Raw genomic sequence first — 57143 nt, 5'->3', positions numbered from 1 at the left:
GAAGGCGGTGACCGCCATGACCGCGAGGGTCATTACAAACGCAGTTTTCATCTGGCTGGTAACCGCCAGTGCAGAACAGACGCCCAGCACCTGCAAGGCGATGGGGTTGTTGCCCAGCACAGGCGTCAACAGCAACTTCTTCATTTCGCTCTTGTCAGCCATTGTTGATTTCTCCTGCACGAACCTTGGCCAGGAAAGGACCGAAGCCCTTGGGACCCATCCAGAAGTCGAAGGTATGCTGTACGCCGTTACCGGTCAGAGTGGCACCGGAGAGACCATCGATCTCGTGCTCGGAGCCCGCCGGAGCATGGCCCTTGATGACGCGCAGCGCCGGCATGCCATTCTGGTCGAACAGTTTCTTGTCCTTGAACAGCGCCTGCCAGGCCGGGTTTTCGATCTCGCCACCCAGACCCGGGGTTTCACCGTGGTCATAGTAGGTGATGCCCTTGATGGTCTGGCCATCAGCGGCAACGGCCACGAAGGCATACATGGTCGACCACAGACCCTGACCGTAGATGGGCAGGATGATGCTGTCGATCTTGCCTTCGGCATCCTTGGCGAAGAACACCGGGATCTGCTTGGAGATCTGACGCAGGCTGGCCTTGTCGTCAGCGGCGGCAAGACGGATGCTGCGGGCCGGATCTTTGGCTGCCTGCTTGGTGTCGAAGTTGTCGGCATCGCCGTCAACAAAGTCACCGGTCGCCAGATCCACCAGACGCGCTTCGATCTTCTCGCCGTACAGTTTGGCCAGGTCGCGCTTGGCCACTTCGCTCACATCCACACCGGCTACGGCGAGAATGTTGCTTTGCTTGTCCAGCGCCTTGTTTTCCTGCTGGGTAGAACGCAGGCCCACAGCGGCAACGGATACCACGATGGAACAGGCCAGACAGAGGCCTGTGACCACGCTGACGGTGCCGAGGGTTGAATCTTTATTAAACGCCACGAGCAATCCTCCGCTTGATGTTTGCCTGAGCGACGAAGTGGTCAAACAGGGGAGCAAACAGGTTCGCAAACAGAATGGCCAGCATCATGCCTTCCGGGAACGCAGGGTTGACCACGCGAACCAGCACGACCATTACGCCGATCAGGGCGCCATACCACCACTTGCCTTTGTTGGTAAAGGCTGCGGAGACAGGGTCGGTCGCCATGAAGGCCATACCGAAGGCGAAGCCACCCAGTACCAGATGCCAGTGCCACGGCATGTTGAACATGGGGTTGGTATCGGAACCGATGACGTTGAACAGCAGGGAGGTGGCGATCATACCGATCATCACGCCGGCGATGATGCGCCAGGAGGCGATGCGCATGTAGACGATCATGGCGGCACCCAGCAGAATCATCAGGGTAGAGACTTCACCGATGGAACCAGGCAGGTTACCCAGGAAAGCGTCCATCCAGCTGATAGCCTGGCCGGTTGCACCGTTGATCAGCGCCATCTGGCCGCCTTGGGCCCACTGGCTCAGGGCAGTCGCGCCGGAGAAGCCGTCAACGGCAACCCATACGGCGTCACCGGAGATCTGGCCCGGGTAGGCGAAGAACAGGAACGCACGGCCAGCAAGCGCCGGGTTCAGGAAGTTCTTGCCGGTACCACCGAACACCTCTTTGGCCATCACCACACCGAAGGTGATACCCAGTGCAGCTTGCCACAGGGGCAGCTCGGGCGGCACGATCAGGGCAAACAGGATGGAGGTTACGAAGAAGCCTTCGTTGATCTCGTGTTTACGCACCATGGCGAACAGCACTTCCCAGAAACCACCGACAAAGAAGACGGTGATGTAGATCGGGAAGAAGTGGGTGGCGCCAATCAGCATCTTGCTGCCGATACCGGCAACAGCCGGATCGAGGGAGGCGCCCAGCATGGTAGCCAGGGCATATTGCCAGCTGCTGGCACCAGCAGCCGAGCCCATGTGGGCAATGGCGGCAATCGCCTGGTTACCAACGTTGTACATGCCCCAGAACATGGCCGGGAACACGGCTAGCCACACCATGATCATCATGCGCTTCAGATCGAGCGCATCACGAACGTGGGAGGCGTTGCGGGTAACGCTACCCGGGGTATAGAACAGGGTGTACGCCGCTTCGAACAGGGCATAGTACTTGGCGTACTTTCCACCCGGTTCGAAGTGGTGTTCCATATTTTCAAGAAGTTGCTTGAAACTCATCGCTTAACCTTCCAGTTCAATCTTGGTCAGGCACTCACGCAAGATCGGGCCGTACTCTGTCTTGCCGGGGCAGACAAAGGTACAGAGCGCCAAATCTTCCTCATCCAGCTCCAGGCAGCCCAGTGCTTGCGCACCGTCGGTATCGCCGGAGACCATGTCCCGCAGCAGCAGGGTCGGCAGGATGTCGAGTGGCATCACCCGCTCATAGTTGCCGATAGGCACCATGGAACGGTCACTACCGTTGGTAGTGGTGGTGAAGTTGATCAGCTTGCCCTTCATCAGATGAGAGAGGGTGGTACGGGTGATAGAGAACTTGTTGGCGCTGGGGTTGATCCAGCCCAGGAACTCTTTCTCGCGACCTTCACCCAGCACGCAAACCTGATTGTGGTAGCGGCCCAGGTAGTCGTGAACACCTTCGGCTTTGGCACCACTCAGGATAGAACCGGAGATGATACGGTTTTCGTCGGCACGCAGCTCATTGTTGGTGAGCTGGCTGATGCAGGCGCCCAGACGGGTACGCAGCAGACGCGGCTTGAGCACGTTCGGGCCAGCCAGGGCGATCACCTTGTCAGTGAAGATCTGACCGGTGGTGAACAGCTTGCCGAATGCAATCACATCCTGATAGTTGATGTGCCACTGCACCTTGGTGCTGCTGACCGGATCCAGGAAGTGGATATGGGTACCCGGCAGACCGGCAGGGTGCGGACCAACGAAGATCTCTTCCTTGACCTGAGCCAGCGGAGAGTGGGGCAGACTGCCTTCGCCTTTACAGACGTAGACGGCGCCGTCGGTCAGGCGGGTCAATACGGCCAGACCATCGAGGAAGGCCTGCGGCTGTTCCTTGATAATCAGCTCGGCATCGGCTGCCAGCGGGTTGGTGTCCATTGCAGTCACAAAGATGGCGCGCGGGGCAGACGCTACCGCGGGGACTTTGCTGAACGGACGGGTACGCAACGCAGTCCACTGACCTGATGCGACCAGGATCTCTTGCACCTTGCTGCGCTCGAGCTTGGCCAGCTCGGCAGAGGCAAAATGCTCAAACGTCACCTGTTCATCGGAACCGTCCAGGTCGATGACCACAGACTGGAGAACACGTTTGGCACCACGGTTGATCTCTGAAACCACACCGGTGGCAGGAGCTGTGAATTTAACGCCCGGATTCTTCTTGTCTTCAAAAAGATCCTGACCTTTGATGACGCGATCACCTACTTTGACGAACATAGTAGGTCGCATCCCCACAAACTCCTCGCCCAGTGTCGCAACACGGGTGATGGCGGGGCCATCGTAGATTACTTGCTCTGGCGCACCCAGCACGGGGATGTCCAGTCCTCTTTTGATTGTAATCATACTTACTTGCACTACCGTTACGGGAGAGGTTGGTTAGCGCCGAGAAATACATCACGACGGGTGGTTGAATGAGTCGATGTTGTGGTTGCGCCAGGTGGGCAGGCTCAACAATTATTCAACATGCAGGCTCACTCAAAAGCGCTTGAGTTTACCACTTAAGGTGCATTTTCTGCCATGCCAAATGGGCAAAATCCCCGTGCCATCACAAAATTAACCTGCAATGAATAAGCCCCTGACACCTTGTAAGTAGTGGTTTTAAAGGTTTTTTTATTTCGATACCTCGATGGGGGTATTTGCCGTTGCCTCCACTATCAGCAAAAACGCCTTGATGCCGAAATATACCCCCTTGGATATAGCCTTTTCGGGGCCAATGGGGGAAATTTGTTTAATTTTTGTTGGCAGGTTCTTGAGGGAAATCCTGTGGTACAACCGCTTTCAGGAGAGTGACGGTTTGCCAACGCAGCTCGGGGTGCGCGGGGCGTGGCCTTTTTCCCGCCACTCGGTCTCTGTGTAGGTATGCAGTGCCAGTGCATGAACGGCACCGGCCAGCTCGTCGGCCAGCACAGCATTGACCTGACGATGACGGGCCAGCAGCCGCTGCCCTGTAAATTGCTCGCTGACGATCACCACCTTGAAGTGGCTCTCAGATCCCGGTTCCACACGGTGCATGTGGCTCTCGTTGATCACCTCCAGCACGGTGGGGGAGAGGGCGGCGGTCAGCTTGGCTTCAATCAGTTGTTGGATGGTCATCGGATCGGCTTCCAGAGTGAATGTCGGGCCATTCTATCGGCAGTCGCGGGATGGAATAAGCCCCCGTAAGAGGGAAATCACCCGCCAGTTGCTCTCTTGATGCGCATCGAACTGGTGAAATTCCTGCTCCTCGCTAGAATAGCGCCACTTTGCGTCGCCCCTGGCGCCTGTATACACGAATCAAGCCGAGGTTGGACTCTTCCTATGCAAACCCTTCTCGACACTCCCCATTGCCAGCTCACGCTCTACCGCTATCCGCGCCAGAGTCAGGAGACCCTGCAAGCCTGGGATGCGGCTGACGAATATCTGATCAATACCCTGGCGGAGTCTCCCCTCGAGCAGGCGGGCCCCGTCATCATCATGAATGACGGTTTTGGCGCGCTGGCCGCCTATCTGCATCCGCACTCCCCCTGCTGCGTCACCGACTCCTACATCAGTGAGCGGGCGACCCTGGCCAATCTGGCCGAAAACGGGCTGGATGCAGGCGGGATCCGCTTGCAGGATGCGCTGGCGCCGCTGCCCGATGCCCCTGCGCTGGTAGTGATCAAGGTCTCCAAATATCAGGCTCTATTGGAGCAGCAACTGCTGGCATTGCGTGCGGTGGTGACACCGGCAACCCGCGTTATCGCAGCCGGCAAGGCGAAGGATATTCATACCTCAACTCTCAAGTTATTCGAGAAGTATCTGGGGCCTACCCGTACCTCGCTGGCCTGGAAGAAGGCGCGCCTCATTCACTGCGAGCCGCAGGCTGAATGTCCCGCGCTGGCCAACCCCTTCCCGACTGTCTGGCCGCTGGAGGGGAGTGGCATGCTCATCCACAACCATGCCAACGTCTTCTCGCGCACCAGTCTCGATATCGGTGCCCGCTTTATGCTGGACAACCTGCCCATCCACAGTGCCCGCAAGGTGATCGATCTGGGCTGTGGCAACGGGGTGCTGGGTCTGTCGCTGCTCGCCAAAGACAGCGAGGTGGAGGTGACCTTTATCGATGAATCCTATATGGCAGTCGCCTCGGCACAGCTCAACGTCGAGCACAATCTGCCTGATGCACTGCCGCGTGCCCGCTTTATGGTCAATAACTGTCTCGACGGGGTGGCGGTCGGCTCGGCGGATCGGATCCTCTGCAACCCTCCTTTCCATCAGTTGCAGGCGATCACCGATCATATCGCCTGGCAGATGTTCAGCGATGCGCACCGGGTGTTGCCTCAGGGGGGGGAACTCTGGATAGTAGGCAACCGTCATCTGGACTATCACAACAAACTCAAGCGCTTGTTTGCCAACGCACAAGTCGTTGCGTCGAACAGCAAATTCGTTATTTTGAAAGCCATCAAACGCTAAAGCCAAAGGAAACCATGATGAAAAAGTCACTCTTGCTGCTGGCCGCCCTGATGCTGGGCGGGTGTGCCACTCATTGGCCGGAGACAGCGCTGCTCAATCCGCAGGTGATCCCCGCCAACCAGCAATACTACTCTGGCAATCGCATCACCATGGAAGGGGTAGACAAGCGTGAGGCTGCCTACGTCTTCTCCATCAAACATAAAGAGAAAGCGCCCGTGCTGGTCAACAGCGAGCGTCCGCTCAACCTGCTGATGGCCGAGCGGCTGGCCGAAGGTCTGCGCAGCCAGGGTCTCGAAGTGGGCAACAGTGGCACCACCAACCTGACGCTGGTGATCTCCAACGCCGCAGTCAATGTGGAAGAGAAGACCTTTACCTATGTCACCAAGTCCCGCGTCAGCCTGCAGGTGATCGCTGATTTCCAGGGTAACCGTCTGACCAAGCAGTTCAACATGTCTTCCAGCAAGGAGAGCCCGAGCGAGCCAAGCATGGCCGATCTGGAGTCTACACTGAACCTGCAACTGGGTAGCGTGCTGCAGCAGATCATGGCGGATGATGCGCTGCGCGGTTACCTGAAAGGTCAACCGAACGGTGCAGGGGTCTGATGATGAAAAAACTCTGGTTGCTGGCCATGCTGATCGCCCCGCTGGCGTTCGCGGGCCCGAAAGTCAGAATGGAGACCAACCACGGCAATATCGTGGTGGAGCTGGCGTCCAAGCAGGCGCCCCAGACGGTGAAGAACTTCCTGCGTTACGTGGCTGATGGCAGCTATGACGGCAGCATCTTCCACCGGGTGATCCAGGATTTCGTGGTGCAGGGTGGGGGCTACAACCAGCAGTTCCAGCAGCTGCCGACTTATGAGCCTGTGGTCAACGAGTCGCGTGGCGGTCTGCCCAACAAGCGTGGCTCCATCGCCATGGCTCGCACCCAGGCGGTCGACAGCGCTACTCGCCAGTTCTACTTCAATCTGGTCGACAACAATAACCTCAACGCCGGTGGCTCTGCGGGTTATACCGTGTTCGGTCAGGTGGTTCAGGGGATGGAGGTGTTGGACAAACTGGCTCAGGTACAGACCGGTTACAGCCCCATTCTGCGCGCCAACGATGTGCCGACCAGTCCCATCATTCTGAAGAAGGTGGTCTTGCTGGCAGAAACTCCGGCAGACAAGAAAGTCGACAAGAAAGCGGGCAAGTAACTCTCCGGACGCGGTTCGTCACCTCGCTTCGTCAGGTCACAATACAAGGCTCATCCCGTTCGGGATGGGCCTTTTCTCTATCCGGGCTTCTTTGACCTATCTCTTTGCTCGCCTTGGCTATCTGCCATCAACCTGCCAAAATGACGCACTTTTCCAAAGTCGTCAGGTAGTTGAACATGATCCGCAAACCAAGCTGGAGAGAGTCCCTCGCCGTCTATCTCGAATTTCGGGTGTTTATTCTCTTTGCCATGGGTTTTTCATCGGGTCTGCCGCTGCTGCTGGTGTTCGGTACCCTCTCATTCTGGTTGCGCGAGGCCGATGTCAGCCTGACCGATATCGGCTATATGAGCTGGGTGGCGCTCGCCTATGGCTTTAAATGGCTGTGGTCGCCGCTGGTGGATCGCATGCCGCTGCCGTTGCTCTCCGCGCTGCTGGGGCGTCGCCGCAGTTGGATGTTCTTCTCCCAGTTGTTGATTGCCGCCGCGCTGGTCGGCATGGCGTTCTGCGATCCCAAGACCGAGCTGGCCCAGCTGGCGATGTTTGCCCTGCTGGTGGCCTTTGCCTCGGCCACGCAGGATATCGTTATCGACGCCTATCGCATCGAATCCGCCCCCGAGCGGCTACAGGCGGCGATGGCTGCCTCCTACATGACTGGCTACCGACTGGCGATGATCATGGCGGGCGCCGGTGCGCTGGCGCTGGCAGCCTGGTTTGGCAGCAACAGCGGCTATGACTATCGTGGCTGGCAGATTACCTATCTGGTGATGGCGGGTCTGATGTCACTCGGGGTCATCACCACGCTGTTTTGCCACGAGCCGGATATCGATCTGGCCGAGCAGGGTAAACAACAGGTCGAACGCAAGGCGCAGCTCCTGGAAAAAGGGTGGCCTGCGCTGCTGGCGAGCGCGGGGGCCTGGGGCTATGAGGCGGTCTGGTGTCCGTTTGCCGACTTCTTTCGTCGCTATGGCAGCTCGGCGCTGCTGATCCTGGCTCTGATCGCCTGCTATCGGGTTGCCGATGTGGTGATGGGGGTGATGTCCAACAGCTTCTATGTGGATATGCAGTTCAGCAAGACCGAGGTTGCGACCATTACCAAGGTGTTTGGCGTCATCATGACGCTGGTGGGGGCTGCGCTGGGGGGCGTGCTGGTGATGCGCTTCGGCACGCTGCGCATCCTGTTCTTGGGGGCGCTGCTCACCGCCAGCACCAACCTGTTGTTTGCCCTGCTCAATCAGGTTGGTCACAACCTGGAGCTGCTGACCCTGATCATTTCCCTCGACAACCTCAGTGCCGGTATCGCAACCGCGGCCTTCGTGACCTATCTCTCCAGCCTGACCAATGTGGCATTTTCGGCCACTCAGTACGCCCTGTTCAGCTCGGTAATGTTGCTGCTACCCAAGTTGCTGGCTGGTTTTTCCGGGCAGGTTGTGGAGCAGATTGGCTACAGTGCCTTCTTTGTCGGAACCAGTTTATTGGGCTTGCCCGTGTTGTTGTTGATTGTGCTTGTCGCCAGAAAAGGGAGTGAGTTGCTCTCAACGGCTGACAAATAGCAAGCGTTTGCGTAGAATCGGGGGTGATTAGATTCACACTTCCGGATAAAGTTCCCGAGAAGTTGTTTCACCCCCAATTTTATTTGATTAGAATCCCTCTCGCTCCTTGTGGGCAGGCTACGGAAAACCTCAACTAACGCACAAGAGACCAATAAAATGGCCAAATTTACCAAGACTCTGATCGCTGCCGGTCTGCTGGCTGCTGCCGCTACCCCGGCCTTCGCTGCTGACTACAGCGGTGATATCCACAAGAATGACTACAAGTGGATGCAGTTCAATATCATGCACACCATCGATCAGAAGCCCCATGGTCCAGATGGTTACAACGATACTTATTTCGAGATGGAGTTTGGTGGTCGTTCAGGCATTTTTGACCTGTATGGTTACGTCGATTACTTCGATATTTTTGACTCCAAGCACAGCGACAAGCACAAGCAAGAAAACCTCTTCATGAAGTTTGCTCCGCGTGTATCTCTGGATGCATTGACTGGCCAAGACCTCTCTTTTGGTCCGGTGCAAGAAGTTTACGTTGCCACCCTGTTTAACATCGGTGGTGTACAAGGCCTGAATGATGCATTTGTAGGTCTGGGTGCTGACGTTATGGTGCCGTGGTTTGGCAAAGTTGGTATGAACCTGTACAAGCGTCATGCTAACGAAACCTTCAGTGGTCAAGGCGAAGGCTGGAACGGCCAACAGTTCTCCATGAACTGGTTCAAACCTTTCTATACCTTCTCCAATGGCAGCTTCGTCTCTTACCAAGGTTATCTGGATTACACTTGGGGCATGAAAGAAACCAGTCATTCTGATGGTCTGGGAACCTTCCACGGTATCTACTGGCATTCCGACCGTTATGCCGTTGGCTACGGTCTGAAGTACTTCAACGAAATCTACGGTATCGACAACTCTGACTCGTTCAAGTCTACCGGTTTCGGCCACTACTTCTCTGTTACCTACAAGTTCTAATAAAACTTGGGGTACAAAAAACCGGAGCATCTGCTCCGGTTTTTTTATGGCCGCGATTTAGATAGCGTGGCGCGAGTCATCAAGTGCGCCACGGCTGAGTGGATAAATCAGTCGCGGAAGTTCTGGAACTGCATCGGTTGACCCAGTTCGGCGCCACGGACCAGTGCCATGGTCTCTTGCAGATCGTCACGCTTCTTGCCGGTGACACGTACTTCATCACCCTGGATGGCGACCTGTACCTTGATTTTGGAGTCCTTGATCAGCTTGACCAGCTTTTTGGCGATCTCTTTCTCGATCCCCTGCTTGAATTTTACGGTCAGGTGGAAGCGTTTGCCGGAGTGAACGGAGTCACCTACTTCCATGGAGCTGTTTTCGATGTTGCGCTTGAGCAGGGCACCGCGCAGAATTTCGACCATCTGCTTGAGCTGGAAATCGGCATCGGCTTCCAGTTTTACCTCTTCCTTGTTCAACTCGAAGCTGGCTTCTACCCCACGAAAATCGAAACGGGTGGCCAGTTCACGATTGGCGTTGTCGACTGCGTTCAACACCTCGTTCATTTTGACTTCAGAGACAATATCGAATGACGGCATAGCCGGAGCTCCTCATGTTGCGTTATCGGGGGGCAAATCTACCAGAAAACGGGCAAATTTGCTGATTTTGATGGGGTTGCTCTGCTAGAATCCCCTGCGCACAGGACGGGTGGACCCGTTAGTGTCCACCAGCGACATCTTCACTTATCCCCGGTAACAGGTTGAGAGGATTGCAACCCTTACCCTGACAGAGTCACACCATGCCAAGCGGATTAAAAAATTCCCGACAGCCCGTTATTCCACCCGTTACTCCGAAGTGGTCACTGTTGGGTTGTGGCGCCCTCGGCGGCGTTTTTGCCTCCCTGCTGACCCAAAGCGGTCAATCCACCCGTGTTTTGTTGCGTGAACATCATAAGTCCACGCTCCATCCGGGGATCGATTTCACCTCGCTGGAGGGGCATGTTCAGCTCCTCAATATCGAGCGCGGATTTGTCAGCAACCCCGGCAAGATCCAGCGTCTGCTAGTGATGACCAAGGCCAGTCAGGTGATTGCCGCACTGACGCCGCTGGTGGGTAAGCTGGATGCCGGCGTGCCGATCGTGCTGCTGCACAACGGGATGGGCATTGCCGAGCAGGTGGTCGAGATGTTCCCGCACAATCCGGTGATTGCCGGTGTCACCAGCCATGGCGCCATGCAGTGCGGCCATTTTGTCTTCCGTCATACTGGCAAGGGTGAAACCTGGCTTGGCCCGATCAACGACGCAGCCAAGGCCCACGCCGCGCTCGCGGATGAGCTGGCGCTGGCACTGGGCCAGGCTGGCTGGGATGAGCAGGTATTGGTGCGCCAGTGGCAAAAGCTTGCCATCAACTGTGCTATCAATCCCCTGACGGCCCTCTACAAGCTGAAAAATGGCGAGCTGGCTGGCCCTCGTTTTGCCGATGCCCTGCAGCAGATCTGCGTGGAGGTGGCGGATGTGATGTGCGCCGAAGGAGTTGCGACCACGGCAGAGGAGTTGCAACGCCGGGTGATGACAGTGGTGGAGCTGACCGCTGACAATTACTCCTCCATGCATCAGGATATGGAGCTGGGACGCGAGACCGAGATTGAGGCCATCACCGGCTTCCTGTTGGCCAAGGCTGCCCGGCATGGCATTGCCGTACCGGTCAATCAGGGTCTCTATCAGGCGATCAAAGAGAAGAGTCAGGCCGTCTGATCTTTTACATGGCAGAGCAAGTAGCAAGGAGGCGAACGTGAGTGTACTGGTGCTGGTGGCCCCCGGGTCAGAAGAGATAGAGACGGTTGCGATTGTCGATACCCTGGTGCGCGCCAGCATCGAGGTGGTACTGGTCTCTTGCTGCCCTGCCGGATCTCGGCAGGTAAAAGCGTCGCGCGGGGTGCAGCTGGTGGCCGATTGTCATATCGACGAGCTGACCCGTCGGGACTTTGAAGCCATCGTGGTACCCGGTGGTCTGCCCGGCAGCGAAGTGATCCGCGATACCCCGCTGGCCATCGATCTGCTCAAAGAGCAGGCCGCTCTTGGTCGCTGGCGCGCTGCCATCTGCGCCGCCCCTGTGGTGGTGTTGCAACATCACGCTCTGCTGGGTGATGCCATCGTCACCTGTCATCCCGGCTTTCAGTCCCGACTACCGACATCGCAGCTGTCACGTGAGCGGTTAGTCAGGGATGAGGCTCATCGCCTTATCACCAGTCAGGGGCCGGGCAGTGCCATCGAGTTTGCCCTTGAACTGGTTCGGGTGCTGCGCGGGGATGACGTGGCTACCGCCGTGGCTGGCCCTATGGTGCTGCCTTGAGCGCACTCTGCTGCAGAATCAAGCTGGCCATGCTTTGAAAACGGGCCTCGGTCATCTTGATCGGGGCCCGTTTGTTATCTGCCGTTGTCGGTCACGCCATCTTGTCCGGCTCAGTAGTCGTACTGTGAGCACTGTTTTTTGTTGTACTCAGTTTTCCAGCGTGCCAATTCTTGCTCTGTGCCGAGCTTGTCCCCTTTCTTGATGGCCTGTTCCAGTATCTCAATCCGGTCGTACAGCCAGCGGCACTCTGCCGTCGGGTTGTTCTTGCCGATGCCGGTCAACGGCAGCAAACAGAGTCCCAGCCAAAGATATTTCATCCCGAACGCTCCTTGTCATTGTGGTAGTAAAGGTCTCCTTGGAGTCTACTATTTTAGCCACAACAAGAGAGATAGAGCTGCGGTTATCCTTGGGGTAAGATGATGCCATGTCTGTTTATTTATACAGTGGTATGCGCAAGATCATCCATATCGACATGGACTGCTTTTTTGCCGCGGTGGAGATGCGGGACAATCCGGCGTTGCGGGAGGTGCCGCTTGCCATCGGTGGGTCCTCCGAGCGGCGCGGCGTCATCTCGACCTGCAACTATGTGGCGCGCCGGTTCGGTGTGCGCTCCGCCATGCCGAGCGCACTGGCGAAAAAACTCTGCCCGCCGCTGGTACTGATCCCTGGGCGAATGGCGGTATACAAGGATATCTCCCGTCAGCTCAGGGCAATTTTCCTGCGCTATACCGATCAGGTTGAACCACTGTCGCTGGACGAGGCTTACCTCGACGTGACCCACAGTCGTTGCTGTGGCGGCAGCGCCACCCTGATGGCGCAAGAGATCCGGCAAGCCATCGTCACCGAACTGGGATTGACCGCCTCGGCCGGAGTGGCCCCCAACAAGTTTCTCGCCAAGCTCGCCTCGGAGCAGCGCAAGCCTGATGGTCTGTTTGTCATTCGTCCCGATGAAGTGGCCGAATTTGTCTGCCAGTTGCCCCTCGGCGAACTGCCCGGGGTGGGGCGCAAGACCGCCGAGCGGCTGGAGGCTCAGGGGCTTTACACTTGTGAGGATGCGCGGGCCTTGTCGGCACAAGAGCTGTGCAGTCGTTTTGGCAAACTGGGGGAGGTGCTGACGACCCGGATCTGGGGGCTGGATGAACAACCAGTGCAGGCGCACCGGATCCGCAAAACCGTCGGGGTGGAGACCACCTTGGCGAGCGATGTTTGTGATGAAGCCGCCTGTTTGACGGTATTGCAGCAACTACTGCCGGAGCTTGAGCGGCGATTTCAGCTGGCGTGTCCTGCCGAGCAGGTGATGGGGCAGGGAATCAAGCTCAAGTTTGCCGATTTCCACCAGACCACTGTCTATCGCAGTCAGGGTGGCTATCAGCCAGCCTTGTTCGTTCCCCTGCTCAAAGAGGGGCTACTGCGGGCACAAGGGCGTTCGGTTCGCCTGCTGGGCTTGGTGGTGGGTTTGCCAAAAGAGGGTGAAGTTAATCAACTCTCGCTGGATTTGCTGTGAGAGAGTTAAGTTTTTGTTTATAAAGTCGATAATCTATCCATATCTGTATGACGTAGGAATATTGGCATGAGCGCTCTTTCTGTCCAGGGTCGGATTACCCTGATCGCCGGTTGCTGTCTGTTGGTGACAGCCGCCGCTCTGGTTGCCTCTTCGATTTACAACGCGAACAAGATGCAACAGCAGGTGCGGCAAGCCACCATGCACGAGGCGCAGCAGTCGGCCGAGAACTGGATGAAGGCGATGGGCTCGGAGCAGGCGGCCAAGGTGACCAGCTATCTCGATGAGGCCTATTTCCGCGCCAGTTTGCTGGCGGAGAGCGTGTTGTTCCAGCGCAAGAATGCGGCCGAGAACTTTGTCCATTCGGAGGCGCTGCGCAGCGCCGTCAATCAACAACTGCACGATGCTGTTGCCTCATCGACCAATCTGCTTGGTGTCTATGCGGTGTTCGAGCCTGACCAGCTGGATGGGGAAGACAGCAACTATCAGGGCTCCACGGCGCTGGGTTCCAACGACAAGGGGCGTTTTTCCAGTTACTGGGCCTATGACAACGGCAAGATAGAGCCGGAAGTGCAGAATGAGGATGTACTGGCCGATGAGAGCCCGACCGAGGCTGGTGGAATCGAAAACGAGTGGTATCGCTGCAGTATTCGCACCCGTTCCCTCTGCCTGCTGGAGCCCTATCTGGACGATGTGGGCGATAAACAGATATTGATGACCTCGGTGACGGTCCCGCTACTGGAGCAGGAGACCTTGCTGGGGATGGTCGGGGTCGATATCTCGCTGGCCACTTTGCAGAGTCTGGTCAGTACCATGGACAAGGAGCTCTATGACGGCAAGGGCAGAATCTTGCTGGTCAGTCACGAGGGGCGCGTGGCGGGAGCCGATGAGTTCGATGTGACCATGGGGCGCGGGTTGGATCAGAAGTATCAGGGGCTGGCCAGCGAGCTGAAAGGCTGGCTCAGTCAGGGGCAGGAGCTGACTCGCTGGAGCAGCGATGGCACCTTGTTGCAGACCTTTGTCCCGGTATCCATGCGTGGCACCGACCGTAAATGGGGCATCTACATTGAATTGCCACGGGCCGTAGTGCTGGCCTCGGCCCAGCAACTGCAAGATGAGCTGGCCAGTGAAGCCAATCGCAGCGTGGTCTCGCAGCTGTCAATCGGGGTGCTGATCTCGCTGGTGGCCCTGAGTTTTATCTGGTTGATGGCGCGCCAGATTGTGGCACCCATCCGCGCCGTAGTTGCCCGTCTCAAGGATATCGCCAGCGGCGAGGGGGATTTGACCCAGCGTATCGAGATCCAGCGGCAAGACGAGATCGGCGAGCTGGCCAAGTGGTTCAACAGCTTCCTTAACAAGTTGCAATCCACCATCAGTCAGGTGATTGATACCGTCTCCGGTACGCGCAACAGTGCCGAGCGAGCCGCGCAGGTGGCCGAGCGCACCAGCAGCGGCATGCAGGCCCAGTATCAGGAGATCGATCTGGTGGCGACGGCATTTGAAGAGCTGAGCGCCACGGCGTTGCAGGTCTCCGGTAATGCCGGCTCGGCGGTGGCAGCCGCCAACACCACTGATGCCGCGGCGCAAGAGGGCAAATATGTCGTTGCCGACACCCAGGAGGCTATGCGCAAGCTGATGACCATCATCAACGATGCCCAGCCGGTGGTGGAGCGACTCTCCGCCAACAGCGACAACATCAATGACATCCTCATCGTGATCCAGGGGATTGCCGAGCAAACCAACTTGCTGGCGCTGAATGCGGCTATTGAAGCGGCGCGGGCTGGTGAGCAGGGCCGTGGCTTTGCCGTGGTGGCCGATGAGGTGCGCAATCTGGCGGGTCGCACCCAGAATGCCATCGTCGAGATCCAGACCCTGATCAGCCAACTGCAATCCGGTACCGGCGCCGTGGTCAAGGCGATCCGCGATGGTCACGGACAGGCTGACGAGACGCTCGCCAAGGTGGATCTCTCGGTGCAGGTGCTGGAGCAGATTATCCAGTCGGTCTCCACCATCCATCAGATGAACGAGCAGATTGCCCGGGCGGCGCAGGAGCAGAGCCGGGTGGCGGACGAGATCAACCGCAACGTCAGCAACATTCGTGATGTGAGCCACACCATCCGGGCCGAGGCGGCGACATCCGCCGAAAATGGTCGCGAGCTCTCTGCGCTGGCGGATAAACAGCAGCAGCTGGTGGGGCAGTTCAAGGTATAGAAGGGATGAAAAAAGGCGCCATCCAGCTGGAGGCGCCAAACACATTCAGATGACAGACTGGGTCAAACCGGTGAGATTTGAGCCCCTCTTCCCGCAGAGGAAGAAACACAACACCACAATCGCAGTCGAAAGACTCACTAAAAACACATGTAAACCAACACGTAGTAGAAAATGTGAGCCATATGACGACTGATTGCTGGGCGAATTATGTTTATTCACTGGTCGACCCGCAACCGACAAATTATAATGCGCCCCATTAGAAAAACTCATCGTCGGCTGGTGTCATGTCTCGTCGTTTACCCCCGCTCAATGCCCTCAAGGCCTTTGAAGCTGCGGCTCGTCACTTAAGCTTTACCCGCGCAGCAGAAGAGTTGTTTGTGACTCAGGCTGCCATCAGTCACCAGATCAAGGCGCTGGAGGAGTATCTTGGCATCAAGCTGTTCCGCCGCAAAAACCGCTCCTTGTTGTTGACCGAAGAGGGGCAGGGCTATTTCCTGGATATCAAGGACATCTTTGCCTCCATCTCTGAGGCGACCGACAAGCTGCTGGCCCGCAGTGCCAAGGGGGCGTTGACTGTCAGTTTGCAGCCGAGTTTCGCCATCCAGTGGCTGGTGCCGCGGTTGGTCAAGTTCAGTGAGCGCCACCCCGATATCGACGTGCGGATCAAGGCGGTCGATCTCGATGAAGGGTCGCTCACCGATGATGTGGATGTCGCCATCTACTACGGGCGCGGCAACTGGCCGGGTCTGCGCTCGGACAAGCTGCATACCGAATACCTGATCCCGGTCTGCTCCCCCTTGCTGCTGACTGGGCCCAAACCGCTGCGTACGCCGCAAGATTTGACTCTTCATACCCTGCTGCACGATACCTCCCGTCGCGACTGGAAGGCCTGGTTCCGCCAGCTCGATATCGATGCACCCAACGTCAATCAGGGGCCCATCTTCAGCCACTCCACCATGGTGATTCAGGCGGCGATCCACGGCCAGGGGGTGGCGCTTGGCCACAGCGTGCTGGCACAACCCGAGATTGAGGCCGGCCGCCTTATCTGCCCGTTCGAACAGGTGCTGGTGAGCAAAAATGCTTTCTATCTGGTGTGCCAAGAACAACAGTCGGATCAGGGTAAGATCGTTGCCTTCCGCGACTGGATGCTGGAGCTGGTGGAGCAGGAAGAGGCGCGTCGCAGGGCAAGGCTCGCCGATGCATGAGGTGATCCGCGAGGGGGCAATTGATGCCCCCGTTCGCATTTTGCTGGCCCACGGGGCAGGCGCGGGGATGGATCATGTTTTTCTTGCCGAGTTGTCACGCCTGCTGGCTGGCCCCGACATCGAAGTGGTGCGCTTCAACTTTCCCTACATGATCAGGCGAGCACAGGATGGCAAGCGCCGCCCGCCTGACAGGGCGCCTGTGCTGCTCGCCCATTGGCGCGACATGATCCGCGAGTTTGCCCATCCACGGCTGTTTCTGGCGGGCAAGTCGATGGGCGGGCGGATGGCGGCGGAACTGTATAGCGAAGGCGAGGGTGAGATGAATGCTGCAGGATTGCTCATTCTCGGGTATCCTTTCCACCCTCCGGCCAAGCCCGACAGTTGGCGAGGTGAGGTACTCAAGCATATTGCAGTGCCAACCCTGCTATTGCAGGGGGAACGCGACACCTTCGGTAGTCGCGCCGAACTGGCCGATTTCCCCTTCTCACCCGCCGTATCGGTCCATTGGTTGACCGATGGTGATCATGGTTTCAAACCGCGAAAAGCCAGTGGCGTGAGTGAGCAGGATAATATGCAGCATGCAGCGGCGGCCATCAGCCATTTTGTGGCCCGGCATGGATAGCACGAGAGGGTTGGCTTTATTGCCAGCCTCGATGAGAGAGGGAGAGTGAGGATGCAGATCCATCGACATTGGCTGATACTGGCCGGTCTCTTCGGGTTGACGGCCACCATGCTGGGGGCTTATGGCGCCCATGGATTGGCGGCGACCGGCATTACGCCCGAGCGTCTGGCGGCGTTCAATACCGCCGTGCAATATCAGTTTTTTCACGCATTGGCCCTGCTGGTTCTGGGCTGGTGTGGTGTGCGCAGCAGGGTGATCCACCTGGCTGGCACCGCTTTTGTGCTGGGGATCATCGGATTCTCCGGCAGTATTTACGCCATGGTGCTGCTTGGCAGCAAGGGGCTGGGGTTGATTACTCCGGCCGGTGGCCTCTGTTTTATGTTGGGATGGGCGGCCCTGATCTGGGCTGGCTGTCGTCTTGGAGGAAAAAATGAATAATCTGCTGCTTTATTGCCGCCCCGGTTTTGAGAAAGAGGCGGCAGCAGAGATCACCGAGCGTGCCGGTAACATGCAGTGCTACGGTTTCGCCCGGGTCAAGGACGACAGCGGTTATGTGATCTTCGAACTGTATGACGAGGAGCAGGCGGACCTGCTGGCTCGCAAGCTGCCGTTCCGGGAGCTCATCTTCATCCGCCAGATGCTGGTGGTCACCCATGAGCTGAAGGATCTGGATGTCGCGGACAGGATCTCCCCGATCCTTGAGGCGGTGAGTGACTACACCATTTGCGGCGATCTGCGGGTCGAAACCGCGGATACCAACGAAGCGAAAGAGCTGTCGGCCTTTTGCCGCAAGTTCACCGTGCCGCTGCGTCAGGCGCTGCGCAGCAACGAGATCCTGACCAAGAAGGAGACGCCGAACCGTCCGGTGTTCCACGCCTTCTTCATGGCCAATGATCATGTCTTGCTGGGTTACTCCTATTCGTTCAACAACTCTGGATTCCACATGGGGATCCCGCGCCTGCGCTTCCCGGCCGATGCACCGAGCCGCTCCAGCCTCAAGCTGGAGGAGGCGTTTTACGTGTTCGTGCCGCGGGAAGAGTGGGATGTGCGTCTCTGCTCCGGCATGAAGGCGGTGGATCTGGGTGCTTGCCCGGGCGGCTGGACCTATCAGCTGGTGCGCCGTGGCATGATGGTGACGGCGGTCGACAACGGCATGATGGCCCAATCCCTGATGGATACCGGTCAGGTCAAGCATATCCGGGATGACGGTTTCGTCTGGCGTCCGAGCAAGAAGAACACCTACTGGCTGGTGTGCGACATGGTCGATAAACCGGCTCGGGTCGTTCACATGATTGCGGACTGGTTCCGTGAGGGTGACTGCCAGGAGGCGATGTTCAACCTCAAGCTGCCGATGAAGAAGCGTTATGCCGAGTCGGTGCACAATATCGAGGTATTGCGCGAGATGCTCAAGGAGATCGACAACGCGTTCGTGATCCAAGCCAAGCAGCTCTATCACGATCGAGAAGAGATCACCGTGCATGTTTACAACAAGTACTGGGTCTCCAAACTCGAGCCCAAGGCGTGATGTAGCAGTTCTGCCCGTACGATAAATACCAAGGCCGACAGGGAAACCTGTCGGCCTTTTGCTATTCGGCTGCCGAAAAATATCAGAAACGGTAATCGAGGCGCAGGGAGGATTCGTCGTCGGTCACCTTGATCTCTATCTGCAGCGGGATGGTTTTGTCGACCGGATTGAACTGCATTTTGATGCCATCCCCTCTCAGTCTGATAGCCGTATGCAGTCCACCGGCTTTGAATTTGACCTTGGGTCTGAAGCGTTCAATCGACAGACTGATGCTCTTTTCCGGGGTCAGATTGAGCTGCGGGTAGGAGGTGATCTTTTGATTGCCAAAGTTGTCGGTGGAGACTTCAATACCAAACGACAGGGGTTTGGGCGCCTTGAGCAAGTCGTTGGTATCCAGGCTTGAACGCCATACCTCGGTGGCAGTCCGTTTTTCCTGCTGTGGCAGTTTGGCGGTTTGGGTTGATTGGGCCTGTTCGAAGGCACTGGCAGTGCCACAAACCAGCATCAGACCCGACACCAGATAGCACCTGTATCCCTTCATGAAAAACACTCCCTGTTCTTCTTCTCTATTGAACATAGTTGCTGTTTGGGGAGTGGCAAAGGATTCGGAAATATAAAAAAGGGAGCCGAAGCTCCCTTTTAAAATCAATGAATTAACTCACAGGCGCTCGATGATAGCCTGGGTGAATTCGCTGGTGGAAGCCGTTCCACCCAGATCGCGAGTGACCCGATCACCGGATTCGATGGTAGCTCGTACTGCCTCGCGGATCCGCTCTGCTTTATCCTGCATACCGAGGTACTCCAGCATCTGGATGGAGGCGAGGATCACCGAGGTCGGGTTGGCAATGTTCTTGCCTGCAATGTCGGGGGCAGAGCCGTGGACCGCTTCGAAGATGGCCGCACCATCGCCGATGTTGGCGCCGGGCGCCATGCCAAGGCCGCCAACCAGACCGGCGCAAAGATCCGAGAGGATGTCGCCGAACAGGTTGGTGGTGACCATGACATCGAAACGCTCCGGGTACATCACCAGATTCATGCAGGCGGCATCGACGATCATCTCTTCGCTCTGGATATCCGGGTAGTGGCTGGCGATTTCACGGGCTACTTCGAGGAACAGGCCGGAGGTCGACTTGAGGATGTTCGCCTTGTGGATGATGGTGACCTTCTTGCGCCCTTCCTGACGAGCCAGCTCGAAGGCGAACTTGACGATACGCTCGGCCCCTTCGCGGGTGATGATGCTCATCGCCTCGGCACTCTTGTTGTCATCACTGCGCTTCTGACCTGCACCCGAGTACATCCCTTCGGTGTTTTCACGCACTGTGATGATGTCGATGTTGTCGTAACGGCTTCTGGTGCCCTTGAAGGAGATGACCGGACGCACGTTGGCGTAGAGGTTGAACTTCTTGCGCAGGGAGACGTTGATGGAGGTAAAACCGCCGCCGACCGGCGTGGTCAATGGCCCTTTCAGGCTCACCTTGTTCTTCTCAATCAGATCCAGGGTAGCCTGGGGCAGCAGCTCGCCATGCTTCTCGAGGGCAACCAGACCCGCATCAGCGTATTCGTACTCAAAGTCACAGCCCGCATGGGTCAGGATCTGGATGGCTGATTCAATGATGCTGGGGCCGATGCCGTCGCCGGGGATCACGGTAATTTTTCTTTTGGACATGAGAGGGTTCCACTTCCAGGGTATAGGGGAGGATGGGGCTGCTTTATAGCATTTACTCAGCAAACCAACCACATTCCTTTACATTCTACTCACTTTTATCAACAGCGAGGGTGAGTCTCGTCATGGTTCACGCCCTTGCCTGCATTTTTGTTCGGCACTTTAGTCTGGCTGGGGCGGGTAGCGAATGTCCCGCAGGTTGAATCCCAGCGGAATATCCTGCTGCAAGCGTACCAGCCGCTGGGCCAGCAGGGCCTCATCCTTATGTTGGCGCAGCTTGATCAGGGGCTTGGCGGCATCCTCTTGCTGACAGGCTTCGAGCATGGCTGCCAGATTGCCATATTGCTGCAACAGCTGGGTGGCGGTCTTGGGGCCGATCCCCGGAACCCCCTTGATATTGGAACCGCTGATACCGGTCAGGGCCCAGAAGTCGACCAGCTGAGCAGGGGCTACCCCATATTGCTGCTGGACGAAGGCGGCATCCAGCCAGCGCTTGTTGAAGTAGTCGCGCACCCGGATCTGCGGGCAGATGAGCTGGCAGAATCCCTTGTCGGTGGAGATGATGGTTGCCTGATGGCCATGGCTGGCGATGCCGCTAGCCAGGGTGGCGATAAGGTCATCCGCTTCATCGGTCTCGGAGAGCAGGGCGTCGACACCGCACTCCCAAAAGGCATCCTGCAGGGTCGCCAACCCCTCACGCAGTTCAGGGGGCATGGGGGTTCGCCCCTCCTTGTAGGCCGGATAGACCTCCTTGCGCCAGCTATGCACCTCGCCATCAAACACGGCAATGACATGGGTCGGCTCGCTATTGGCCAGCAGCTTGCGGCAGGTATTGATAAGGTTGGCGCGGGTTGCAACCAGCGCCTGGGCAGGGGTCAGTGCCTGCTGGGCCTGTACCGCGTGCAGACGGCGAATGAGGTTGAGGGCATCGATGATGAGCAGGTGTGGCCGGATAGTTGACATGGGGCACTCTTGGCGGTCGGGACGCCCCATTGTAACAAACCGCTCGCCTTATGGGGGATTGATGGCAGTCGGGAAGGCATAGCGCCAATAAAGAGGGGCGCCGCTGCGCCCCTATGTCGATGATGTATCTGTACCCTAGCGGACGATTTCGTAGCAAGGCACATACTGACTGCCCGGCAGCTTCATCCGCTGCTGCTTGACGAAACTCTCCAGCAGCTTGTCCATCAGGTGCATCAGCTCCTTGTCGCCGTGTAGCTTGAAGGGGCCCTTCTTCTCGATGGCGCGAATGCCCCCTTCCTTGACGTTGCCGGCGACGATACCGGAGAAGGCACGACGCAGGTTGGCGGCCAGCAACTGGGGCGGCTGGTTGCGGTGCAGATCCAGACTTGCCATGCTGGCGTGATCCGGCTCGAAGGGGAGCTGGAACTCCGGCTCAATCTTGAGGGACCAGTTGAAAGAGTAGGCATCGCCGACCGATTTGCGGTATTCGCGGATTTTCGGCATCGCCTCTTTCATCACCCGGGCCACTTCCGGTGCATCGCCGACAATGATCCGGTAGAGCTTGGTCGCCGGTTCACCGAGGGTCGCCTTGATGAAGTCGTCGATGGCACGGAAGTAGTCGGCGCTCTCTTTCGGGCCGGTCAGGATGATGGGCATCGGCTGCCGCTCGTTGGCCGGATGCATCATGATGCCGAGCAGATAGAGTAGCTCTTCGGCGGTGCCGACCCCACCCGGGAAGATGATGATGCCATGGCCCAGACGCACGAAGGCTTCCAGCCGTTTCTCGATATCCGGCAGGATCACCAGCTCGTTGACGATGGGGTTGGGCGGTTCGGCCGCGATGATGGAGGGTTCGGTCAGGCCGATGTAGCGCCCGTTGCGCACCCGCTGTTTGGCATGGCCAACGGCGGCCCCCTTCATCGGGCCCTCCATGGCGCCCGGACCGCAACCGGTACAGATGTTCAGCTCACGCAAGCCCAGTTCGCTGCCCACGGCGCGGGTGTACTGGTACTCGATCTCGTTGATGGAGTGCCCACCCCAGCAGACGATCAGGTTGGGATCGGCGCCGGGCAGGATCACCTTGGCGTTGCGCAGAATAGCGAACACCACGTTGGAGATATGAGTCGAATTGGTGAGGTTGACCAGCCGGTTCGATTCGAGCTGATTGGAGACATAGAGAATGTCGCGCAGCACCGAGAAGAGGTGCTCCTGAATGCCGCGAATGATCTCGCCATCGACAAAGGCGTGCTCGGGGGCATTGAACAGTTCCAGCTTGACCCCGCGCTCGCGCCGGATCACATGAATATCGAACGATTTGAAGCGCTCCAGGATCTCCTTGGAGCTGTCGGTATGGCTACCGGAATTGAGCACTGCCAGCGAGCAGTTGCGAAACAGTTGATAGATATCGCTGGAGGCAGTCTGCTTGAGGCGATCCACCTCGAGCTGTGACAGCAAATCCATGCTGCCGACGGGATTGATGTGCGTAATCATAGGTTCCCCTTTACTCACTTGTTATCGTTGTGTTTTTCCCTGGGGAGAAAAGGGGACACTATGTTGCATCCCCTGAGATCGATAGTAGTGGTAACAGAGGGTAGAGGGAAATAGGGCGACGACTGTTCGCTGTTTTTTTAGCCGCTTGTCAGGCCAGTGTCACTTGATCCCGACCGGTGTGCTTGGAGTGGTAGAGCGCCTTGTCCGCCCGCTCGAACACATCTGACGGGTTGTCCCCATCCTTGAACAGGGTTGCACCGATGGAGATGGTGATCTCCACCTTGGCATCGCGAAAACGGAACGGGATGCTCTTGATGGTCTGGCGCAGGGTCTCCAGCGGCTTCTGGAACTTGTCCGGGTTGATATTGGGCAGCAACACCACGAACTCTTCCCCACCAAAACGGGCGATGAAGTCGGTGTCACGCAGTGCACTCTGCAGTGCTTTGGCGACCACTTTCAGTGCCTTGTCACCCGCCATATGACCGTAGTTGTCATTGATATTCTTGAAGTGATCGATGTCGATGATCGCCATGCAGAGCGGAGTGCGGTAACGAAGCCAACGTTTGTACTCCTGCTCCAGCCGTTCATCGAGGGCGGCCCGGTTGTGTACCTGGGTCAGGCTGTCGAGGAACAGCTTGTGTTTTTGAATGGTCAGCCGCTTCTTGTACTCGGCGGTCTCCTCCTTCATCAAGCGCAGCTTGGACTCCATGGTGGAGAGGCGGGTGAGCAGGTGACGCTCTCGCGCCGCTGTGCTGTCACGCTCCTGCAGCAGCAGGTTGATGGCGCCCATATGGCCGGAGATGGCGCGCTTGAGCGCATCGATGGAGTTATGGCTGGCCAGGGAGTGATCGATCGCCTGCAACTCGTTGACCAGCGCCTCGCGGGTCTCACGGGTTTCGTTTTGCAGCGCACGCCCCTCATCAAGGGATTCGGTAAAGCCGACATGTACTGCGGACAGACTCTCGTTGAGGGAGCTGAGGAAGGCACGGGAGGCTTTACGCTCCTCACGGGTGCCTTCGATGATGAGCTCGATCACCTGCAGGCAGGTTTCCGCCAGCAGGGCAGGGTTGATCCCGATCAGCAGTTGGCGGCGAATGTCGCTCAGGCTCTCGCCGATGGCGCCGGCAAAGTCGAGTTCGGTGATAAGCCGCTGCAGCTCATCGGCGATGCGAGCGTGATCCTTTAGATCAAACGGGTCGACATCGGGCTGGCCATCGTTGCTGGCAGTATCGCTTTCTTGTTGAGTTGCACCTGAAGGCGCCAACAGGGGTTGGCTTGGCAGCAGCTGGATCTTGATCGCCTGCTGGTAGAACTCCAGCAGCTTGATCACCTTCTTCTGGTGATCGGCAATGCCGTAACCGACCGGACTTGCCAGAAATTCCTTGAGGGACTTGCGGGTCTCTTCCGGGAAGCCCTTGATGGTTTTCAGCTGTTTGGAACCAAGATCGATGGCAGTTTGAGTCAGGGTGATCGACTCTTCCAGCGCATTGCTGTGCTGCTGCAGCAATTTTTCAATGGCCAGCAGGTCGGCGTCCAGCGAGGTAAATGCGGGATTGTTATCCAGTTTCTGCTTGAGCTTGGCGAAGCGATTGTCCAGCTCGCGGTCGAAGCCACGGCAGGAGAGCATCAACTTGTTGATAAACTGGATGCCGCGAGCACGCTCTGCATCGGAAAACGACAGCACGCCGTCGAGTTCCAGCTGTTTCTGCTGAAGGGATTCCCTGAGTCTTGCCAATTGTCCTGCTACGGCAGCGATGTCATTCATTATCAGGTCGCCCTGTTGTCATTATTGTTTTTGGTGTTGGATAGCAACAGTGGTCGAACCTGGTTTCGATCCTCGCCTGTTATCTACATTATTTCCTGGTGGTTATCGGCTGCCGGCTTCCTTGCAAGGCTGGGCCAATTAACCCATTGCTTTTCATGAGAAGAATTGACTTTTACCAGTCCCTTGTCAATTGCCATCAGGCCGCATTGCCACACATCTCCATTAAAAAATGCCGCTTGTTGGCAATCGATCGCAGCGAGCTCCAACCAGGCGTTTTGCTGGCATTTTTCACTGAGCTGAATGGCTCCCGACAGGGCGAGATAGCAGAGGTCAAACAGGCCATTGTGATCGAGCGCGGTCGCCGCTTTCGGCAGGAAGGGGTGACTGACAATCCCGAGGCTGATCTGGCGATCCAGCGGATAGTTGCAAGGGAAGGCGGCGATGGCGGTCAGCAGGTCTCCTGCCAGTTGATGCAGGTTGGTGACGTGGCGCTGTGGCACCACATAGAGCATGTGTCCTTCACGCAAGTCATAGATACGGCCATCTTGCGGGGTCAGGGTGTCCATATAGGCACCAAAGGCCTGCTCGATTTCTCTGCTTGCCTGATAGCCGTGGCGCTCCAGCGTGTTGACCAGGAAAGGCACACGGAATAGCAGATAGTGAAGCTTGTCATCGAACTCGCTGGAGGGCTGTTCGCTGAGGTACCAGCGATCCGATTTCAGCTGGCGCTTTGCCATCTCCCTCGGCCAGCGGTTCATTAGCCGCTGCCAGTTGGCCAGCCCCGAGCGTGGCTCGATCAGCAGGGCTTCATTTGTCCGTTTCAGTTGCAGGCGGGCAGTACGCAGCTTGAGCCAGAGGGTGAAGAAGAGATAGATAAAGAGCGCCAGCAGCAGGCTGGTGGTGATGCTCGACCAGAGATAGCGCTCCTGCTGATGCTGGCTGTTGTTAAGCCGCTGCTCCAGCTCCTTGATATGTTGTACCCGCTCGACCTGAACATAGTTGTCGCGGATCGCCGCCTGCTCCATAGCCTGCTCCTGCTGGCGCACCTCCTCGCCAAGACGGTGGAAGCGCTTGTAGCTGTCGAGTGCCTGACGCAGATACCCCTTCTGCTCATAGGCAAGCGACAACAGGCGAAATACCTCGTACTGACGGCGAGTATCGCCGAGCTGATTGGCCAGCGCGCGGGCGTTCTCCAACTGCAGGATGGCGATGGCGGCCTCCTGTTTCTTCAGATAGAGCTCGCCGAGCAGCAGCAGGGTATCGATCAGCGGCTCTTTGGCATCGCTCAGCTCGTGGGACTGGCGGGCCGCATTGAGGTAGTTGCTGGCCAGCGAGAGGTTGCCGCTTTGCAGGTAGGTCTTGCCAATTTCGTATTTGAGCAGGGAGGCCTGCGGTCGGTTGCTCCCCTCATCGAGCAGATCCAGCGCATTGAAGAAGTAGACCAGCGCCATATTGAGGTCGCCCTGCTCGCGGTTGAGTCGCGCCAGCACCATCAGGGAGTCGCACAGCAGGGAAGGGTTGCCGATGGAGTGGAAGTAGTTGGCCGCCTCATTGGCATACTGCAGCGCTTTCTGGGGCTCCTGCTCCTGCTGATAGAGTTTGACTATCTGGTTCGACAGCAGGCCGAGAAAGAGCGGGTCATTGAGGCTTTTGGCCTGTTGCTGGGCATCGATATATTCCCCCAGTGCCAGCTGTGGCTGCTGCAGCGCGCGATAGAGGTCGCCGCTGATGGCGCTGACCCAGGCACTGGCGAGGGGATTGGGGGTCTTGGCGGCCCAGATTCGCGCGTCTGCCAAGTGGGCCTTGGCATCATCGAAGTGCTGATTCTCGATGTCGTAGCTGGTGCGTTGCAGGCGGCCATAAATCTGTAGCTGGCTCTGCTTGAGAGTGGGGACGGCCAGCTGTTCGTCCAGTTGATCCATCAGGGCGCGGCTAGTGCTCTGGTTATCCGGTTTGAGGGCCTGACTGCGGATTTTGAGATAGAGGCCGTGGGCCTTGAGTTCCGGTTGTTGCTCTTTGTCTGCCAGCGCCATCGCCTTGTCGAGCGCTTGCTGGGTGGCCTGATATTGGCCCAGTTGCAGCAGACACTCCCCTTTGAGCAAGTGGGCGCCTATGGTCTGGGCCGCCGTGCTGTAGCTCAGGATGGGTTCGCGATAACCGAACTCCTGGCGATTGCTGATGATTTGCTGGGGATTATTGGCTGCGCGCGTCAGGAAGGCGGTGGTGATCTGGACGCATCTGGCAGGATCGGTCAGTACCATCGATTGCGCTTGTTGCAGATCGATAGAGAGTTGCTCCTTGTCCAGATCCAGATTCGGAGCTGACAGGGAGGACATCATCATGGCCAGAAAAAACAGTTGATTCATTGGATTAAGGACGGCGCAGAGGTGTTGGCATGTTATCCAAGCCCCCCCCTGCGAGTCCAGCGTTTACTGTGGTTTGCTGGTGGCCGGCAAGTGGGTTTCGTCTGGATTTTATTATCCAGCCCCCTTATCCCAGCTGCATAAAGCATCGATTGAAACCTTTTTGCCAGTCATGGAGGGCAGTGCGACTGCCCTCTCTGTCGCAACTCGACTTTATTGGCGGATCAGACGCAAGTTGGCGGGCACGGCTTCGAAATCGGAGCGGAACGGGTTGATGTCGAGGCCGCCGCGGCGGGTATAGCGGGCATAGACGGTCAACTGCTCAGGCTGACAATAGTGCTTGAGGTCGATAAAGATCCGCTCGATGCACTGCTCGTGGAATTCGTTGTGCTGGCGAAACGAGATGAGATAGCGCAGCAGCTTCTCCCGATCGAGTTTCGGCCCCTTGTAGCGGATCACCACAGAGCCCCAGTCCGGTTGGCTGGTGACCAGACAGTTGGATTTGAGCAGGTGGCTGTGCAGGGTTTCCTCGACCAGCTCGCTACCGGCTGCCCCTTGCAGCAGGGACGCATCAAACTCGTAATTGTCTACCTCGATATCCTGCTCATCGATGCACTCGCCGGGCAGCTGGGCAATCTGGTGCGGCGCCTTGTCGAGGGGGAACAGGGTCACCTTGACGATCTCACCCGCACAGGCGCTCAGATCCTTGGTCAGCATGGCGGCGACTGCCTCGATAGAGTCGCAACGGGTCTGGTTGAAGGAGTTGAGGTAGAGCTTGAAGGATTTGGATTCGATCAGGTTCGCACTGGTGGCCGGAATGGCCACTTCACCCACCGCCACCATCGGCTTGCCCTTGGCATTGAGCCAGGAGAGCTCATAGAGGGTCCAGACATCGCAACCGCTAAAGGGCAGGTCATCGCCCAGCTTGAGATCATCCCGGTTCAGGCTACGTGGAACCGGCTGCAGCAGGGAGGGGGAGTACTGGCTGATGTAATCGGATTGCTGGCCCAGGCTCAGGCCGGTCAGGGCGCTGGCCCCGGCGTATCTATCTTGTTTGCTCACAGGGTTGCTCACGTAATGTGCTCATGATGAGTTGAATGAAACGGGCCATTGCAGGGCCGGATGGTTGCAGCCGTTTGGCTTGGGCGTCGGCCTCTCTGTATCCCGTGTTCTGTTTCCCGGGTCGCAAGGTCGGCTGGCAACCTTGTCTGTTACCGGGTTTGGTGGTGCAATAGCGGACTTTGCCAGCAATTGTGGGGATTTTCGATGTCGGATCAAGTTTTGTCTGCCCTGGAGCACTTTTTTGCCCGCTGGCAACGGGATGGCGAGGCCAGACGAGGCCTGCCCCTGTGCGAGTGGGAGGCGGACTGGCGTTCCCCCTGCCAGCTTGGTGAGCCCGCCGATGGTCGGGTGGCCTGGCGTCCTCACTATCGCTCCGAGCCCGCCGATTTTACGGCCATGGCCGATGCCCTTGAGCTGACAATTCATCCCAGCGCCATTGCCCTGTTCGGGCACTGGTTCAGCCGCCCCATCCCCTGCCTCTTCAAGGGGTTGCGCCTTGAACTGATCCTGCCGTGGAACGAGGCGGATCTCGACCTGCTCAAGGAGAACCTCATCGGCCACCTGCTGATGCTGCGCAAGCTAAAACGAACCCCCTCCATCTTCATTGCCACCACCCGCAACGAGATGACGCTCATCTCGCTGGATAACGAGAGTGGTCAGGTGTGGCTGGAGTGGCTCGATTCTGGTCGCCGTCTGACGCTGGCGCCCTCTTTGCCGGCGTTTCTGGAGCGGCTTGAGACGTTGCCGCAATAGCACCTGTTCGAGCCAAGGTTACCCATCGGAACGAAAAGAGCCTTGCCATGCGGCAAGGCTCTTTTTTATGGCATCGCGTACAGGGAACGCGCTTAATCCTTGAAATCCCAGGAGAGGTTGGAGACCAGACGGCAGCTGTCGCACTTGAAGTCGAAGATCTCGTGCAGTGGCTCTGCCAGCGCCCACTCACCGCCACAGCTGGGGCAGGGGCGCGCCTTCTCCTCGGCCGCGCTCAGCCCGCCCACCCGATAGAGGTAGTAGTAGGTGGGGATGCCGCTCAGCACTTCCAACCGTTTGGCCAGATCGCTGCCGCGCCGGTAGAGGCGGCTGCCCACTTCGCCGATTTCATGCAGCGCCGCATGTTCGGCGATGGAGCCGTTCATCTGCAACTGATCGCACGCCTCCCAATCCTCCTGCCACTTGATGATCTGCTTCTGATCGCCGTTGGCGACTGCGGGCAGCTGGTAGAGCGGAATGGGGGCGAAGTGGTCGCCACAGCGCAGAGGCGAGCAGGTGTGCAGGAAGCTGGTGTAGAGCATCATCCAGCTCGGCCGCTCGCCCTGCTGGCCGCAAGGATCTGTGCTGTCGGAGAGCAGATCAGCCCCCTGCAGCTGGAGTTTTGGCGCCAGCAACCCCGCCTGATTAAGCTGCTGTTCGGCCAGCTTGACCTGATCGCTCTGGTTATCGGGGTGCAGGCTATCCTGCTCCGGGCAGACTACCCGACTGACGAAATAGCCGTCGTGCATGCTGGTAGGGAACTCCCGCCCGAGGATCTGGCCCTGATAACGCAGCATGTCGAGGTAGTTGACGATGGCCCGCTCGGCTTCGCCAAGGGAGGTATCGCGGTAACACTCAAAGCAGAGTTCGACGATATACATGGTTCAGCCTTGCCCCTGCTGGAGGAGCAGGTCGGTCAGGCGATCCACCTTCTGTTCGATGCGTGCGAGCTGTTCGGCGAGTTGCTGCAGGGTGAGCTCCGGTGCTGGCTGGGGGGCAGCCTCTGGCAGGATCTCGCTCTCGGCGGTCGCGACGGGCTGCTGCTTCCACTGGCTCAGCACTTTCAGCAGCTCGGCCATAGGCACCGGCTGGGTGAGGCGGGCCTTGATCATGGCGGTGGTGGGTGTCAGGCCCTTGGCGGCCAGCTCGTTGGCAATTCGGATGATCTCGTGGGCGGACATAAGCATGCTCTGGGTGAGAAGGGGGGATCGATATCGGGGCGGGATCTTAACCAAAGCCAGCAGGGGAGGAAAGGGGCGGGCGGCTTAGCGGGGCTGGCGCAGCATCACATCGAGCTGGTCGATCGCCTCGCACCAGTCGGAGTCGTTCCACAGGGCATCGCGCAGAAAGCTGGCCTGGGCGGCGTTCCAGAAACCGGCCTCCGGCAGCAGGGTTTCATTGTCGAGGTGATGGTCGTGCACAAAGCGGTGCAGGCTCAGCTCGTCGTTGGCCATCCCGAGCTGGGCAAACAGGGCTGGCAGATCGTGGACAAGGGGTTCCATCTCGTCTCTCCCTTTGTTTCATCCCTGAGATTATAGACAGGCACAGCCATCGGGCGCAGAGACGAGATTGGGGATCAGGCAGAAGGGATGCGATGGGGTGGCAGATCAACGCCCACGACGTGCAGCCCCTGCATCTTGAGGGTGCCCTGATAGTGGCTCTCGCCATCGCTGGAGAATTCAAACTGGTAGTGGGTGAGCAGCCTGAGCGGCTTGCCGGCCAGTTCACGGCGGCTGCGGGCCAGTGACAGCAGTTGCAGATCATGGTGCTGGCAGTAGCGGCGCATGTATTGCCAGGCCACTTCTGCCTGTTGGCGTTGCAGCCAGAACAGGCCGGCTACGGCAATCAGCAACAAAATTCCGAGCATCTCTCCCATAGGCGGGCTTCCTTATCGTGATGTCGATAACCGGGAGTCCTGCTCGGCACTCCCGATCTCCTTTTCTATATTCCTGCCGTGTTGCCTCGTGGCGTGAGGGGAAGGCGAGGGATCAGGCCGAGGCAAACAGACGGCCGATGGCCTTGCCCAGCGCATCGCTGCGGTTGGGGTCACGCAGTCTGGCCAGCATATCATTGCGCAGGGCTGGTAAAGTGACCAACTCGGCAAAAACCTGATTGAAGAACTGGGTCGGTTGTAGCGCCAGCTGTTCCAGATAGTGGCTGAGCAGATTGGCATCTTTCAGATCGGGCCAGAGCCGGCCGGCGATGGCGAGCAGCAGCGCAGGGCTCGGCTGGGTTTGCAGCAGGGTCAGCAGCTTGTTGGTGCGCAGCGTGCTGCCAGGGCAGGAGGCCATGGCGCGGCAGAGGTAGGCCAGGGTCTCCGGGTTGGGGGCGGCGCACTCCTGCTCCTTGCCGATCCGCTCGAGCAGGGCGCCTTGTACTGCCGGCGGCAGCGGGGCGTTTTCAAGGCTCTGGCAGAGAGCGTAGAGCGGCTCTTGCGGCAGTTTGGGCAGCGCCTTGCAGATCAGCGCCAGATTGCGTTCATCATACAGTCGCTCGGCCAGATCGGCAAAGCCCTGTAGTCCCAGCGTCTGCCAACCGGTGTCGTTGGGGGCGGCCAGATAGTGGCAGAGGGCATCGTAATAGGCGGAAGGGGCCTGCTCCAGCTGGCGCGCCAGCTTGGCGTGCAGACTGGCCATTTTTGCCTCCGCCGGGCGGAAGGTGTAGGGATTGTCGGCCAAGCGCTGGGCTTTCTCTTCATCCAGATCGCCGGTGAGCTTGTAGCCCAGGGTCTCCACCACCTGATCCATGAACAGCTTGGGGCCGTTTGACATCAGCAGGCCGCGCTCATCGAGGGCAAACTTGAGGAACCAGAGGTAGTGGCGAGACTCGCTCGGCTGGAAGAAGTGCACACCCAGCCAAGCGTGCTGTTGCAGTGGCCAGGGATAGGGCTCCTGCTGCTGTTCGATGCGCACAAAGGTATCGCTTGCCAGTGACCGCACCTGGCGGCCCATGTCAAACAGCTGGAACTGGGTGCCAGCCTGAGTCAGAAATTCGGTCAAGGTATTGATGGCAGTAGGCGTCGCAGACATGGTGAGATCCGGCTAATGGTGATGCGGGCCGATTATAAGGCCCTTGCCGAGGATAGCCAGTGGCAGCAGACGTGCGCTGCGGCAGATATCAACATGGCAGCCATGCGGGGGGAGGTGTATAGTATCGCCCTTTTTTAACGGCGGCAGGTCGCGCTGGTTGCCGTGTATGTCGATGAGCCGGCTGAACCGCCGGTGCTGTGCGACTGAATGTATCGGCATCCTGGCTGACCCTGTCGGGTCGGCGGATCAATTTGTGGTTATGAGGAAGAGAGCGAGATGAATCAATATTTGCTGGTAGCTGGCCTGTTGGGGGAACTCACCGCCGAGTTGCAGCGCCTTGAGCGCTGGCAAGCTGACCATCCCGGTGACGAAGCCCTGGCAAGCACCTTGCCTTTTTGTGTCGATACCCTGAGCTTTGATCAGTGGCTGCAGTTCGTGCTGATCCCGCGCATGGAGCAGCTGGTGATGTTGCAGGCTCCGCTGCCCACCAGCGTCTCCCTCTATCCCATGGCCAGCGAAGTCTACAAAGAGGATCTGGCCGAGGCAGAAGCGCTGCTGCGCCTGATCGCCCGCTTCGACCTACTGCTTTCCGGCAAAGTGATCGAACAATGATGCCAGATCAAACCCGAGAAGAGAGTGACCTGAAGCTGACCCTGCTCTATCAGGATGAGTGGCTGGTGGCGGTCAACAAGCCGTCCGGTCTGCTGGTGCATCGCAGTTGGCTCGACAAGGGCGAGACCCGTTTTGCCATGCAGATGACCCGGGATCTCATTGGCGGTCGCCATGTCTATCCGGTGCATCGCCTCGACCGGCCCACCTCCGGTGTGCTGCTGTTTGCGCTCGATCCGGTGATTGCCCGCGCACTCACCGAAGCCTTTACCCAACGTCAGGTGCACAAGGAGTATCTGGCATTGGTGCGTGGCTGGGCGCCCGAGCAGGGGGTGATCGACTATCCCCTCAAGGAGCAGCTGGACAAGATTGCCGATGCCATGAGCAACCCGGATCGCCCGGCGCAGGATGCCGTCACCACCTTCCGGCGCCTGCATCAGGTCGAGCTGCCCCACGCGGTATCCAAAAAGCACCCCACCAGTCGCTACAGTCTGGTCAGATTGTTCCCGAAGACCGGCCGCAAGCATCAGCTACGCCGCCATATGGATCACCTGTTCCACCCCATCGTCGGGGATACCACCCATGGGGATGGTCGTCACAACCGTTTCTTTCGCGAGCACTTTGGCTGCGAACGGCTGCTGCTGGTGGCCCGCACCCTGAGCTTTACCCATCCGGTGCTCAAGGTGCCGATGCGGATCCAGGCGCCACTCGGTCAGGATGTGCTGCGCCTGTTTGCCGAGCTGGGCTGGCCCGCCAGCGAGAGCGACTACTAAGCGCCTGATCCTCAGCCTTGAACCGGTGGCATCTGACGCCAGCTTGCTGATAGAGTTGCTCAAAAGAGTGACTCACGCGGGGAGCTGAGAATGGCGCAGATCGATATCGTGGTAGGAACTGTCTATGGCGTAGCCATGCTGGTAGCCGAGACCTTGGCAGATGAGCTGAAACGCAATGGGCATCACTGTTCCCTGCACGAAGAAGCACGGCTGGTGGACATAGACCCCGGCCGTTTTTTATTGCTGGTCAGTGCTACCACCGGGCAGGGGGACATTCCTCCCAATCTGCAGCCCTTTGCCAGCGAGCTGGCTGACAAGGCGCCCTGGCTCAAGGGGCTGCGGTATGCCCTGATTGCCATGGGCGACAGCAGCTATGACCATTTTTGTGGTGCGGGCCGTCGGCTGGACGGATTGCTGCAAGAGCTGGGCGCCACGCGAGTGATTCCCCCGCTGGAGCTAGATGCTACCGTGCACGATGAACCCGAACAGGTGGCACTCAGCTGGCTGAAAAAGTGGGATATTCAGCCCTGAATATTCTCTGAAAAAGAGCCATATCAATCCCCTGATCCTTAACCGGCAGGGGATTGTTATTTGCACAAATGTCATCTCACTCAGCAAGCATATTTCCCACTCTTATTGTCGATAGTGGCGGAGGGATATTTTCCCCTTTTGGCATTCCATCGGCGTAATGATTTCAAGCGCACCGCAGACCCGTTCTCCAAATAAAAGTTCAATCTTGAAAGCGATCTCAGTCATGTTTTTGTCATTCGATCGTAAAATAACGACTTTGGTTCAGTCGCGAATTAATTGCTGGTAACGCTTTCAGGTTTGGTGTGATTGCTTGTTTTGCGGTTTTATTGGTTAACTGTTGCCTTGTTGGCCGTTTTTTTGCTGGCAGGTGTTGTGGCTATCGTTTGCCGAGCGATTTGTCGCCATTTTGTGAGTCGCTTCATATTTGTCGTGAAATACGCTCCCTATAATCAACCTCGGTTATCACCAACAGGATTACATGGTGATAAGAAGTTGAATATTCAGGATCACACTCCTCACTGCGGGAAATAAGGAATATGACAATGAAAATGAAGTGGCTCCCGATTGCAGCAGCTGTTACTGCCGCCCTGGCTTCCCAAGCCGCCTTTGCCGTAGATTTCCACGGTTACTTCCGTTCCGGTATTGGTGTTTCCGACAACGGGGATATGCAGACTGATGTCAGCAAACAGAAAGTAGGTCGTCTGGGAAATGAGAACGACACCTATGGTGAAGTTCAGTTGGGCCAAGAGGTCTACAACAAGAACAACCAGACTTTCTATGTAGACTCAATGGTTGCCATGACTGCAAACCAGAAAACAGGTTGGGAGTCCACCAGTGGTGACACTCAGTTTGTGGTTGCTCAGTTCAATGCTCAAGCCAAGGGTATGTTTGGTGGTAATGAGACCCTGTGGGCCGGTAAGCGCTACTATCAGCGTCATGACATCCATATCTCTGACTTCTATTACTGGAACGTATCTGGCCCTGGTGCTGGCGTAGAGAATATCGAGATGGGCCCTGGTAAAGCTTCGTTTGCATGGGTTCGTAGTGATGAGGGTGATGTAAACACCAATATTCTGGATGCTCGTTATGCCGGTATCCCTCTCTGGACTGATGCTTCATTGGAGCTAGGCATTGATTATGCTCTGGCCAATGATACAGAAGAGCAGAAAGGCAAAGTTATTGATCCAACTACTGGTGCCACAGCTGGTAGCAGTTCTGACGGTATGATGTTGACTGCCGAGTTGACTCAGTCAATGTTGGGTGGTTTCAACAAGACAGTTGCTCAGTACTTTACCGATAGTTACAGCACCAATGCTGTTTACTACGGAGCTGGTGGCTGGACCAGTCAAAGTGGCGATGGTGGTAATGGTTTCCGCTTGATTAACTGGGGTGTGCTGCCGGTCGGTGACAAGGTTGAATTTGGTCACCAGATTGTATATGGCCAATCCAACGGTGTTGATAAAGACACTACCGATATGGATACCTTCTCTATCGTTGCTCGTCCCATGTACAAGTGGAACGATGTAATGAAGACTATTGCCGAGGTAGGTTACTACAAAGACAACGTAGAGAAGACCGGTTCAGCCAAGAAGAGTACTGACGGCACCAAGTACACCTTGGCTCAGGCTTGGTCTGCTGGGTCCAGCTTCTGGGCTCGTCCTGAAATCCGTGTGTTTGCCTCCTATGTGCAGCAGGATGATACTTTCCGTCCGAGCACCGCTGGTGGTCTGAAAGAAGACAATGCTTGGAACTTCGGTGTACAAGCTGAAGCTTGGTGGTAATCTCTCCATCACCTGATTTCAAGTCGCCCCCGCTTGTCGGGGGCTCTTTTTTTCAAGATGGCGTGTAGGGTATGCAGATGAAATATAGCAAGGTAGCGTTGACGATTTTGTGTTCCACTCTGATGACGGCATGTGCGTCGCTTGAGGCAACGGTGGCTCCGACTCAGGAGTACAAGAGCATCCTCGATAGCCGCTCCAACGCATTGCAGCAACTCGGCGCCGCCACAGTATGTTGCAGCAGTATCAATGAGTTGCAGTATCAGCCGTTGGCGGCGGAGCAGGAAAAAGTGGTTGCCATTGATGGCAGCTCTCCGGCATTCAACTTCCCGGAAGGCAAGAGCTATTACGCCGCCTTCAAGCTGCCGACTAATTCCGGTGATCTCAAGATCACGGTTGCTGGTTTGATCGACAAGACGTTGTTTAACCCCACAGTGTTGCTGCTGGATTCCCAGTTCAAGCCGACCCGCACCATAGGTGCCGATATCATTACCTACAAACCAGCGCGTATGTTGGATGGCGATCGAGTTGAAGGCGTCTTTACCATCGACCGCTCCTATGTCGGCAATCCGAACAATGAAACCTATATGGTGATTTACACCACTCAGGCCACCCTGAGCCAGACTACCCAAGCCATGAGTCCTTCTAAAATGATGGCCAAGTCCTTGAGCGTGCAGGATTATGGTGCCAAGGATCCGCTGATCCCGCACTCTGCATGGGGTGTGGTCAAAATTGATGTGGAAGATATGAGTGCCAGTGCGCTCGGTGATAACTTCTACAAACCGGTCTATCAGGAAGCGATCGATGCCAATACACCGATCGTGGATGCGACCCCGAACAAGCTGGTTGTGCCTGCTGCGACTGCAGCCACAGTGGCTGGGGCAACTGTCGCAGCCAAACCTGCTCCTGCCATGTTGAGTGAAACTGAAGTCTTCTATCAGAGCCAGATCGAAAAAGCGGTCAAGGCGGGGGATATCGACAAGGCGATGAAGCTGGTGAACGAGGCTGAGCGGGCTGGTTCAACCAAGGCAAAAAGCGTGTTTATTGATGCGGTCAAGCGGTCGCAAAAATAGAATAATACGACCATTTACTGGTCAGATATATTTATTGAGGCCTCCCTTGTTGGAGGCCTTTTTAATCGGTAGACTGTAATAAATAAAAATCACGCCGTTACATTTGGTTACAGTGAGTTGCTTTTTGATGTAAATGGCATTATTAAAATACAAAGTGAAACTGCTATTTATATGTCTTTGTAATAGAGTGATAATGCGGATATATTAACTTATATTAGATGCGTTTTTTAGCTGCTAAACAAGTTGTGATCTTCCCTCCAAATTCAATATTCCCCCGCCTTCGAAAGCAGCAATTTATGACCCGCTGGGTTATATTCTGATGGTCAAAATAAACAAGCCCGACTCGAAGATATCTGAATGAATCAGTGCTTATTTCATCCAGATAGATCGTTCAGGGACGACAATCCATTCAGGAGCGCACACAATGTTCAAAAATGCTTTCTCTAATCTGCAAAAGGTTGGTAAGGCGCTGATGCTGCCAGTATCAGTCTTGCCAGTCGCAGGTATTCTGCTGGGGGTGGGTGCTGCCCACTTCAGCTGGATGCCGGAAATTGTCTCCCAATTGATGGAGCAAGCCGGTGGTTCCGTATTTGGCCAGATGGCCCTGCTGTTCGCAGTAGGTGTTGCTTTGGGCTTTACCAATAACGACGGTGTATCCGGTCTGTCAGCCATCGTTGGCTACGGCATCATGGTCGCAACCCTGAAGGTCATGGCACCTGTGATGGGTGTTGAAACCATCGAAACCGGCGTGCTGGGTGGCATCCTGGCCGGTGGTATCGCTGCCTGGGCGTTCAACCGTTTCTACAAGATCCAGCTGCCAGAGTACCTGGGCTTCTTCGCGGGCAAACGTGCCGTACCCATCATCACCGGTTTCCTCTCCATCGGTCTGGGTGTGATCCTGTCCGTGATTTGGCCGCCAGTGGGTGGCGCCATCGGTGCCTTCTCTGACTGGGCTGCCAACCAGAACCCGGTACTGGCCTTCGGTATCTACGGCGTGGTTGAGCGCTCTCTGATCCCGTTCGGTCTGCACCACATCTGGAACGTACCGTTCTTCTATCAGGCTGGTACCTGCGTCAACGGTGCCGGTGAAACTGTTCACGGTATCATGACCTGCTTCCTGACTGCTGATGACGCTTCCCGCGCTGCAGGTAACGGTTTTGGTCAGCTGGCTGGTGGCTACCTGTTCAAAATGTTCGGTCTGCCTGCTGCTGCGTTCGCCATTGCTCACGCTGCCAAGCCGGAAAACCGCGCCAAGATCGTTGGTATCATGGCCTCTGCAGCCCTGACCTCTTTCCTGACCGGTATCACCGAGCCGATTGAATTCTCCTTCCTGTTCATCGCTCCGGTTCTGTACGCAATCCACGCTGTACTGGCTGGCCTGGCTTATGTGCTGACCAACTCTCTGGGTATCGTACACGGTCACACCTTCTCCAACGGCTTCATCGACTTCGTGGTGCAATCACCGCGTGCCGACAACATGCTGCTGCTGGTTGGTCTGGGTCTGGTTTACGCGGCTATCTACTACGTGGTATTCAGCTTCGTTATCCGTGCCATGAACCTGAAAACCCCAGGTCGTGAAGACGAGACTGCTGAAGAGGCCGTTGGCCAAGGCAAAGACGAGATGTCTGCTGCTCTGGTTGCCGCCTTCGGTGGTAAAGAGAACATCGCTTCTCTGGATGCCTGCATCACCCGTCTGCGTGTTGGTGTGAAAGATGTTGCCAAGGTTGACCAGGCTGGTCTGAAGAAACTGGGTGCTGCCGGTGTGGTAGTGGCTGGTTCCGGCGTTCAAGCCATCTTCGGTACCAAGTCCGACAACCTGAAAACCGACATGGACATCTGGATGAAGAGCAACTAATCCTGTTGCCTGAATATCAGCGTGTTTGAAGAGGGAGGCGAAAGCCTCCCTCTTGCTATTTCTGGTTATGGAGCGTGCGAGTCGCTGTAGATCGATCTCGGCAGGAGTCTCTTTGCCCAAGGAGCGATATATAGCGGGATGCCCTATGTCGGCACAACTGCTGGTGTGCCTCGCGGTGCCTTATCGCACGTCATCACCAGATAAACCCATATAAAGTCAGCCAATAAAAAGAGCGCCACATCGGGCGCTCTTTAAGCAAGAGGGGGGAGGGTTAGAGTTTCTCCAGATCCCGCTCAATCTCGCTGATCTTGTTCTGTACCACTTTTTCCAGATGGCGCAGGTCGCGCAGGATCTTCTGCTTGATGTCCGGGTCGGCTTGCTGATGGACGCCCTGGGTCAGGTTGTCCAGTTCATCCACCACATACTTGAGGTTGGCGTTGATCTCGGTGACATCCTTGTACTCATGGGTACCGGAGTCGACCAGCATGGTCTTGCGCTGGCGGGGATACTTGAATTTGACACTCTTGGCGAAGAACTCGCCCTTCTGCTTCTTGAAGTAGATCTTGAGGATGTCGTGGTTGGCCTCCTGGCGCAGGGTGTAGCTGTCGACGGAGGCGGGATCCTGGATCCCCAGGCTCTTCAGATTCTCGTACATCAGGCTTCCTCGGTTTGAAACGATCCTGTCCCATCCATCTTAACCGATGCCTCATGGCTTGCCTGTGACAGGGGCGCCAAAATGAAAAGGGCGCCATCAGGCGCCCTTTCATCACAGCAATGCTGATTACTCGTCGATGGAGCGCAGCAGGGCGTTGATGCCGACTTTGGCACGGGTTTTGGCATCGACCTTTTTGACGATCACCGCAGCGTAGAGGCTGTACTTGCCGCACTTGGAGGGCAGGGAGCCGGAGACGACCACGGAGCCAGCCGGTACGCGGCCGTAGTGGATCTCGCCGGTTTCACGGTCATAGATGCGGGTGGACTGGCCGATGAAGACGCCCATGGAGATGACGGAACCTTCCTCGACGATGACCCCTTCAACCACTTCGGAGCGGGCACCGATAAAGCAGTTGTCTTCGATGATGGTCGGGTTGGCCTGCAGCGGTTCCAGTACGCCGCCGATGCCGACGCCGCCGGAGAGGTGGACGTTCTTACCGATCTGGGCGCAAGAGCCGACAGTGGCCCAGGTATCGACCATGGTACCTTCGTCAACGAAGGCGCCGATGTTGACATAGGAGGGCATCAGCACGGTATTGGGGGCGATAAAGGAGCCTTTGCGGGCGGTCGCCGGCGGCACCACGCGCACACCCGCTTCCTTGAACTGCTCGGCAGTGTAGTTGGAGAATTTGAGGGGAACCTTGTCGTAGTACTGGGCATCATCGCCCTTGATGATGCCGTTGTCGTTGATGCGGAAGTAGAGCAGTACCGCTTTCTTCAACCACTGATGGACAACCCACTCACCGGCAATCTTCTCGGCAACCCGCGCCTTGCCGGAGTCCAGCAGGTCGATGGCTTGCAGGATGGCGGACTTGGTGGCGCTATCCACGGAGCCCGGAGTAATGGTGTCGCGGCGCTCGAAGGCCGCTTCAATGATCTGTTGCAACTCGGTCATGACAGGTTTCCTTTAAAAAATTCTGTTTGTTGTATCACACTTTTCCGACTGTTTTTAAGGGGTTGACCGGAATTCTTCCGGCCAGCGACCATTTCTTCATCCGGTGTGCGCCAACCAGTTGTTTGGTATGGCAAAAAACGCCCGACAATCAGCCTCTTTCGAATCACTCTTCGCTTAATCCAGTACCGATTGCTGGGGATTGAGCTGGTGTACCAGTCGCTCTTCCAGCTGTTTTTGCTGCTCGGCGGTCAATGGTTCGCCATCGAGGCTGGTCAGGCTGAAAAAGTCCTCGACCCGCTCGCCGAAAGTGGCGATTTTGGCGGCGTGCAGCGACAGTCCACACTGCTGGAAAACAGCACCGATCCGCGCCAGCAGGCCGGGAGTATCGAGGGCAGTCAGCTCCATCAGCGTGTGACGGCTCTCCCCTTTAGTGGGCGAAGAGCGGGGCAGGAAGACCACCCGGGTCGGCACGCTGAACTGGCGGTGGCGCCGTGACAGCGGCTTGTTGCGCAGCACCAGCTTGCCCGGCTCCTGCAGCGCCTTCTCCAGTGCCTTCTTGATGGTGGCGGTGCGGTTGGGGCTGATAGGTTCGCCGCTCGGCTCCAGCACCACGAAGGTATCGAGCACATAGTTGCTGCGCGAATTCATTATCTGGGCGTCGTGGATGTTGAGGTTCTTCTGATCCAGCGCCGAGGCGACGGTGGCAAACAGATTCGGGGTATCGCGGCAGTAGATAAACACCTCGCTGCCGCCGCGGGTCGGATGTTTGCCGATGATCACCAGCGGTGCCGGATTGTCGCCATGCTCGATGATGTGGCGGCAGTGCCAGGCGATCTGCTCCGGGCTGTGGCGCAGGAAGTAATCGGCCTTGAAGTCGCCCCAGAGCTGATTGATCGCCTCCTCCGGCACGTCACGCTGCGCCAGCAGCTGTTTGGCCTGACGCTGGTTTTCGCGAATGCGCAGCCGCATGTCGGGCGGGTTCTCCAACCCCTGGCGCAGCGCCTTCTGGGTGGCGAAGTAGAGCTCCCGCAGCAGGGTGCCCTTCCAGTCGTTCCACAGGGTATCGTTGGTGGCGCAGATATCGGCCACGGTGAGGCAGTAGAGCAGGTCGAGATGCTGCTCGTCGCGCACCTTCTGGGCAAAGTCGGTGACCACGTCGGGATCGTAGATATCGCGGCGCTGGGCGGTAACCGACATCAGCAGGTGATGGCGCACCAGCCAGGCGACCAGTCGGCTCTCGTAGCGATCCAGACCGTGCAACTGGCAGAACTCCAGCGCATCGACGGCGCCGAGTTCCGAGTGATCGCCGCGCCGCCCCTTGGCAATATCGTGAAACAGGGCGGCGATGCTGAGCAGCTCCGGTTTGCGCAGCCGGGTGAAGACCTCGTGGCAGAGCGGGTGGCTCTGGCGACTGGCCGGATTGGGGAACTGATGAATGTTCTTGAGCAGCCGATGGGTGTGCTCATCTACCGTGTAGGCGTGGAACATGTCGAACTGCATCTGGCCGACGATGAGGTTCCATTGCGGCAGATAGGCCGCCAGAATGCCGTACTTGTGCATCAGGGTGAGCGGCAGGCCGATGCCGTTGGGGTGGCGCAGCAGCGCCATAAAGAGGCGACGGCAGTCAGGCAAGTCCTGCAACCAGCAGTTGAGTTTGCGGCGCGCCTCGCGCAGTTGGCGCAAGGTGGCCGAGTGGATGCCCGCAATCTCGGGATGCTGGGCCATCTGATAGAAGAGGCGCAGGATGGCGGACGGTTCACGGCTGAACAGCTCCGCATCCACCGCATCGATGAGGCGGCCACGGAGCTGGAACTCGTCGGAGAGGCGGCGCACATCCATGGCGGTGTTGCCGAGGATCGCCTCGTCAAACAGCTGCAGCAGCATCTCGTTGAGTTCGGAGACCCGACGCACCGTCTGGTAGAAGCGCTTCATCATCTGCTCGACCGGAGTGTTGCCTTCCCCCTCGAACCCCAGCATCTGGGCCACGGTGCGCTGGCGATCGAACAGCAGGCGGTTATCTCCCTTGTTGATGGCCATGTGCAGGGCAAAGCGCACCTTCCAGAGAAAATTCTGGCAGTCGAGTAGTTCGCGATACTCGGCGCGATTGAGAAAGCCGTGGCTGGTCATCTCGAACAAGGTGGTGGCGCCAAAGTGGCGGCGGGCGACCCAGGCGAGGGTCTGAATATCGCGCAGGCCGCCCGGATTACTCTTGAGATCCGGCTCCAGCTTGTAGGCGGTGCCGAGAAACTGCTGGTGTCGCTCTGCTTGCTCCTGGCGCTTGGCGCGAAAGAAGGCTTCGCTTGGCCAGAAGTGCTGTGGGCCGGTGGCCTCTTTCAGTTGCCGGAAACCCTCCTGGCGACCTGTGATGTAGCGGGCCTCAATGAGGTTGGTGGCGACCGTAATATCGGCACGCCCCTGCTCGAGACACTCAGCCACGTTGCGCACCGCCTGACCCACCTCCAGCTTGAGATCCCACAGCAAGGTGATGAACTCACCGATGCGCAGCCCCAGCACCTCGTCCAGCTCGTCGCCATCATAGAGGATCAGCAGGTCGATATCGGAGTGGGGGTGCAGCTCGCCGCGACCATACCCCCCCACCGCGATGAGGGTGAGGTCGCTCTTGTCGAAGCCGAACTTCTGCCACAGCCGGCAGAGCAGCTGATCCATGTACTCGGAGCGGGTGGCAACCAGCTCGATGATGTTGTCACCGGCATCGAAACGGGCGTGCAGCCAGCCGAGAAAGCGGCTCAGGTACTCTTTGCAGTTGTCGCGAGTGAGCTGGTCATCGGGTAACAAATGGGGGGAAAGCAGGCTGGCGTCCATGGCATCTCACACGCAAGTGGCAGGCAAATGGCAGAAACAGAAGTAAAAACCCCGGCGCTTTGGAAGTTCAGGGCCGGGGTTCGATGTTAGCTGTGTTTGATGAAGCGGTCGATAGTGTCATCGGGGCGCAGGGTGAGCACCTCGCAGCCATCATCGGTCACCAGCAGGGTGTGTTCCCACTGGGCGGAGTCGCCGCCATCCTTGGTGGTCACGGTCCAGCCATCCTTCGGATTGACCTTGCAGTGATACTTCTTGCTGTTGACCATCGGCTCGATGGTGAAGCACATGCCCGCTTTCAGCTCCAGCTTGCCGCTGTTGCGGTAGTGGAGGATCTGCGGCTCTTCGTGGAACTCGGCACCGATGCCGTGACCGCAGTAGTCACGCACCACGGAGAAACCGGCCTTCTCGACGATGGGCTGGATCACTGCGCCAATCTCGGTGATGCAGGCACCCGGACGCACCTTCTTGATGGCGGCGTAGAGGCTCTTTTGCGCAACTTTGCAGAGCTGGCGGCGCAGCGGGGTGGTTTCACCCACGATGAACATGGCCGAGGTATCGCCGTGGTAACCATCCTTGATAACGGTGATATCCAGGTTGATGATGTCGCCATCGCGCAGCTTCTTGTGATTCGGGATACCGTGGCAGATCACATCGTTCACCGAGGTGCAGATGGATTTGGGGAAGCCGTGGTAGTTGAGCGGAGCTGGAACCGCCTGTTGTACGTCGACAATATAGTCGTGGCAGAGGGTGTTCAGTTCGTCAGTGGTGACGCCAGCTTTGACATGGGGCGCAATCATGACCAGCACATCGGCGGCCAATTGGCCGGCAACGCGCATCTTTTCAATCTCTTCCGGTGTCTTGATTTTAATGGACATGGGATCTCTCTTGCGGCCTGCCGCTGGGCCTGCGAGGGCAGACAGGACAGGTAATGAAAAATAGATGCGTTTGCAATCAGGGCAAAATTTTATCCGCAACCCCCTCGTACTTCCAGTGTGATTGTCATCACAACGTCAAATCGGCGTCGCAGCATCCTCTGGCGGGATCCATATTTACATCTGTTTAGGGTGTCGGCCGGTGGTGTCCTGAACAAAGTTATGGTATAAAGCGCGCCGGAATGGGGAACTTGCGTCCCGATTTCATCACCCTTACTTAAACAACACACACACATCGACACATATGCCGGGGTGCCTTAACGGGTCGGTTATATGGGATGTGTGGAGGCCTAACCCCAATACAGAGGTATAAAATGGCTAAAGTTTCTATGCGCGACATGCTGCAAGCCGGCGTTCACTTCGGTCACCAGACTCGTTACTGGAACCCGAAAATGAAATCCTACATCTTCGGTGCCCGCAGCAAAGTTCACATCATCAACCTGGAAAAAACTGTTCCGATGTTTGACGATGCCATGAACTTCATCAGCTCTGTAGCTGCCAAGAAAGGCAAGGTACTGTTCGTTGGTACCAAGCGTGCCGCGTCTGAAGCCGTAAAAGAAGCCGCTGAGCGTTGCGACCAGTTCTATGTAAACCACCGCTGGCTGGGCGGTATGCTGACCAACTGGAAAACCGTTCGTCAGTCTATCAAGCGCCTGAAAGATCTGGAAACCCAGAGCCAGGACGGTACCTTCGACAAGCTGACCAAGAAAGAGGCGCTGATGCGTACTCGCGAAATGGAAAAGCTGGAGAAGAGCCTGGGTGGTATCAAGAACATGGGCGGCCTGCCTGACGTTCTGTTCGTTGTCGATGCCGACCACGAGCATATCGCTATCAAAGAAGCCAATAACCTGGGTATCCCGGTAGTTTCCATCGTTGATACCAACTCCAACCCGGACGGCGTTGACTATGTCATCCCGGGTAACGACGACGCTATCCGTGCCGTACAGCTGTACCTGAATGCTGCTGCTGACACCGTACTGGAAGCTCGCGCTCAGGACATCGTTGTTCAAGCCGAACAAGATGGCTTCGTTGAAGCTGAGTAATTGATAAGGACTGTAAAGCCCTTATTAACCAAGCTGATGTAATTGGTTAGCAGGGGCCCTTGTGGCCCCTGTTTCTTGTCAATTCAAGACCGAGGATACTGGACATGGCTAACGTTACTGCCGCCCTGGTAAAAGAACTGCGCGAGCGCACTGCCGCTGGCATGATGGATTGCAAAAAAGCACTGGAAGAAGCTGCTGGTGATATCGAGCTGGCAATTGAGAACATGCGCAAATCCGGTCAGGCCAAAGCCGCCAAGAAAGCTGGCCGTATCGCCGCTGAAGGCGTTATCTTTGCTCGCACCGAAGGCAACGTTGCCGTCATGATCGAGCTGAACAGCGAAACCGACTTCGTCGCCAAAGATGCCAGCTTCATGGCAATGGGCCAGAAGATCGCTGACATCGCTGCGACCCAGAAAATTGCTGACGTTGACGCGCTGAAAGCCGCTGACTTCGGTAACGGCGAATCCGTCGAGCTGACCATCACCAACCTGATCGCCAAGATCGGTGAGAACATGAACCTGCGTCGCGTGATGCTGGTTGAAGGTGACAACCTGGGTACCTACGTTCACGGTTCCCGCATTGGTGTTATCACCAAGCTGACCGGTGGTTCTGCCGAGCTGGCCAAAGATCTGGCCATGCACGTTGCTGCCAACAGCCCGCAATTCGTCAAGCCTGAAGACGTGTCTGCTGAAGTCGTTGCCAAAGAGCGCGAAATCCAGATCGACATCGCCATCAACTCCGGCAAGCCGAAAGAGATCGCCGAGAAGATGGTTGAAGGCCGCATGAAGAAGTTCACCGGTGAGGTTTCCCTGACTGGTCAACCGTTCGTGAAAGATCCTTCCATGACCGTTGCCGAGCTGCTGAAGAAAGAAGGCGCTGACGTTGTCTCCTTCACCCGTTTCGAAGTGGGCGAAGGCATCGAGAAGCAAGAGACCGATTTCGCTGCTGAAGTTGCAGCCCAAATCGCGGCCGCTCAAAAGGCCTAATCGAACCGGTTTTTCCGTTTCCCCAGACCGCGACTTATGTCGCGGTCTTTATATGACCAGGAATCAGTGACATGAGTACCAATCCCAAACCTGCATACAGACGTGTTCTTCTGAAGTTGAGTGGTGAAGCCCTGCAAGGATCCGAGGGTTTCGGCATTGATCCGGCGGTGCTGGAGCGGATGGCCCAAGAGATCAAAGAACTGGTTGAGTTGGGTGTTCAGGTCGGTCTGGTCATCGGTGGCGGCAACCTGTTCCGTGGTGCCGGTCTTGCCAAAGCGGGCATGAACCGCGTGGTGGGCGACCACATGGGTATGCTGGCAACCGTGATGAACGGTCTGGCCATGCGTGATGCCCTGCATCGTGCTTATGTGAATGCCCGTCTGATGTCTGCCATCTCCCTGCAGGGCGTCTGCGACTCCTACAGCTGGGCCGAGGCAATCAGCCAGCTGCGTGCTGGCAAAGTCGTTATCTTCTCTGCCGGTACCGGCAACCCCTTCTTCACTACCGATTCTGCGGCTTGCCTGCGCGGGATCGAGATCGAAGCTGACGTGGTGCTCAAAGCCACCAAGGTTGATGGTGTATACAACGAAGATCCGGTCAAGAATCCGGATGCCGTGCTGTATCATGAACTGAGTTATGATGAAGTTCTTGAAAAAGAGCTCAAGGTGATGGATCTTGCTGCCTTTACCCTGGCACGTGACCATGATCTGCCGATCCGCGTGTTCAACATGAACAAACCGGGTGCTCTGCGCCGGGTTGTCATGGGTGAACCGGAAGGCACTCTGATCCACCACGTTGGTAAATAAGATAAAAGTGAGCCATCTGGCGCTCTTATCCTATCCATCACGTCAGTAAATAAGATAGACACGGGCCGTGTAGCGGCTCGTTCGCCAAAAGGAAAACCACTGTGATCAACGAGATTAAAAACGACGCCAAGGACCGTATGGGCAAGAGCGTAGAAGCGCTCAAGACCCAAATGTCCAAGATCCGTACCGGCCGCGCTCACCCGAGCCTGCTCGACGGCATCCAGGTTGAGTATTACGGTGCTGCCACTCCGCTGAAACAGTTGGCCAACGTCGTGGCAGAAGATGCTCGCACCCTCTCCATCTCCATTTTTGACCGCTCCATGATCCAGGCGGTAGAGAAGGCGATTCTGACCTCCGATCTGGGCCTGAACCCGTCCAGCAATGGCCAGACCCTGCGCGTGCCGCTGCCGCCGTTGACCGAAGAGCGCCGTCGCGACTTGACCAAGATCGTCCGTGCCGAAGCGGAAAACGCCCGTGTTGCCGTGCGCAACATCCGTCGTGACGCCAACGCTGATCTAAAAGCGCTGCTGAAGGACAAAGAGATCTCCGAAGACGACGACCGTCGCGCCCAGGAAGAGATCCAGAAGCTGACCGACTCCTACATCAAGCTGGTCGATGAGGCCCTTGCCGTAAAGGAGAAGGAGCTAATGGAAATCTAACCGTCTGAAAGGTATATTACGAGCGCCGTGTAGTGCCCCTGCACGGCGCTTTTGTCTTTGTGGGAGAATTACATGTCGCTTTTGGCTGCGTTGGGTGATTGTGCCAACTCGTCTTTACCCCGTCACGTCGCCATCATCATGGATGGTAACGGTCGCTGGGCCCAGAACCGAGGCAAGATGCGGGTTTATGGCCACAAGGCGGGCGTCAAGTCAGTGCGCGAGGCCGTTACCTTTGCTGCGCGTGCCAAGATCGAGGCATTGACCCTGTTTGCATTCTCCAGCGAGAACTGGCGCCGCCCGGAAGGGGAGGTCAGTGCCTTGATGGAACTGTTCATCACAGTGCTGGGTCGTGAGGTGCAGAAACTGCACAACAACGGGATCCGGCTCAAGGTGATTGGCGATACTGCTCGCTTTAGTGAGCGGTTGCAGGCCAAAATCGCCAAGGCGGAAGCCTTGACCGCCAATAACAAGGGGTTGACCCTGAACATTGCGGCCAACTATGGCGGCCAGTGGGATATCGCCCAGGCGGCCCGCAAGCTGGCTAAAGCAGTGGCGGCCGGTGAACTGGCCGCTGACGACATTGATGAATCCATGTTGACCCGCGAGGTTTGCATGGCCGATCTGCCACCCGTGGACCTGTTGATCCGCACCGGTGGCGATCATCGCATCAGCAACTTTGTGTTATGGCAGCTCGCCTATGCCGAGCTCTATTTTACCCCGGTATTGTGGCCCGACTTCAACGAGGCCGAGTTCAGTGAGGCGGTCGCCTCTTTCGTTGCCCGCGAGCGTCGCTTCGGTTGCACGGGTGAACAGATACGGGAATTGATCGCCGAGCAGCAGACCGGCTAAACCCCGCTCCCAAGAGAGAGGTTTCTTTTGCTAAAACAACGAATTATTACTGCTTTGATGTTGATCCCCCTGGTGTTGGGGGCGCTCTTCTTTCTGCCATTGAAATTTTTTGCCCTGTTGGCAGCGCTGGTGTTTTTGTTGGCCAGTCGCGAATGGAGTGGGTTTGTCTCTGCTGCTCCGCAGCAATGGTTGCCCATCGTATTTTGTCTGTTGCTCGGTGCCAGCCTCTTTTGGCTGCCGGTGGAGCAACTCTGGACGCCCCACCTGCACCCCCTCGTGATGGGCGTGCTCTGGACAGCGGTAAGCTGGTGGCTGCTGGGTCTGCTGCTGGTGCTGCGTTATCCCCAGAGCGCCAAGCTGTGGAAAGAGTCTATCTGGCTCAAGTCGCTGTTTGGTCTGGTGACTCTGGTTCCCTTCTTCTGGTCGCTGGTCGCCATCCGTGGTTACAACTTTTACCATGACCCCATGATGGGCGCCTGGATCCTGTTGTTCGTGATGGGACTGGTCTGGGCGGCAGATTCTGGCGCGTATTTTTTCGGCAAGGCGTTCGGTAAGCACAAGCTGGCACCGGCTGTGAGTCCGGGCAAAACCATCGAAGGAATGTGTGGCGGCCTCTTTACCGCCAGCCTGCTGGCCATCGGCGTTACCTGGTCGATGGGATTTGTTCCTGCCAAGATGATCACCGTGCTGTTTTGCTCTCTGCTGGCGGTGCTGGCCTCCGTACTCGGCGATCTGACCGAAAGCATGTTCAAGCGCGAAGCGGGCATCAAGGACTCTGGCACCCTGCTGCCGGGTCATGGCGGTATTCTCGACCGGATCGACAGCCTGACCGCCGCTCTGCCGGTGTTTCTGCTCAGTTATCTGCTACTCAGTCAGGAGTTTTGATGCACAAGTCACTGGTTATTCTGGGGGCCTCTGGCTCCATTGGTCAGAGTACCTTGAAAGTGCTGCGCCATAACCCGGGCAGTTGGCAAGTGTTGGCGTTGACCGCCGCCCACAACGTGGATGCCATGTTGCGGGACTGCCTCGAATTCTCCCCCCGTTTTGCCGTGATGGTCGATGAGGATGCCGCCCGTGAACTGGCTGCCCGTCTGAAAGCGCACGGCAGTGCGACCCGGGTCATGTCTGGTGCAGCAGCCCTCTGCGATGTGGCCGCTCACCCCGATGCCCATAGCGTGATGGCCGCCATTGTGGGGGCGGCCGGTCTGGCCCCGACCATGGCCGCGGTACGTGCCGGCAAGCGTATTTTGCTGGCCAACAAGGAGGCGCTGGTGATGTCCGGTGCTTTCTTCATGGAAGCCGTGCGCGAGCATGGCGCCGAGCTGCTGCCCATCGACAGCGAACACAATGCCATCTTCCAGTGTCTGCCGACTGCCGTGCAGCGCCAGCCCGGTTTTTGCGATCTGGCGGCGGCGGGGATCAGCAAGATTTTGCTGACCGGTTCTGGCGGCCCGTTCCGTTACACCGAGATCGGCGAGCTGGCCAAGGTGACACCGGCGCAGGCCATCGCGCATCCCAACTGGTCGATGGGGGCCAAGATTTCGGTCGACTCCGCCACCATGATCAACAAGGGGCTGGAGTACATCGAGGCGCGCTGGTTGTTCAATGCGGCGCCCGAGCAGATCCAGGTGGTGATCCACCCGCAGTCGGTGATCCACTCCATGGTGCAGTACAAGGATGGCTCCGTGCTGGCCCAGCTTGGCAATCCGGATATGTGTACCCCCATCGCCCATGCGCTGGCTTATCCCAATCGCATCCCTTCCGGTGTGGAACCTTTGGATTTCTTCAGTGTCGGAGAGTTCAGCTTTATCCGGCCTGATTACGATCGCTACCCCTGTCTGGCGTTGGCCATCAATGCCTGCCAGAAGGGACAAGCGGCGACCACTGCGCTCAATGCGGCCAACGAGGAGGCGGTTGCCGCCTTCCTGGCTGGGCGCATCGGTTTTATGGATATTGCCCGGATCAACGAGGCTGTGATGCTGGCACTGGAGAGCAGTGCCGTCGGTTCGCTCGATGATCTGTTTGCCCTGGACGGTGCGGCAAGAGCCCGGGCTCACACTTTGATTGAGGAGCTTGGCTGATGGGCGGTGTGTTGTGGAATATCGGTGCCTTTGTTGTTGCGCTGGGCCTGCTGGTCGCGGTGCACGAGTTTGGTCACTTCTGGGTGGCCCGTCGTTGTGGCGTCAAGGTTGAGCGCTTCTCTATAGGTTTTGGCAAGGCGATCTGGCGCCGGATGGGTAAAGATGGCACCGAATATGTGCTGGCGCTGATCCCGCTCGGTGGTTACGTCAAGATGCTCGATGGCCGGGTCGATGAACTCAAGCCCGGTGACGAGCAGTATGCCTTCAACCACAAGAGTGTCTGGGCGCGGATGGCGATTGTCGCCGCAGGTCCCATGGCCAACTTCGTCTTTGCCCTGTTTGCCCTCTGGCTGATGTTTATTATCGGGGTGCCGAGCGTCAAGCCGGTGATCGGTGAAGTGCGTCCGGCATCCATCGTTGCCGAGGCGGGTGTGCTGCCGGGGATGGAGATTGTCGGGGTCGGCGATGAGCAGACCGGTGACTGGGAGAGCGTCACTTACGCCCTTATCAGCCATCTGGGTGATGATGCAGTCACCCTGAAAGTGCAGGCACCCAATACCAGCTATGCCACCGATAAAACCTTGTCGCTGACCGGCTGGACCTTCGATCCGGATAAAGAGTCGCCCATCGGCAGCTTGGGGATCGTCCCCCTTAGTGGCAAAGTGCTGCCCGTCGTGGCTGCCGTGGTGCCCAAGAGTGCCAGTGAAAAGGCGGGGCTGCAGGTCGGTGACCGCATCAAACAGGTCGGCGATCAGCCTATTACCGCGTGGGCCCAGTTTGTCGAACTTGTGCAGCAGGCACCGGGTGAACCCCTGCAAGTGGTGGTTGAGCGCAACAACAGTGATCTCAACGTGACTCTGACCCCGGATAGCCGCAAGGTGCAGGGCAAGCTGGTAGGATTCGTCGGTCTCTCGCCGCAACTGGTTCCATTACCGGATGAATATCGAATTCTGTTACAGTATGGGCCTTTGCAGGCGCTGTGGCATGGCGCGGACAAGACCTGGAGCCTGATCACGCTCACCTTTGACATGATTGGCAAGTTGATCGGTGGCATCGTGTCACTGGACAACCTGAGCGGCCCCATCTCCATTGCCAAGGGCGCCGGCAGCAGTGCCGACTATGGTCTGGTCTATTTCTTGAGTTTTCTGGCGCTGATCAGCGTCAACCTGGGGATTATCAATCTGTTCCCCCTGCCGGTGCTCGATGGTGGCCATCTGGTCTATTTCCTGATCGAAGCGGTCACCGGCAAGCCGGTATCAGAGAAAATACAGGAAGTGGGTTTCAGGATCGGCGCCGCCATTCTGATGTTATTGATGGGCATTGCGCTGTTTAACGATTTCGCTCGCCTCTGAGGCCAGAGCATCAACAAGGACACATAAGAACAAAATGGCTGTTAAAAAAGCATTGGTGTTGAGTTGCCTGCTGGGTGCCAGTTTCCTGGCCCAGGCGGCCCCTGCCTCTTTTGTGGTGCAAGATATCCAGGTCGAAGGTCTGCAACGGGTGACCCTGGGTGCCGCACTGTTGAACCTGCCGATCCGGGTCGGTGATACCGTCGATTCCGTGGCTCTGGCCAGCGCCATCAAAAAGCTCTATGCCTCGGGTAACTTCGAGGATGTGAAGGTTTACCGTGACGGCCAGGTGCTGCAGGTGATGGTCAAGGAGCGTCCGACCATCTCCAGCATCGAGTTTGCCGGCAACAAGGATATCAAAGAGGAGCAACTGACCCAGAGTCTGGAGTCCTCCGGTATCCGTGTGGGCGATCCGCTGGATCGCACCGTGCTCACCTCCCTCGAGAAGGGACTGGAAGATTTCTACTATGGCGTGGGTAAATACTCCGCCAAGGTCAAGGCCATCGTCACCCCGTTGCCGCGTAACCGGGTCGACCTCAAGTTCACCTTCGTGGAAGGGGAAGCGGCCAAGATCCAGCAGATCAACATCGTCGGCAATAGCGTCTTCCCTGAAGAGAAGCTGATTGCCCAGCTCTCTTTGCGCGACGAAGTGCCCTGGTGGAACTTTACCGCCGACCAGCGCTATCAGAAGCAGAAACTGGCCGGTGATATCGAGACCCTGCGCTCCTACTACATGGATCGCGGTTATATCCGCTTCCAGCAGGAGTCTACCCAGGTCTCCATGACCCCCGACAAGAAGGGCGTCTACGTTACCCTCAACATCAAGGAAGGGGATCAGTACAAGGTCTCCGGTGTCCAGCTCAAGGGTGACCTGATCGATCGCGGTGGTGAGATGAAGGGATTGATCCCGATCGCCATCGGCAGCACCTACTCCGCCAGCCAGGTGACTCATACCGAAGAGGTGCTCTCCAAGTTCCTCGGCCGCTACGGCTACGCCTATCCGAAAGTGGTCACCTTCCCGCAGATCAATGACAAAACCAAGGAAGTGGAGCTGATCGTCAACGTTGAGCCGGGCCCCCGTGTCTATGTGCGCAATATCAACTTCAGCGGTAATGCCACCACCGAAGATCAGGTGCTGCGTCGCGAGATGCGCCAGATGGAAGGCACCTGGCTCTCTTCCGACAATATCGAGCAGTCCAAGAGCCGTCTCAACCGCCTTGGCTACTTCGAGAGCGTCGAAGTGGACACCAAGCGGGTGCCTGGCAACGATGACCTGGTCGATCTCGACTTCAAGGTCAAGGAGCAGCCAGCAGGCTCCATCAACGCCGGTATCGGTTACGGCACTGAGTCAGGTCTGAGCCTGCAGGCGGGGATCTCCCAGGACAACTTTATGGGCACCGGTAAAAAGGTCTCCATCAACGCCAGCACCAACGACTATTCCAAGAACGTTGACCTGAGCTACAACGACCCCTACTTCACCGTGGATGGTGTCAGCCTGGGTGGTCGGGTTTACTATAACCAGTTCCGCGCCGATGATGCCGATATCGTTGATTACGAGAACGAAACCATCGGTTTCCGTCTCTCCAGCGGCTTCCCGGTCAACGAGTTCAATCGTCTAGACTTCAGTACCGGTATCGAGAGCACCAAGCTGAGCCGCCCTTCCTTTAATGCGCAAAATTATGCTCAGTGTGTGAGTGAAAATCAGAGCAATCCTGATTACTGCTGGGATCAGTGGAACGATAACCGTCAGTCGGTACAGATGGATCAGTTCTGGAATATCTACTCACAGGATGGTTCCAATCTCGACTTCGTGACCATCGATGTGACCGCTGGTTGGACCCGCTCCACCCTGAACAAGGGGATGTTCCCGACCGCCGGTGACCGCCAGCGTGTCAACGCCAAGGTGACCGTGCCGGGGATGGAACTGCAGTACTACAAGCTCTCTGCCGAAGATGCCCACTACTTCCCGCTCGATGCGGATCATAACTGGGTGATGATCGGCAAGGGGCGCGTCTCCTACGGTAACGGTTATGGCGATGACCCCATGCTGCCGTTCTTCGAGAACTACTATGCCGGCGGTTTCGATACGGTACGTGGCTTCAAGAGCAACACCATTGGTCCCAAGGCGATTTACAAGACCTACAACAAACCGGGGGTTGGCACTTGTACTGGCAGTCAACCTTGTGAGACCGGCAGTTATGAAGGTTCCGACACCTCGGTGGGCGGTAACGCTCTGGCCGTTGCAACACTGGAGCTGGTCTTCCCGACCCCGTTCGTCTCCGAGACCTATCGTCCGCAGATCCGTTCCACCGTTTTTATGGACGCAGGTACCGTCTGGAGCACTGATTTTGCCAACGGAGCATATCCTTGCGCCGCCGGTTCTGATTGCAACTATCTGAGCCAGGACTACTCCAGCCCGGGCAATATCCGGGTCTCTGCCGGTGTCTCCCTGCAGTGGCTCTCGCCGATGGGCCCGCTGGTGTTCGCCCTGGCCAAGCCGATCAAGAAATACGAAGGGGATCGTACCGAGTTCTTCTCCTTCAACATCGGTCGTACTTTCTAAGCAGAGTTTCGCCCCCACCCATGCGGTGGGGGTCTTCAATGATGGGACGCGCGGTATGCGTGCCTCACCAGGTAACAAGACGGTCCTAACGCCGCTTGCATAATCGGGTAAATCAGGTAGCCCTCGCCATGAGGGAACAAGGAGTAAGTGTGAATAAAGCGTTGAAAGTAGCTGGTTTGAGCTTTGCACTGATGGCTGCCGGCATGGGTTCTGCCTTCGCTGAGACCAAGATCGCCGTGGTCGACATGGGCGAAGTCTTCCAAAAGCTGCCCCAGCGTGAAGCCGTTGCAGCCAAGCTGAAAGGTGAATTCGAGCCGCGCATGCGTGAGCTGCAGAAGTTGGAACAGGAAGGCCAGAAGCTGGTCGAGAAGTTCCGCAAGGATGAAGCCTTCATGAGCGCCGAGCAGAAGAAGCAGAACCAGGAGAAGCTGGCCAAGCTGCAGATGGAGTTCAACCAGAAGCGTCAAGCCTTTGAGCAGGACAATGGTCGCCGTCAGTCCGAAGAGCGCAACAAGATCCTGACCAAGGTGCAGGCTGCCATCGATTCCATCGCCAAGAGCAATGGTTACGATCTGGTGCTGGAGCGCAATGCCGCCCCGTATGCCGCCAGCAAGCTGGACATCTCCGGCCAGGTTATTTCTCAGGTAAGCAAGAGCAACTAATTGATGGCATTCACTCTCGCACAGCTGGCCCAGCAACTGGGGGCCCAGGTCCATGGCGACGGAACCCTGGAAATCCGCAAGGTAGCGACACTGGAAAAGGCCGGGGAGGGGGATATCACCTTCCTGTCCAACAAAAAGTACCGGCACTATCTGGAGCAGAGCAAGGCGACCGCCGTGCTCATTACAGAAGCGGATCTGCCATTTTGTCCCACCAATGCCCTGGTGCTCAAAGACCCCTATGTGGGCTTTGCCCGGGTAGCCCAACTGCTGGACACTACCCCGCAGCCGGCCACGGATATCCATCCGAGCGCCGTTATCGCGGCTGACGTGCAACTGGGCGAGAGAGTGGCTATCGGCGCCAATGCAGTGATCGAATCCGGCGTCGTGCTGGGTGACGATGTACGCATTGGCCCGGGCTGTTTTGTTGGCAAAAATACCCGGCTGGGAGCCCGCTCCCGGCTGTGGGCCAACGTCACCCTCTATCACAATGTGACCATGGGTACCGACTGTCTGGTTCAATCCGGCACAGTGATCGGCGCCGATGGTTTCGGTTATGCCAACGAGCGTGGCGAGTGGATCAAGATCCCCCAGCTCGGCGGTGTGACTATTGGCAACCGGGTCGAGATCGGTGCCTGTACCACCATTGATCGCGGTGCGCTGGAAGATACCCGCATCGCTGACAACGTCATCATCGACAACCAGTGCCAGATCGCCCACAACGTCGAGATCGGCTATGGCACCGCCGTGGCGGGCTCCACCGTGATGGCAGGTAGTCTCAAGGTCGGCAAATACTGTATCATTGGCGGCGCTTCCGTCTTTAACGGGCATATGGAGATCTGCGACCAGGCGACCGTTACCGGTATGGCCATGGTGATGCGACCCATTACCGAGCCCGGTGTCTACTCTTCCGGCATCCCTCTGCAAACCAATAAAGAGTGGCGCAAGACCGCCGCCCGGGTGATGCGTATCGAAGAGATGCACAAGCGGTTAAGCAAGCTTGAGAAGAAGCTGGATCAAGAATAATCACGATTGGTATAGGGTACTGTTTTGACTACTGAAAAGAAGAGCCTGGGTATCCAGGAAATCATGGATCTGCTGCCCCACCGTTATCCTTTCCTGATGGTGGATCGTGTAGACGACTACGAGATCAGCGATGAGCGCAAAACCCTGCGCGCCATCAAGAACGTCTCGTTCAACGAGCCGATCTTCCAGGGGCACTTCCCGGCCAAGCCGGTGTTCCCGGGCGTACTGATCCTGGAAGCGATGGCACAGGCCACCGGTATCCTGGCCTTTACCATGGTGGGCAAGCCGTCTCCCAACGAACTCTATTATTTTGCCTCAATCGACAACGCTCGCTTCAAGCGCCCGGTCGGCCCCGGTGACCAACTGGTGCTGGACGTGGAGTTCCTGAAAGAGCGTCGCGGTATTGCCAAGTTCACCGGTGTCGCCACCGTCGACGGTGAAGTGGTCTGTACCGCCGAGCTGATGTGCGCCAAACGCGAGGTTTAACACACGTGATCGACCAGACTGCCATCATTCACGATACTGCCATCGTCCATGAGTCTGCCGTGATCGGTAAAGGGGTTGAAATCGGCCCCTTTTCTGTCATCGGCGCCGAGGTGGAAATCGGTGACAACACCTGGGTAGGTTCCCATGTGGTGATCAAGGGCCCGACCAAGATTGGTTGCGGCAACAAGATCTTCCAGCACACCTCCATCGGTGAGGATTGCCAGGACAAGAAGTATGCCGGTGAGCGCACCTTCCTCGAGATTGGCGACAACAACGTCATTCGCGAGAACTGCACCTTCCACCGTGGCACCATTCAGGATCAGAGCCTGACCAAAGTGGGCAGCGGTAACCTGTTCATGGTCAACGTTCACGTTGCCCATGACTGCATCATCGGTGACAACTGCATCTTCGCCAACAACGCGACCCTGGCGGGCCACGTGGTGATCGGTGACTTCGTGATCTTTGGTGGTCTCTCCGCCATTCACCAGTTTGGCCGCGTCGGCTCCCACGCCTTCGTCGGTGGCTGCGCCGCCCTGAACAAGGACGTGCCGCCTTACGTAATGGCCGCCGGCAACTACGCCAAGCCGTTCGGGGTCAACTCTGAAGGTCTGCGTCGCCGCGGTTTCAGCGCCGAGGCCATCTCTGCCGTCAAGCGTGCCTACAAAGAGATCTTCCGTTCCGGCAAGACCATCGAAGAGGTGCTGCCGGTGCTGATCGAGATGGCGCAAGCCGAACCGGCCGTCCAGCTCTATGTGGACTTCCTCAAAGATAACGAGCGCGGGATCATCCGTGCCTGATCCGGTTCGTATCGGTATCGTCGCCGGAGAGGTCTCCGGCGACATTCTGGCTGCCGGTCTGG

The 57143-nt window shown here is 57.3% G+C and carries 56 protein-coding genes (1 of these 56 running past the window's edge); 33 read left to right on the top strand and 23 right to left on the bottom strand.

Annotated features, from left to right (window positions below; all coding sequences use genetic code 11):
* The 5 genes from AB5Y82_RS04430 to AB5Y82_RS04410 form a co-directional block, all read right to left on the bottom strand.
* Positions 1-162 carry the beginning of an NADH:ubiquinone reductase (Na(+)-transporting) subunit D gene (locus tag AB5Y82_RS04430; protein ID WP_005338644.1) on the bottom strand. It extends 471 nt beyond the left edge of the window, so 162 of the gene's 633 nt are visible here — the first part of the coding sequence; it begins with the start codon at positions 160-162; its stop codon lies off the left edge, out of view.
* Positions 155-943, bottom strand: a complete 789-nt coding sequence (locus AB5Y82_RS04425) for a Na(+)-translocating NADH-quinone reductase subunit C (protein WP_005338643.1) — start codon at positions 941-943, stop codon at positions 155-157. The genes AB5Y82_RS04430 and AB5Y82_RS04425 overlap by 8 nt, the downstream gene beginning before the upstream one ends.
* Entirely contained in the window at positions 933-2162 is a 1230-nt protein-coding gene (locus AB5Y82_RS04420; RefSeq protein WP_005338642.1) for an NADH:ubiquinone reductase (Na(+)-transporting) subunit B, read from the bottom strand. Before AB5Y82_RS04420 ends, AB5Y82_RS04425 begins: the two co-directional genes overlap by 11 nt.
* A gap of 3 nt (positions 2163-2165) precedes the next feature.
* The gene (locus tag AB5Y82_RS04415) at positions 2166-3509 is read right to left on the bottom strand and encodes a Na(+)-translocating NADH-quinone reductase subunit A (protein ID WP_005349684.1); all 1344 of its coding nucleotides are present in this window, start codon (positions 3507-3509) and stop codon (positions 2166-2168) included.
* Between the two features lie 435 nt (positions 3510-3944).
* Positions 3945-4259, bottom strand: a complete 315-nt coding sequence (locus AB5Y82_RS04410) for a BolA family transcriptional regulator (protein WP_042080732.1) — start codon at positions 4257-4259, stop codon at positions 3945-3947.
* 204 nt (positions 4260-4463) lie between these two features.
* Here AB5Y82_RS04410 and AB5Y82_RS04405 point away from each other — a divergent pair, with 204 nt between their 5' ends.
* From AB5Y82_RS04405 to AB5Y82_RS04385, 5 genes are all read left to right on the top strand, one after another.
* Entirely contained in the window at positions 4464-5597 is a 1134-nt protein-coding gene (locus AB5Y82_RS04405; RefSeq protein WP_368173699.1) for a methyltransferase, read from the top strand.
* Between the two features lie 17 nt (positions 5598-5614).
* A complete protein-coding gene (locus tag AB5Y82_RS04400) occupies positions 5615-6199 on the top strand; it encodes a YajG family lipoprotein (RefSeq protein WP_005349692.1) in 585 nt (194 codons plus the stop codon).
* Between the two features lie 2 nt (positions 6200-6201).
* Positions 6202-6789, top strand: coding sequence for a peptidylprolyl isomerase (locus tag AB5Y82_RS04395; RefSeq protein WP_042053243.1), 588 nt, complete (start codon positions 6202-6204; stop codon positions 6787-6789).
* A 170-nt stretch (positions 6790-6959) separates the two neighbouring features.
* Positions 6960-8339, top strand: a complete 1380-nt coding sequence (locus tag AB5Y82_RS04390; RefSeq protein ID WP_270904736.1) for an MFS transporter — start codon at positions 6960-6962, stop codon at positions 8337-8339.
* 156 nt (positions 8340-8495) lie between these two features.
* Positions 8496-9302, top strand: coding sequence for an outer membrane protein OmpK (locus tag AB5Y82_RS04385; RefSeq protein WP_368173698.1), 807 nt, complete (start codon positions 8496-8498; stop codon positions 9300-9302).
* Between the two features lie 107 nt (positions 9303-9409).
* Here the strand turns inward: AB5Y82_RS04385 and AB5Y82_RS04380 are convergent, their stop codons facing one another.
* Positions 9410-9892, bottom strand: coding sequence for a YajQ family cyclic di-GMP-binding protein (locus AB5Y82_RS04380; protein ID WP_005338634.1), 483 nt, complete (start codon positions 9890-9892; stop codon positions 9410-9412).
* A gap of 200 nt (positions 9893-10092) precedes the next feature.
* On the opposite strand from AB5Y82_RS04380, the gene AB5Y82_RS04375 reads away from it, so the two are divergent.
* Positions 10093-11046 carry a ketopantoate reductase family protein gene (locus AB5Y82_RS04375; RefSeq protein WP_368173697.1) on the top strand — a complete coding sequence of 318 codons (954 nt, stop codon included), beginning with the start codon at positions 10093-10095 and terminating at the stop codon, positions 11044-11046.
* A gap of 37 nt (positions 11047-11083) precedes the next feature.
* The gene (locus tag AB5Y82_RS04370) at positions 11084-11644 is read left to right on the top strand and encodes a DJ-1 family glyoxalase III (protein ID WP_159143169.1); all 561 of its coding nucleotides are present in this window, start codon (positions 11084-11086) and stop codon (positions 11642-11644) included.
* Between the two features lie 110 nt (positions 11645-11754).
* Here the strand turns inward: AB5Y82_RS04370 and AB5Y82_RS04365 are convergent, their stop codons facing one another.
* Positions 11755-11961 (bottom strand): hypothetical protein, encoded by a 207-nt coding sequence (locus tag AB5Y82_RS04365; RefSeq protein WP_005338629.1) that lies wholly within the window; start codon positions 11959-11961, stop codon positions 11755-11757.
* 131 nt (positions 11962-12092) lie between these two features.
* Between AB5Y82_RS04365 and dinB the strand changes: the two genes are divergently transcribed.
* From dinB to rlmM, 6 genes are all read left to right on the top strand, one after another.
* Positions 12093-13148: a DNA polymerase IV gene (dinB, locus tag AB5Y82_RS04360; RefSeq protein ID WP_159144539.1), complete on the top strand. Its 1056-nt coding sequence runs from the start codon at positions 12093-12095 to the stop codon at positions 13146-13148.
* 66 nt (positions 13149-13214) lie between these two features.
* Positions 13215-15356 carry a methyl-accepting chemotaxis protein gene (locus AB5Y82_RS04355; RefSeq protein WP_111899939.1) on the top strand — a complete coding sequence of 714 codons (2142 nt, stop codon included), beginning with the start codon at positions 13215-13217 and terminating at the stop codon, positions 15354-15356.
* Positions 15357-15640: 284 nt separating this feature from the next.
* Positions 15641-16561 (top strand): transcriptional regulator GcvA, encoded by a 921-nt coding sequence (locus AB5Y82_RS04350; protein ID WP_005338622.1) that lies wholly within the window; start codon positions 15641-15643, stop codon positions 16559-16561.
* A complete protein-coding gene (locus AB5Y82_RS04345; RefSeq protein ID WP_111899940.1) occupies positions 16554-17183 on the top strand; it encodes an alpha/beta family hydrolase in 630 nt (209 codons plus the stop codon). The genes AB5Y82_RS04350 and AB5Y82_RS04345 overlap by 8 nt, the downstream gene beginning before the upstream one ends.
* Positions 17184-17234: 51 nt before the next feature.
* Positions 17235-17621 carry a DUF423 domain-containing protein gene (locus AB5Y82_RS04340; protein WP_005358623.1) on the top strand — a complete coding sequence of 129 codons (387 nt, stop codon included), beginning with the start codon at positions 17235-17237 and terminating at the stop codon, positions 17619-17621.
* Positions 17614-18708 (top strand): 23S rRNA (cytidine(2498)-2'-O)-methyltransferase RlmM, encoded by a 1095-nt coding sequence (rlmM, locus tag AB5Y82_RS04335; RefSeq protein ID WP_005338617.1) that lies wholly within the window; start codon positions 17614-17616, stop codon positions 18706-18708. Before AB5Y82_RS04340 ends, rlmM begins: the two co-directional genes overlap by 8 nt.
* 82 nt (positions 18709-18790) lie before the next feature.
* Here the strand turns inward: rlmM and AB5Y82_RS04330 are convergent, their stop codons facing one another.
* The 7 genes from AB5Y82_RS04330 to queF all read right to left on the bottom strand — a co-directional run bounded on the left by AB5Y82_RS04330 (position 18791) and on the right by queF (position 28015).
* Positions 18791-19249 carry a hypothetical protein gene (locus tag AB5Y82_RS04330; protein WP_111899942.1) on the bottom strand — a complete coding sequence of 153 codons (459 nt, stop codon included), beginning with the start codon at positions 19247-19249 and terminating at the stop codon, positions 18791-18793.
* Between the two features lie 117 nt (positions 19250-19366).
* On the bottom strand, positions 19367-20374 hold the full coding sequence (locus tag AB5Y82_RS04325; RefSeq protein WP_182962947.1) for an isocitrate dehydrogenase: 1008 nt from the start codon (positions 20372-20374) through the stop codon (positions 19367-19369).
* Positions 20375-20533: 159 nt separating this feature from the next.
* Positions 20534-21334, bottom strand: coding sequence for a flap endonuclease Xni (gene xni, locus AB5Y82_RS04320; RefSeq protein WP_159143171.1), 801 nt, complete (start codon positions 21332-21334; stop codon positions 20534-20536).
* A gap of 135 nt (positions 21335-21469) precedes the next feature.
* Positions 21470-22825, bottom strand: coding sequence for a nucleotide 5'-monophosphate nucleosidase PpnN (ppnN, locus tag AB5Y82_RS04315; protein ID WP_019445906.1), 1356 nt, complete (start codon positions 22823-22825; stop codon positions 21470-21472).
* 148 nt (positions 22826-22973) lie between these two features.
* On the bottom strand, positions 22974-24590 hold the full coding sequence (locus tag AB5Y82_RS04310) for a diguanylate cyclase (protein ID WP_139437256.1): 1617 nt from the start codon (positions 24588-24590) through the stop codon (positions 22974-22976).
* An 83-nt stretch (positions 24591-24673) separates the two neighbouring features.
* Positions 24674-26956 carry a hypothetical protein gene (locus AB5Y82_RS04305; RefSeq protein ID WP_042081124.1) on the bottom strand — a complete coding sequence of 761 codons (2283 nt, stop codon included), beginning with the start codon at positions 26954-26956 and terminating at the stop codon, positions 24674-24676.
* A gap of 210 nt (positions 26957-27166) precedes the next feature.
* Positions 27167-28015, bottom strand: coding sequence for an NADPH-dependent 7-cyano-7-deazaguanine reductase QueF (gene queF, locus AB5Y82_RS04300; protein ID WP_368173696.1), 849 nt, complete (start codon positions 28013-28015; stop codon positions 27167-27169).
* Between the two features lie 204 nt (positions 28016-28219).
* Here queF and syd point away from each other — a divergent pair, with 204 nt between their 5' ends.
* Complete coding sequence (gene syd / locus AB5Y82_RS04295) at positions 28220-28768, top strand: SecY-interacting protein (RefSeq protein ID WP_139741852.1); 549 nt, start codon at positions 28220-28222, stop codon at positions 28766-28768.
* A 92-nt stretch (positions 28769-28860) separates the two neighbouring features.
* On the opposite strand, the gene AB5Y82_RS04290 is transcribed toward syd, so the two are convergent.
* The 5 genes from AB5Y82_RS04290 to AB5Y82_RS04270 all read right to left on the bottom strand — a co-directional run bounded on the left by AB5Y82_RS04290 (position 28861) and on the right by AB5Y82_RS04270 (position 31794).
* Positions 28861-29646, bottom strand: coding sequence for a Zn-ribbon-containing protein (locus AB5Y82_RS04290; RefSeq protein WP_100646600.1), 786 nt, complete (start codon positions 29644-29646; stop codon positions 28861-28863).
* Positions 29647-29649: 3 nt separating this feature from the next.
* On the bottom strand, positions 29650-29946 hold the full coding sequence (locus AB5Y82_RS04285) for a DNA-binding protein (RefSeq protein ID WP_127006389.1): 297 nt from the start codon (positions 29944-29946) through the stop codon (positions 29650-29652).
* Between the two features lie 84 nt (positions 29947-30030).
* Positions 30031-30267: a DUF2789 family protein gene (locus tag AB5Y82_RS04280; RefSeq protein WP_005338602.1), complete on the bottom strand. Its 237-nt coding sequence runs from the start codon at positions 30265-30267 to the stop codon at positions 30031-30033.
* Between the two features lie 74 nt (positions 30268-30341).
* Positions 30342-30641: a DUF3301 domain-containing protein gene (locus AB5Y82_RS04275; protein ID WP_058057872.1), complete on the bottom strand. Its 300-nt coding sequence runs from the start codon at positions 30639-30641 to the stop codon at positions 30342-30344.
* Between the two features lie 112 nt (positions 30642-30753).
* Positions 30754-31794 carry a DUF3549 family protein gene (locus AB5Y82_RS04270; protein ID WP_159143181.1) on the bottom strand — a complete coding sequence of 347 codons (1041 nt, stop codon included), beginning with the start codon at positions 31792-31794 and terminating at the stop codon, positions 30754-30756.
* 276 nt (positions 31795-32070) lie between these two features.
* On the opposite strand from AB5Y82_RS04270, the gene AB5Y82_RS04265 reads away from it, so the two are divergent.
* The 6 genes from AB5Y82_RS04265 (at position 32071) to ptsG (ending at position 38413) form a co-directional block, all read left to right on the top strand.
* Entirely contained in the window at positions 32071-32406 is a 336-nt protein-coding gene (locus AB5Y82_RS04265) for a YqcC family protein (RefSeq protein WP_005338596.1), read from the top strand.
* The gene (truC, locus tag AB5Y82_RS04260) at positions 32403-33176 is read left to right on the top strand and encodes a tRNA pseudouridine(65) synthase TruC (protein ID WP_041202291.1); all 774 of its coding nucleotides are present in this window, start codon (positions 32403-32405) and stop codon (positions 33174-33176) included. The genes AB5Y82_RS04265 and truC overlap by 4 nt, the downstream gene beginning before the upstream one ends.
* Positions 33177-33266: 90 nt before the next feature.
* The gene (locus AB5Y82_RS04255) at positions 33267-33707 is read left to right on the top strand and encodes a flavodoxin (RefSeq protein ID WP_159143183.1); all 441 of its coding nucleotides are present in this window, start codon (positions 33267-33269) and stop codon (positions 33705-33707) included.
* Positions 33708-34249: 542 nt separating this feature from the next.
* The gene (locus AB5Y82_RS04250; protein ID WP_111899949.1) at positions 34250-35488 is read left to right on the top strand and encodes a maltoporin; all 1239 of its coding nucleotides are present in this window, start codon (positions 34250-34252) and stop codon (positions 35486-35488) included.
* A gap of 77 nt (positions 35489-35565) precedes the next feature.
* Positions 35566-36558 carry a MalM family protein gene (locus AB5Y82_RS04245; protein WP_159143185.1) on the top strand — a complete coding sequence of 331 codons (993 nt, stop codon included), beginning with the start codon at positions 35566-35568 and terminating at the stop codon, positions 36556-36558.
* A 424-nt stretch (positions 36559-36982) separates the two neighbouring features.
* Positions 36983-38413 carry a PTS glucose transporter subunit IIBC gene (gene ptsG, locus AB5Y82_RS04240; protein WP_005338586.1) on the top strand — a complete coding sequence of 477 codons (1431 nt, stop codon included), beginning with the start codon at positions 36983-36985 and terminating at the stop codon, positions 38411-38413.
* A gap of 271 nt (positions 38414-38684) precedes the next feature.
* On the opposite strand, the gene AB5Y82_RS04235 is transcribed toward ptsG, so the two are convergent.
* From AB5Y82_RS04235 to map, 4 genes are all read right to left on the bottom strand, one after another.
* A complete protein-coding gene (locus AB5Y82_RS04235; RefSeq protein WP_005338583.1) occupies positions 38685-39068 on the bottom strand; it encodes a DUF3461 family protein in 384 nt (127 codons plus the stop codon).
* 126 nt (positions 39069-39194) lie between these two features.
* Positions 39195-40022, bottom strand: coding sequence for a 2,3,4,5-tetrahydropyridine-2,6-dicarboxylate N-succinyltransferase (gene dapD, locus AB5Y82_RS04230; RefSeq protein ID WP_005338581.1), 828 nt, complete (start codon positions 40020-40022; stop codon positions 39195-39197).
* Between the two features lie 174 nt (positions 40023-40196).
* Positions 40197-42845, bottom strand: a complete 2649-nt coding sequence (gene glnD / locus AB5Y82_RS04225) for a bifunctional uridylyltransferase/uridylyl-removing protein GlnD (RefSeq protein ID WP_159143187.1) — start codon at positions 42843-42845, stop codon at positions 40197-40199.
* 86 nt (positions 42846-42931) lie between these two features.
* The gene (map, locus tag AB5Y82_RS04220) at positions 42932-43720 is read right to left on the bottom strand and encodes a type I methionyl aminopeptidase (RefSeq protein WP_368173695.1); all 789 of its coding nucleotides are present in this window, start codon (positions 43718-43720) and stop codon (positions 42932-42934) included.
* Between the two features lie 371 nt (positions 43721-44091).
* Here map and rpsB point away from each other — a divergent pair, with 371 nt between their 5' ends.
* The 13 genes from rpsB (at position 44092) to lpxA (ending at position 57081) form a co-directional block, all read left to right on the top strand.
* Entirely contained in the window at positions 44092-44820 is a 729-nt protein-coding gene (gene rpsB, locus AB5Y82_RS04215; RefSeq protein ID WP_005303470.1) for a 30S ribosomal protein S2, read from the top strand.
* A 104-nt stretch (positions 44821-44924) separates the two neighbouring features.
* Positions 44925-45806, top strand: a complete 882-nt coding sequence (tsf, locus tag AB5Y82_RS04210) for a translation elongation factor Ts (protein ID WP_005338578.1) — start codon at positions 44925-44927, stop codon at positions 45804-45806.
* A gap of 71 nt (positions 45807-45877) precedes the next feature.
* Positions 45878-46612, top strand: a complete 735-nt coding sequence (pyrH, locus tag AB5Y82_RS04205) for a UMP kinase (protein ID WP_005338577.1) — start codon at positions 45878-45880, stop codon at positions 46610-46612.
* A 101-nt stretch (positions 46613-46713) separates the two neighbouring features.
* Entirely contained in the window at positions 46714-47271 is a 558-nt protein-coding gene (gene frr / locus AB5Y82_RS04200; RefSeq protein ID WP_005338576.1) for a ribosome recycling factor, read from the top strand.
* Positions 47272-47343: 72 nt separating this feature from the next.
* A complete protein-coding gene (gene uppS, locus AB5Y82_RS04195) occupies positions 47344-48120 on the top strand; it encodes a polyprenyl diphosphate synthase (protein ID WP_005338574.1) in 777 nt (258 codons plus the stop codon).
* 27 nt (positions 48121-48147) lie between these two features.
* Positions 48148-49005 carry a phosphatidate cytidylyltransferase gene (locus tag AB5Y82_RS04190; protein WP_026034918.1) on the top strand — a complete coding sequence of 286 codons (858 nt, stop codon included), beginning with the start codon at positions 48148-48150 and terminating at the stop codon, positions 49003-49005.
* The gene (gene ispC / locus AB5Y82_RS04185; RefSeq protein WP_159143191.1) at positions 49005-50201 is read left to right on the top strand and encodes a 1-deoxy-D-xylulose-5-phosphate reductoisomerase; all 1197 of its coding nucleotides are present in this window, start codon (positions 49005-49007) and stop codon (positions 50199-50201) included. Before AB5Y82_RS04190 ends, ispC begins: the two co-directional genes overlap by 1 nt.
* A complete protein-coding gene (gene rseP, locus AB5Y82_RS04180; protein ID WP_058058902.1) occupies positions 50201-51553 on the top strand; it encodes a sigma E protease regulator RseP in 1353 nt (450 codons plus the stop codon). The genes ispC and rseP overlap by 1 nt, the downstream gene beginning before the upstream one ends.
* Positions 51554-51587: 34 nt before the next feature.
* Entirely contained in the window at positions 51588-54113 is a 2526-nt protein-coding gene (gene bamA / locus AB5Y82_RS04175; protein ID WP_111899953.1) for an outer membrane protein assembly factor BamA, read from the top strand.
* 149 nt (positions 54114-54262) lie between these two features.
* On the top strand, positions 54263-54775 hold the full coding sequence (locus AB5Y82_RS04170) for an OmpH family outer membrane protein (protein WP_005338563.1): 513 nt from the start codon (positions 54263-54265) through the stop codon (positions 54773-54775).
* Between the two features lie 3 nt (positions 54776-54778).
* On the top strand, positions 54779-55798 hold the full coding sequence (gene lpxD / locus AB5Y82_RS04165; RefSeq protein ID WP_005338561.1) for a UDP-3-O-(3-hydroxymyristoyl)glucosamine N-acyltransferase: 1020 nt from the start codon (positions 54779-54781) through the stop codon (positions 55796-55798).
* A gap of 24 nt (positions 55799-55822) precedes the next feature.
* Positions 55823-56284, top strand: a complete 462-nt coding sequence (gene fabZ / locus AB5Y82_RS04160) for a 3-hydroxyacyl-ACP dehydratase FabZ (RefSeq protein WP_005338559.1) — start codon at positions 55823-55825, stop codon at positions 56282-56284.
* A gap of 5 nt (positions 56285-56289) precedes the next feature.
* Positions 56290-57081, top strand: coding sequence for an acyl-ACP--UDP-N-acetylglucosamine O-acyltransferase (gene lpxA / locus AB5Y82_RS04155; protein WP_005349773.1), 792 nt, complete (start codon positions 56290-56292; stop codon positions 57079-57081).
* The last annotated feature ends 62 nt before the right edge of the window (positions 57082-57143 follow it).

The organism is Aeromonas sp. s13, assembly GCF_040907905.1.
Taxonomy (GTDB): domain Bacteria; phylum Pseudomonadota; class Gammaproteobacteria; order Enterobacterales; family Aeromonadaceae; genus Aeromonas; species Aeromonas veronii.
The sequence above is the reverse complement of the archived record's forward strand: the minus strand, read 5'-3'. Positions and strand labels throughout refer to the sequence as shown.

Bases quoted from the DNA above. Each gene is read 5' to 3' on its own strand.
- AB5Y82_RS04420 (WP_005338642.1), bottom strand. From the start codon at position 2,162: ATGAGTTTCAAGCAACTTCTTGAAAATATGGAACACCACTTCGAACCG.
- AB5Y82_RS04415 (WP_005349684.1), bottom strand. From the start codon at position 3,509: ATGATTACAATCAAAAGAGGACTGGACATCCCCGTGCTGGGTGCGCCA.
- AB5Y82_RS04410 (WP_042080732.1), bottom strand. From the start codon at position 4,259: ATGACCATCCAACAACTGATTGAAGCCAAGCTGACCGCCGCCCTCTCC.
- AB5Y82_RS04405 (WP_368173699.1), top strand. From the start codon at position 4,464: ATGCAAACCCTTCTCGACACTCCCCATTGCCAGCTCACGCTCTACCGC.
- AB5Y82_RS04400 (WP_005349692.1), top strand. From the start codon at position 5,615: ATGAAAAAGTCACTCTTGCTGCTGGCCGCCCTGATGCTGGGCGGGTGT.
- AB5Y82_RS04395 (WP_042053243.1), top strand. From the start codon at position 6,202: ATGAAAAAACTCTGGTTGCTGGCCATGCTGATCGCCCCGCTGGCGTTC.
- AB5Y82_RS04385 (WP_368173698.1), top strand. From the start codon at position 8,496: ATGGCCAAATTTACCAAGACTCTGATCGCTGCCGGTCTGCTGGCTGCT.
- AB5Y82_RS04380 (WP_005338634.1), bottom strand. From the start codon at position 9,892: ATGCCGTCATTCGATATTGTCTCTGAAGTCAAAATGAACGAGGTGTTG.
- AB5Y82_RS04375 (WP_368173697.1), top strand. From the start codon at position 10,093: ATGCCAAGCGGATTAAAAAATTCCCGACAGCCCGTTATTCCACCCGTT.
- AB5Y82_RS04365 (WP_005338629.1), bottom strand. From the start codon at position 11,961: ATGAAATATCTTTGGCTGGGACTCTGTTTGCTGCCGTTGACCGGCATC.
- dinB (WP_159144539.1), top strand. From the start codon at position 12,093: ATGCGCAAGATCATCCATATCGACATGGACTGCTTTTTTGCCGCGGTG.
- AB5Y82_RS04355 (WP_111899939.1), top strand. From the start codon at position 13,215: ATGAGCGCTCTTTCTGTCCAGGGTCGGATTACCCTGATCGCCGGTTGC.
- AB5Y82_RS04350 (WP_005338622.1), top strand. From the start codon at position 15,641: ATGTCTCGTCGTTTACCCCCGCTCAATGCCCTCAAGGCCTTTGAAGCT.
- AB5Y82_RS04345 (WP_111899940.1), top strand. From the start codon at position 16,554: ATGCATGAGGTGATCCGCGAGGGGGCAATTGATGCCCCCGTTCGCATT.
- AB5Y82_RS04340 (WP_005358623.1), top strand. From the start codon at position 17,235: ATGCAGATCCATCGACATTGGCTGATACTGGCCGGTCTCTTCGGGTTG.
- rlmM (WP_005338617.1), top strand. From the start codon at position 17,614: ATGAATAATCTGCTGCTTTATTGCCGCCCCGGTTTTGAGAAAGAGGCG.
- AB5Y82_RS04330 (WP_111899942.1), bottom strand. From the start codon at position 19,249: ATGAAGGGATACAGGTGCTATCTGGTGTCGGGTCTGATGCTGGTTTGT.
- AB5Y82_RS04325 (WP_182962947.1), bottom strand. From the start codon at position 20,374: ATGTCCAAAAGAAAAATTACCGTGATCCCCGGCGACGGCATCGGCCCC.
- xni (WP_159143171.1), bottom strand. From the start codon at position 21,334: ATGTCAACTATCCGGCCACACCTGCTCATCATCGATGCCCTCAACCTC.
- ppnN (WP_019445906.1), bottom strand. From the start codon at position 22,825: ATGATTACGCACATCAATCCCGTCGGCAGCATGGATTTGCTGTCACAG.
- AB5Y82_RS04310 (WP_139437256.1), bottom strand. From the start codon at position 24,590: ATGAATGACATCGCTGCCGTAGCAGGACAATTGGCAAGACTCAGGGAA.
- AB5Y82_RS04305 (WP_042081124.1), bottom strand. From the start codon at position 26,956: ATGAATCAACTGTTTTTTCTGGCCATGATGATGTCCTCCCTGTCAGCT.
- syd (WP_139741852.1), top strand. From the start codon at position 28,220: ATGTCGGATCAAGTTTTGTCTGCCCTGGAGCACTTTTTTGCCCGCTGG.
- AB5Y82_RS04290 (WP_100646600.1), bottom strand. From the start codon at position 29,646: ATGTATATCGTCGAACTCTGCTTTGAGTGTTACCGCGATACCTCCCTT.
- AB5Y82_RS04285 (WP_127006389.1), bottom strand. From the start codon at position 29,946: ATGTCCGCCCACGAGATCATCCGAATTGCCAACGAGCTGGCCGCCAAG.
- AB5Y82_RS04280 (WP_005338602.1), bottom strand. From the start codon at position 30,267: ATGGAACCCCTTGTCCACGATCTGCCAGCCCTGTTTGCCCAGCTCGGG.
- AB5Y82_RS04275 (WP_058057872.1), bottom strand. From the start codon at position 30,641: ATGGGAGAGATGCTCGGAATTTTGTTGCTGATTGCCGTAGCCGGCCTG.
- AB5Y82_RS04270 (WP_159143181.1), bottom strand. From the start codon at position 31,794: ATGTCTGCGACGCCTACTGCCATCAATACCTTGACCGAATTTCTGACT.
- AB5Y82_RS04265 (WP_005338596.1), top strand. From the start codon at position 32,071: ATGAATCAATATTTGCTGGTAGCTGGCCTGTTGGGGGAACTCACCGCC.
- truC (WP_041202291.1), top strand. From the start codon at position 32,403: ATGATGCCAGATCAAACCCGAGAAGAGAGTGACCTGAAGCTGACCCTG.
- AB5Y82_RS04255 (WP_159143183.1), top strand. From the start codon at position 33,267: ATGGCGCAGATCGATATCGTGGTAGGAACTGTCTATGGCGTAGCCATG.
- AB5Y82_RS04250 (WP_111899949.1), top strand. From the start codon at position 34,250: ATGAAAATGAAGTGGCTCCCGATTGCAGCAGCTGTTACTGCCGCCCTG.
- AB5Y82_RS04245 (WP_159143185.1), top strand. From the start codon at position 35,566: ATGAAATATAGCAAGGTAGCGTTGACGATTTTGTGTTCCACTCTGATG.
- ptsG (WP_005338586.1), top strand. From the start codon at position 36,983: ATGTTCAAAAATGCTTTCTCTAATCTGCAAAAGGTTGGTAAGGCGCTG.
- AB5Y82_RS04235 (WP_005338583.1), bottom strand. From the start codon at position 39,068: ATGTACGAGAATCTGAAGAGCCTGGGGATCCAGGATCCCGCCTCCGTC.
- dapD (WP_005338581.1), bottom strand. From the start codon at position 40,022: ATGACCGAGTTGCAACAGATCATTGAAGCGGCCTTCGAGCGCCGCGAC.
- glnD (WP_159143187.1), bottom strand. From the start codon at position 42,845: ATGGACGCCAGCCTGCTTTCCCCCCATTTGTTACCCGATGACCAGCTC.
- map (WP_368173695.1), bottom strand. From the start codon at position 43,720: ATGTCCATTAAAATCAAGACACCGGAAGAGATTGAAAAGATGCGCGTT.
- rpsB (WP_005303470.1), top strand. From the start codon at position 44,092: ATGGCTAAAGTTTCTATGCGCGACATGCTGCAAGCCGGCGTTCACTTC.
- tsf (WP_005338578.1), top strand. From the start codon at position 44,925: ATGGCTAACGTTACTGCCGCCCTGGTAAAAGAACTGCGCGAGCGCACT.
- pyrH (WP_005338577.1), top strand. From the start codon at position 45,878: ATGAGTACCAATCCCAAACCTGCATACAGACGTGTTCTTCTGAAGTTG.
- uppS (WP_005338574.1), top strand. From the start codon at position 47,344: ATGTCGCTTTTGGCTGCGTTGGGTGATTGTGCCAACTCGTCTTTACCC.
- ispC (WP_159143191.1), top strand. From the start codon at position 49,005: ATGCACAAGTCACTGGTTATTCTGGGGGCCTCTGGCTCCATTGGTCAG.
- rseP (WP_058058902.1), top strand. From the start codon at position 50,201: ATGGGCGGTGTGTTGTGGAATATCGGTGCCTTTGTTGTTGCGCTGGGC.
- bamA (WP_111899953.1), top strand. From the start codon at position 51,588: ATGGCTGTTAAAAAAGCATTGGTGTTGAGTTGCCTGCTGGGTGCCAGT.
- lpxD (WP_005338561.1), top strand. From the start codon at position 54,779: ATGGCATTCACTCTCGCACAGCTGGCCCAGCAACTGGGGGCCCAGGTC.